Origin of the sequence: Microbacterium flavescens (assembly GCF_018588945.1) — a bacterium.
Taxonomy (GTDB): domain Bacteria; phylum Actinomycetota; class Actinomycetes; order Actinomycetales; family Microbacteriaceae; genus Microbacterium; species Microbacterium flavescens.
On sequence record NZ_JAFIWA010000005.1, the window covers coordinates 229,870 to 285,496 of the forward strand.

The 55,627-nt window shown below is 71.4% G+C and carries 59 protein-coding genes and 1 riboswitch (2 of these 60 running past the window's edge); of the genes, 20 read left to right on the top strand and 39 right to left on the bottom strand.

All coding sequences use genetic code 11. The features are described from left to right. Window positions 1-627, bottom strand: partial view of an ECF transporter S component gene (locus JX005_RS11650; protein WP_214467703.1) — the 5' portion only. Its footprint begins 21 nt before the window's first position; 627 of the gene's 648 nt are visible here — the first part of the coding sequence; its start codon is at window positions 625-627; its stop codon lies off the left edge, out of view. Further along, a riboswitch (TPP riboswitch) is annotated at window positions 620-729 on the bottom strand. It overlaps the preceding gene by 8 nt. Before the next feature lie 36 nt (window positions 730-765). On the opposite strand from JX005_RS11650, the gene JX005_RS16395 reads away from it, so the two are divergent. Beyond that, on the top strand, window positions 766-2,397 hold the full coding sequence (locus JX005_RS16395) for a D-alanyl-D-alanine carboxypeptidase (RefSeq protein WP_214467704.1): 1,632 nt from the start codon (window positions 766-768) through the stop codon (window positions 2,395-2,397). A gap of 192 nt (window positions 2,398-2,589) precedes the next feature. Here JX005_RS16395 and JX005_RS11660 read toward each other — a convergent pair whose 3' ends face one another. The 4 genes from JX005_RS11660 to JX005_RS11675 all read right to left on the bottom strand — a co-directional run bounded on the left by JX005_RS11660 (window position 2,590) and on the right by JX005_RS11675 (window position 6,036). Further along, window positions 2,590-3,516, bottom strand: coding sequence for a J domain-containing protein (locus JX005_RS11660; protein WP_214467705.1), 927 nt, complete (start codon window positions 3,514-3,516; stop codon window positions 2,590-2,592). Window positions 3,517-3,584: 68 nt separating this feature from the next. Continuing rightward, on the bottom strand, window positions 3,585-4,142 hold the full coding sequence (locus tag JX005_RS11665; RefSeq protein ID WP_214467706.1) for a hypothetical protein: 558 nt from the start codon (window positions 4,140-4,142) through the stop codon (window positions 3,585-3,587). Continuing rightward, a complete protein-coding gene (locus JX005_RS11670) occupies window positions 4,139-4,963 on the bottom strand; it encodes an LssY C-terminal domain-containing protein (RefSeq protein ID WP_372447340.1) in 825 nt (274 codons plus the stop codon). The genes JX005_RS11665 and JX005_RS11670 overlap by 4 nt, the downstream gene beginning before the upstream one ends. Then, a complete protein-coding gene (locus tag JX005_RS11675) occupies window positions 4,960-6,036 on the bottom strand; it encodes an enoyl-CoA hydratase/isomerase family protein (RefSeq protein WP_214467708.1) in 1,077 nt (358 codons plus the stop codon). Before JX005_RS11675 ends, JX005_RS11670 begins: the two co-directional genes overlap by 4 nt. 121 nt (window positions 6,037-6,157) lie before the next feature. On the opposite strand from JX005_RS11675, the gene JX005_RS16400 reads away from it, so the two are divergent. Together JX005_RS16400 and JX005_RS11685 are read left to right on the top strand one after the other, a co-directional pair. After that, window positions 6,158-7,834: an ABC transporter ATP-binding protein gene (locus tag JX005_RS16400; RefSeq protein ID WP_214467709.1), complete on the top strand. Its 1,677-nt coding sequence runs from the start codon at window positions 6,158-6,160 to the stop codon at window positions 7,832-7,834. After that, the gene (locus tag JX005_RS11685) at window positions 7,831-8,649 is read left to right on the top strand and encodes an ABC-2 transporter permease (RefSeq protein ID WP_214467710.1); all 819 of its coding nucleotides are present in this window, start codon (window positions 7,831-7,833) and stop codon (window positions 8,647-8,649) included. Before JX005_RS16400 ends, JX005_RS11685 begins: the two co-directional genes overlap by 4 nt. A gap of 16 nt (window positions 8,650-8,665) precedes the next feature. Here the strand turns inward: JX005_RS11685 and JX005_RS11690 are convergent, their stop codons facing one another. Then, complete coding sequence (locus JX005_RS11690; protein WP_214467711.1) at window positions 8,666-9,130, bottom strand: hypothetical protein; 465 nt, start codon at window positions 9,128-9,130, stop codon at window positions 8,666-8,668. A gap of 103 nt (window positions 9,131-9,233) precedes the next feature. Between JX005_RS11690 and cofG the strand changes: the two genes are divergently transcribed. The 4 genes from cofG to cofC all read left to right on the top strand — a co-directional run bounded on the left by cofG (window position 9,234) and on the right by cofC (window position 14,807). Then, window positions 9,234-11,657 carry a 7,8-didemethyl-8-hydroxy-5-deazariboflavin synthase CofG gene (gene cofG / locus JX005_RS11695; RefSeq protein ID WP_307858570.1) on the top strand — a complete coding sequence of 808 codons (2,424 nt, stop codon included), beginning with the start codon at window positions 9,234-9,236 and terminating at the stop codon, window positions 11,655-11,657. Next, complete coding sequence (locus JX005_RS11700; RefSeq protein ID WP_214467712.1) at window positions 11,654-13,138, top strand: flavin-containing monooxygenase; 1,485 nt, start codon at window positions 11,654-11,656, stop codon at window positions 13,136-13,138. The genes cofG and JX005_RS11700 overlap by 4 nt, the downstream gene beginning before the upstream one ends. Then, the gene (gene fgd / locus JX005_RS11705) at window positions 13,135-14,145 is read left to right on the top strand and encodes a glucose-6-phosphate dehydrogenase (coenzyme-F420) (protein WP_214467713.1); all 1,011 of its coding nucleotides are present in this window, start codon (window positions 13,135-13,137) and stop codon (window positions 14,143-14,145) included. The genes JX005_RS11700 and fgd overlap by 4 nt, the downstream gene beginning before the upstream one ends. A gap of 65 nt (window positions 14,146-14,210) precedes the next feature. After that, complete coding sequence (gene cofC / locus JX005_RS11710) at window positions 14,211-14,807, top strand: 2-phospho-L-lactate guanylyltransferase (RefSeq protein ID WP_307858571.1); 597 nt, start codon at window positions 14,211-14,213, stop codon at window positions 14,805-14,807. A 29-nt stretch (window positions 14,808-14,836) separates the two neighbouring features. On the opposite strand, the gene JX005_RS11715 is transcribed toward cofC, so the two are convergent. Then, window positions 14,837-15,163 (bottom strand): nuclear transport factor 2 family protein, encoded by a 327-nt coding sequence (locus JX005_RS11715; RefSeq protein WP_214467714.1) that lies wholly within the window; start codon window positions 15,161-15,163, stop codon window positions 14,837-14,839. A gap of 65 nt (window positions 15,164-15,228) precedes the next feature. After that, the gene (locus JX005_RS11720) at window positions 15,229-15,858 is read right to left on the bottom strand and encodes an HAD-IA family hydrolase (protein ID WP_214467715.1); all 630 of its coding nucleotides are present in this window, start codon (window positions 15,856-15,858) and stop codon (window positions 15,229-15,231) included. 94 nt (window positions 15,859-15,952) lie between these two features. On the opposite strand from JX005_RS11720, the gene JX005_RS11725 reads away from it, so the two are divergent. Beyond that, on the top strand, window positions 15,953-16,639 hold the full coding sequence (locus JX005_RS11725) for a hypothetical protein (RefSeq protein ID WP_214467716.1): 687 nt from the start codon (window positions 15,953-15,955) through the stop codon (window positions 16,637-16,639). 4 nt (window positions 16,640-16,643) lie between these two features. Next, window positions 16,644-17,075: a cupin domain-containing protein gene (locus JX005_RS11730; protein ID WP_214467717.1), complete on the top strand. Its 432-nt coding sequence runs from the start codon at window positions 16,644-16,646 to the stop codon at window positions 17,073-17,075. Between the two features lie 19 nt (window positions 17,076-17,094). On the opposite strand, the gene JX005_RS11735 is transcribed toward JX005_RS11730, so the two are convergent. The 8 genes from JX005_RS11735 to JX005_RS11770 all read right to left on the bottom strand — a co-directional run bounded on the left by JX005_RS11735 (window position 17,095) and on the right by JX005_RS11770 (window position 24,007). Further along, window positions 17,095-18,513, bottom strand: coding sequence for an HNH endonuclease signature motif containing protein (locus JX005_RS11735; protein WP_214467718.1), 1,419 nt, complete (start codon window positions 18,511-18,513; stop codon window positions 17,095-17,097). 85 nt (window positions 18,514-18,598) lie between these two features. Beyond that, window positions 18,599-19,342, bottom strand: a complete 744-nt coding sequence (locus tag JX005_RS11740; RefSeq protein ID WP_214467719.1) for a sulfite exporter TauE/SafE family protein — start codon at window positions 19,340-19,342, stop codon at window positions 18,599-18,601. A gap of 2 nt (window positions 19,343-19,344) precedes the next feature. Beyond that, complete coding sequence (gene cofD / locus JX005_RS11745) at window positions 19,345-20,328, bottom strand: 2-phospho-L-lactate transferase (RefSeq protein WP_214467720.1); 984 nt, start codon at window positions 20,326-20,328, stop codon at window positions 19,345-19,347. Between the two features lie 7 nt (window positions 20,329-20,335). Then, entirely contained in the window at window positions 20,336-21,175 is an 840-nt protein-coding gene (locus tag JX005_RS11750) for a uroporphyrinogen-III synthase (protein ID WP_214467721.1), read from the bottom strand. Window positions 21,176-21,350: 175 nt separating this feature from the next. Then, entirely contained in the window at window positions 21,351-21,629 is a 279-nt protein-coding gene (locus JX005_RS11755; RefSeq protein ID WP_214467722.1) for a hypothetical protein, read from the bottom strand. Beyond that, window positions 21,619-22,020, bottom strand: coding sequence for a phage holin family protein (locus JX005_RS11760; RefSeq protein WP_214467723.1), 402 nt, complete (start codon window positions 22,018-22,020; stop codon window positions 21,619-21,621). Before JX005_RS11760 ends, JX005_RS11755 begins: the two co-directional genes overlap by 11 nt. Window position 22,021: 1 nt before the next feature. Continuing rightward, entirely contained in the window at window positions 22,022-22,423 is a 402-nt protein-coding gene (locus JX005_RS11765) for a hypothetical protein (protein WP_214467724.1), read from the bottom strand. Between the two features lie 99 nt (window positions 22,424-22,522). Beyond that, the gene (locus JX005_RS11770) at window positions 22,523-24,007 is read right to left on the bottom strand and encodes a protoporphyrinogen/coproporphyrinogen oxidase (RefSeq protein ID WP_214467725.1); all 1,485 of its coding nucleotides are present in this window, start codon (window positions 24,005-24,007) and stop codon (window positions 22,523-22,525) included. 74 nt (window positions 24,008-24,081) lie between these two features. Here JX005_RS11770 and JX005_RS11775 point away from each other — a divergent pair, with 74 nt between their 5' ends. The 4 genes from JX005_RS11775 (at window position 24,082) to JX005_RS11790 (ending at window position 27,222) form a co-directional block, all read left to right on the top strand. Beyond that, entirely contained in the window at window positions 24,082-24,663 is a 582-nt protein-coding gene (locus JX005_RS11775; protein WP_214467726.1) for an HhH-GPD-type base excision DNA repair protein, read from the top strand. Next, window positions 24,663-25,085 (top strand): DUF1801 domain-containing protein, encoded by a 423-nt coding sequence (locus JX005_RS11780; protein WP_214467727.1) that lies wholly within the window; start codon window positions 24,663-24,665, stop codon window positions 25,083-25,085. Before JX005_RS11775 ends, JX005_RS11780 begins: the two co-directional genes overlap by 1 nt. 118 nt (window positions 25,086-25,203) lie before the next feature. Continuing rightward, the gene (locus JX005_RS11785) at window positions 25,204-25,671 is read left to right on the top strand and encodes an NfeD C-terminal domain-containing protein (RefSeq protein WP_214467728.1); all 468 of its coding nucleotides are present in this window, start codon (window positions 25,204-25,206) and stop codon (window positions 25,669-25,671) included. Between the two features lie 42 nt (window positions 25,672-25,713). Next, complete coding sequence (locus JX005_RS11790) at window positions 25,714-27,222, top strand: flotillin family protein (protein ID WP_246533875.1); 1,509 nt, start codon at window positions 25,714-25,716, stop codon at window positions 27,220-27,222. Between the two features lie 86 nt (window positions 27,223-27,308). Here the strand turns inward: JX005_RS11790 and JX005_RS11795 are convergent, their stop codons facing one another. The 11 genes from JX005_RS11795 to JX005_RS11845 all read right to left on the bottom strand — a co-directional run bounded on the left by JX005_RS11795 (window position 27,309) and on the right by JX005_RS11845 (window position 37,973). Further along, the gene (locus JX005_RS11795) at window positions 27,309-28,694 is read right to left on the bottom strand and encodes a glycine--tRNA ligase (protein WP_214467729.1); all 1,386 of its coding nucleotides are present in this window, start codon (window positions 28,692-28,694) and stop codon (window positions 27,309-27,311) included. A gap of 66 nt (window positions 28,695-28,760) precedes the next feature. Beyond that, window positions 28,761-29,804 (bottom strand): hypothetical protein, encoded by a 1,044-nt coding sequence (locus JX005_RS11800; RefSeq protein WP_214467730.1) that lies wholly within the window; start codon window positions 29,802-29,804, stop codon window positions 28,761-28,763. Between the two features lie 13 nt (window positions 29,805-29,817). Beyond that, complete coding sequence (locus JX005_RS11805; RefSeq protein WP_246533877.1) at window positions 29,818-31,698, bottom strand: vWA domain-containing protein; 1,881 nt, start codon at window positions 31,696-31,698, stop codon at window positions 29,818-29,820. 65 nt (window positions 31,699-31,763) lie between these two features. Then, window positions 31,764-32,147: a DUF4870 domain-containing protein gene (locus JX005_RS11810; protein WP_372447337.1), complete on the bottom strand. Its 384-nt coding sequence runs from the start codon at window positions 32,145-32,147 to the stop codon at window positions 31,764-31,766. A 60-nt stretch (window positions 32,148-32,207) separates the two neighbouring features. Beyond that, on the bottom strand, window positions 32,208-33,542 hold the full coding sequence (locus JX005_RS11815) for an alpha-hydroxy-acid oxidizing protein (protein WP_214467731.1): 1,335 nt from the start codon (window positions 33,540-33,542) through the stop codon (window positions 32,208-32,210). A gap of 116 nt (window positions 33,543-33,658) precedes the next feature. Further along, window positions 33,659-33,817 (bottom strand): hypothetical protein, encoded by a 159-nt coding sequence (locus tag JX005_RS11820; RefSeq protein WP_214467732.1) that lies wholly within the window; start codon window positions 33,815-33,817, stop codon window positions 33,659-33,661. 83 nt (window positions 33,818-33,900) lie between these two features. Beyond that, complete coding sequence (locus JX005_RS11825; protein WP_246533878.1) at window positions 33,901-34,749, bottom strand: hypothetical protein; 849 nt, start codon at window positions 34,747-34,749, stop codon at window positions 33,901-33,903. A 41-nt stretch (window positions 34,750-34,790) separates the two neighbouring features. Next, window positions 34,791-35,924, bottom strand: a complete 1,134-nt coding sequence (gene menC, locus JX005_RS11830) for an o-succinylbenzoate synthase (protein WP_214467734.1) — start codon at window positions 35,922-35,924, stop codon at window positions 34,791-34,793. Window positions 35,925-35,959: 35 nt separating this feature from the next. Then, window positions 35,960-36,112 carry a hypothetical protein gene (locus JX005_RS11835; RefSeq protein WP_214467735.1) on the bottom strand — a complete coding sequence of 51 codons (153 nt, stop codon included), beginning with the start codon at window positions 36,110-36,112 and terminating at the stop codon, window positions 35,960-35,962. A gap of 63 nt (window positions 36,113-36,175) precedes the next feature. After that, window positions 36,176-37,096, bottom strand: coding sequence for a cyclase family protein (locus JX005_RS11840; protein WP_214467736.1), 921 nt, complete (start codon window positions 37,094-37,096; stop codon window positions 36,176-36,178). A 160-nt stretch (window positions 37,097-37,256) separates the two neighbouring features. Then, on the bottom strand, window positions 37,257-37,973 hold the full coding sequence (locus tag JX005_RS11845) for a GNAT family N-acetyltransferase (protein ID WP_214467737.1): 717 nt from the start codon (window positions 37,971-37,973) through the stop codon (window positions 37,257-37,259). A 93-nt stretch (window positions 37,974-38,066) separates the two neighbouring features. Here JX005_RS11845 and JX005_RS11850 point away from each other — a divergent pair, with 93 nt between their 5' ends. Both JX005_RS11850 and JX005_RS11855 read left to right on the top strand, forming a co-directional pair. After that, the gene (locus JX005_RS11850) at window positions 38,067-39,467 is read left to right on the top strand and encodes an MFS transporter (protein ID WP_214467738.1); all 1,401 of its coding nucleotides are present in this window, start codon (window positions 38,067-38,069) and stop codon (window positions 39,465-39,467) included. Between the two features lie 75 nt (window positions 39,468-39,542). After that, window positions 39,543-41,144, top strand: coding sequence for a peptide MFS transporter (locus JX005_RS11855; protein ID WP_214467739.1), 1,602 nt, complete (start codon window positions 39,543-39,545; stop codon window positions 41,142-41,144). 29 nt (window positions 41,145-41,173) lie between these two features. Here the strand turns inward: JX005_RS11855 and JX005_RS11860 are convergent, their stop codons facing one another. Next, complete coding sequence (locus tag JX005_RS11860; protein WP_214467740.1) at window positions 41,174-41,770, bottom strand: SRPBCC family protein; 597 nt, start codon at window positions 41,768-41,770, stop codon at window positions 41,174-41,176. An 84-nt stretch (window positions 41,771-41,854) separates the two neighbouring features. Beyond that, window positions 41,855-43,081 carry an MFS transporter gene (locus JX005_RS11865; RefSeq protein ID WP_214467741.1) on the bottom strand — a complete coding sequence of 409 codons (1,227 nt, stop codon included), beginning with the start codon at window positions 43,079-43,081 and terminating at the stop codon, window positions 41,855-41,857. A gap of 57 nt (window positions 43,082-43,138) precedes the next feature. Here JX005_RS11865 and JX005_RS11870 point away from each other — a divergent pair, with 57 nt between their 5' ends. Both JX005_RS11870 and purU read left to right on the top strand, forming a co-directional pair. Beyond that, window positions 43,139-43,525, top strand: a complete 387-nt coding sequence (locus JX005_RS11870) for a MerR family transcriptional regulator (protein ID WP_214467742.1) — start codon at window positions 43,139-43,141, stop codon at window positions 43,523-43,525. Between the two features lie 61 nt (window positions 43,526-43,586). Further along, on the top strand, window positions 43,587-44,468 hold the full coding sequence (purU, locus tag JX005_RS11875) for a formyltetrahydrofolate deformylase (protein WP_214467743.1): 882 nt from the start codon (window positions 43,587-43,589) through the stop codon (window positions 44,466-44,468). Between the two features lie 144 nt (window positions 44,469-44,612). On the opposite strand, the gene JX005_RS11880 is transcribed toward purU, so the two are convergent. From JX005_RS11880 to JX005_RS11910, 7 genes are read right to left on the bottom strand one after another with little or no spacing between them, the layout of a single operon-like run. Continuing rightward, entirely contained in the window at window positions 44,613-46,220 is a 1,608-nt protein-coding gene (locus tag JX005_RS11880) for an alkaline phosphatase family protein (RefSeq protein WP_214467744.1), read from the bottom strand. A 40-nt stretch (window positions 46,221-46,260) separates the two neighbouring features. After that, entirely contained in the window at window positions 46,261-46,956 is a 696-nt protein-coding gene (locus tag JX005_RS11885; RefSeq protein ID WP_214467745.1) for a RibD family protein, read from the bottom strand. Then, a complete protein-coding gene (locus tag JX005_RS11890; protein ID WP_214467746.1) occupies window positions 46,953-47,924 on the bottom strand; it encodes a lysylphosphatidylglycerol synthase domain-containing protein in 972 nt (323 codons plus the stop codon). The genes JX005_RS11885 and JX005_RS11890 overlap by 4 nt, the downstream gene beginning before the upstream one ends. Next, complete coding sequence (locus tag JX005_RS11895; protein ID WP_214467747.1) at window positions 47,912-48,724, bottom strand: small ribosomal subunit Rsm22 family protein; 813 nt, start codon at window positions 48,722-48,724, stop codon at window positions 47,912-47,914. Before JX005_RS11895 ends, JX005_RS11890 begins: the two co-directional genes overlap by 13 nt. Next, a complete protein-coding gene (locus JX005_RS11900; protein WP_214467748.1) occupies window positions 48,721-49,758 on the bottom strand; it encodes a glycosyltransferase family 4 protein in 1,038 nt (345 codons plus the stop codon). Before JX005_RS11900 ends, JX005_RS11895 begins: the two co-directional genes overlap by 4 nt. After that, complete coding sequence (locus JX005_RS11905; RefSeq protein WP_214467749.1) at window positions 49,755-50,150, bottom strand: 6-pyruvoyl trahydropterin synthase family protein; 396 nt, start codon at window positions 50,148-50,150, stop codon at window positions 49,755-49,757. Before JX005_RS11905 ends, JX005_RS11900 begins: the two co-directional genes overlap by 4 nt. Beyond that, window positions 50,147-51,121: a zinc-dependent alcohol dehydrogenase gene (locus JX005_RS11910; protein WP_307858572.1), complete on the bottom strand. Its 975-nt coding sequence runs from the start codon at window positions 51,119-51,121 to the stop codon at window positions 50,147-50,149. Before JX005_RS11910 ends, JX005_RS11905 begins: the two co-directional genes overlap by 4 nt. Window positions 51,122-51,210: 89 nt before the next feature. Between JX005_RS11910 and JX005_RS11915 the strand changes: the two genes are divergently transcribed. Genes JX005_RS11915 through JX005_RS11925 form a run of 3 tightly spaced genes read left to right on the top strand, consistent with a single transcriptional unit; the run spans window position 51,211 to window position 52,579 of the window. Next, complete coding sequence (locus tag JX005_RS11915; protein ID WP_214467750.1) at window positions 51,211-51,951, top strand: CDP-alcohol phosphatidyltransferase family protein; 741 nt, start codon at window positions 51,211-51,213, stop codon at window positions 51,949-51,951. Further along, a complete protein-coding gene (locus JX005_RS11920; RefSeq protein WP_214467751.1) occupies window positions 51,948-52,340 on the top strand; it encodes a hypothetical protein in 393 nt (130 codons plus the stop codon). Before JX005_RS11915 ends, JX005_RS11920 begins: the two co-directional genes overlap by 4 nt. Window positions 52,341-52,360: 20 nt before the next feature. Then, window positions 52,361-52,579: a hypothetical protein gene (locus JX005_RS11925; protein WP_214467752.1), complete on the top strand. Its 219-nt coding sequence runs from the start codon at window positions 52,361-52,363 to the stop codon at window positions 52,577-52,579. A gap of 45 nt (window positions 52,580-52,624) precedes the next feature. On the opposite strand, the gene JX005_RS11930 is transcribed toward JX005_RS11925, so the two are convergent. The 3 genes in view from JX005_RS11930 to JX005_RS11940 are tightly spaced (each overlapping or abutting the next) and all read right to left on the bottom strand, a layout consistent with a single transcriptional unit that may run on beyond the window. Then, a complete protein-coding gene (locus tag JX005_RS11930; protein ID WP_214467753.1) occupies window positions 52,625-54,016 on the bottom strand; it encodes a hypothetical protein in 1,392 nt (463 codons plus the stop codon). Then, window positions 54,006-54,776: a TIGR03943 family putative permease subunit gene (locus JX005_RS11935; protein WP_214467754.1), complete on the bottom strand. Its 771-nt coding sequence runs from the start codon at window positions 54,774-54,776 to the stop codon at window positions 54,006-54,008. Before JX005_RS11935 ends, JX005_RS11930 begins: the two co-directional genes overlap by 11 nt. Further along, window positions 54,769-55,627, bottom strand: partial view of a permease gene (locus JX005_RS11940; protein ID WP_214467755.1) — the 3' portion only. Its footprint extends 101 nt past the window's final position; 859 of the gene's 960 nt are visible here — the last part of the coding sequence; its start codon lies beyond the right edge, outside the window; its stop codon occupies window positions 54,769-54,771. The genes JX005_RS11935 and JX005_RS11940 overlap by 8 nt, the downstream gene beginning before the upstream one ends.

The following is a 55,627-nucleotide window of genomic DNA, read 5'->3' on the forward strand; positions in this document are numbered from 1 at the left end:
GCGCCCGGAGGCGAAGCGATTGAGCGCCCCCGTCGCCGCGAGCCCGCGCGCGATGAACCACGACAGCGCGCCGGCGATGACCGCGCCCGAGATCGACGTGCTGACGAGGTACACGACGACGAACGGCAGGTCGGCGCCGGCATACCAGAGCAGCAGGTTGTTGACGCCACCGGCGAGGGCGGCGCCGATCCCCGCGAGGATCGCGACGGGCAGCGACCAGCGGCGGTAGAAGAACAGCAGGAACACCAGCTCCGCGCCGAGGCCCTGGATGAGACCGGCTTCGAGCGTGAGGAACGCGCCCCACGTGTTGCCGATCAGCGTCAGCGCGGACACGCCGGCGGCCACCACTTCGGTGAACACGGCCGCGCCGGGCTTGCGGATGATGAGCGCGCCGAGCACCCCCGCGAACAGCCAGGGACCGTCGAGCAGACCCTGCAGGCCGGGCCAGAGCGGCTCGAGCAGCGCGCTCGGACCGCGGTAGGCGACGTTCCACAGCAGGAAGACGAGTCCCGAGGCGACGCCGATGACACTGGCGACGACGATATCGACGACACGCCAGCGGTACGGGTTCGCCGGTGGCGACGTGGGTGCCTGCGTGGCCGTGGGAACAGACGTGGACGCGTGCATTCTTTCTCCTCCCTGCGCCGGCATGATCCGGATCAGGTTCGACGGTCGAAGCGTGGATCGCTTCCTCTCAGCCCGGCTCACCGGACTCCCGTGGTTGTGCGAAAGAGTATACGCGGCGCGGCCCCGTATTCTGAGCGGGTGACTCTTGACGACACCCCCGCCCCCACGCGCCGTTCGCGCGCGAGGACGGGTGCGTTCGCGGTCACACCAGCGGGGACGGATGCCTCGGACGGCACCCTCACGCTGGACCACGCCTCCACTGCCGCGGCGCCGACGCCCACGAGCTCGATCGCAGCGCCGTCGGCGGATGCCGCCGAGCCCGCGACCCAGCCCACGCTCACGGCCACCACCCCACTCGGCCCGGTCGCAGCCCCGGCCGGAGGACCTGCGCCGGCGCCGTCGACCGATACTGACACCGGCGCGCCGGCCGCGACTCCGACGGCGCTCACCTGGGTGGACGAACGCGCGGTGGCGGCTCCTCCCGCTCCGATGAACCTGTCCGCCGCGGCGACGTCGTACATCCCCGTCGAGAACGATCTCCTCGCCCACGTCCCGCGCCGCTCGCCGTTGCGGGCGGGCGTCCTCGTCCCCGCGTCGATCATCGCGAGCCTGGTCGGCGCCTACGCCGCCACGACGCTGCTGTGGCCGCTGCACGCGGTCGAGCCGACCGTGGCAGCCGTGCAGGTGCAGTCCGTCGCCGCCCCGGCGACCGAGCTTCCCTGGCCGGAGGAAGGCAGCGCGGCCGTCGCCGTCGGCGGAATGGCCGGGCACGCGGCATCCGCTTCAGACGCCGAATCGATCGCGAGCATCACCAAGGTCGTCACCGCACTCGTCGTGCTCGACGAGCTGCCGCTCGCGGTGGGTGAACAGGGTCCCGACTACCGCTTCGGCTACGGCGACATGCTGACGTACTGGGAGTACCGCGCACGCGGCGAGTCGGCGCTCGACGTGCCCGTCGACGGCACCCTCACCGAGTACCAGATGCTCGAGGGCATGCTCATCGGATCGGCGAACAACTACGCCGACCGGCTGGCGAGCGGGCTGTTCCCGTCCGACGCCGTGTACGCCGATGCCGCGATGACCTGGCTCGAGACGCACGGCGTGTCCGGGGTGCGGATCGTCGAGCCGACGGGGATCGATTCGCGCAACAAGGCCACCCCCGAGGCGCTCATCGTCCTCGCGCAGAAGGCGCTGGCGAACCCCGTGATCGCCGAGATCGTCTCACAGGGGACGGTCGACCTGCCCGGGGCGGGCAAGGTCGAGAACACCAACGGGCTGCTCGCCGACCCCGGCGTCGTCGGCATCAAGACCGGAACGCTCGACACCTGGAACCTCCTCTCGGCGAAGGACGTGACGATCGGCGAGACGCCCGTCCGGCTGTACGCCTCGGTGCTCGGCCAGCCCGACGACGCCGCCCGGCTCGACGCGTCGCGCGCGCTCTACGACCGGCTCGAGGAGGAGCTGCAGCTCGATCCGTCGGTGGCCGCGGGCACGCTCGCCGGCACGGTCGACACGGACTGGGGCGACACCGCCCGCATCGTGGTCGCCGCCGACGCGTCAGTGGTGCTCTGGAACGGCGGCTCGGGAGCGGTCACGCCCACCTACGACCTGGGCGAGGCGCGCGAGGACGGCGACACCGTCGGCTCGCTGACGGTCGAAGGGCCGTTGGATGCCGCCACCGTCGACCTGCGGCTGGACGGCGACATCGACGACCCGAGCCCCTGGTGGCGCCTGACCCACCCCCTCGAGCTGTTCGGCCTCACCGACTGACCCCGCCCGCGCCGGGCGCCTGCGCCCGGCGCCTGCGCCCGGCCTGGCCCCGCCCCGCCCGCCCCACCCCCACCCTCGGCGAGACCGCATCGGTGCACCGAGAGAGCAGCCGCTAGCTGCGGTTTCGGTGCACCGATGCGGTCTCGCGGAAAAGGGGGGCGCGGGACGCGGGTCCTGCACCGGACGGGCCGGTCAGGCGAACCGCACCGCCTGCTGGAGGCGCGTGCGCACGTCGAAGACCTCGTTGCCGCCGATGGCGCGCACGCCGGTGATCCCCCGACGCAGCACCGTCGACAGCGCGCCGCGCGAGACGACGGCGACCGGCGTGCCCTTGACCTTGCCGATCTCGTCGATCACCTGCAGCACGTCGTCGTCGGGCAGCACGACGATCGCCCCGCTGAAGCGCACGCCCGCGGCGCGCGCCAGGCCGCGCATCCGCGCAACCAGCGAGGCGATCGGAGCACCGTCGACTCCGTCGCCGACGAGCTCGCCGCGGCGCAGGCCCACCGGACCGCCGAAGTCCTCCGAGAGCAGGCCGTACAGCCCGCTGGGTCCGAGCACGATGTGGTCGATCTTGGCGTCGGGATCGGCACCCCGGGCGGACGGCGCGACGTCGTGCCACACCGTGTAGCCCATGCCGAGATCGGCGACGATGCGCGCGGTGGCCTCCTCGGCGAGGGCGTCCGCGAGCAGCCGCCGCACCTGCTGCGGGGCGGAGCGCACCAGCGCAGGGTCGTACGGATCGTCGAGCGTCACGCCGCGACCAGCCCACTCGCGGATGAGCGTCAGATATCGCTCGCGACGCCAGCCTCCCGGATGCCCGTACGAGCGGGCACGCGGACGCGTGTCGGTGCGCGGCGCCGGAGCCCGCCAGCCCGACCACTCGGGGGCCGGGGCCTCTCCGAAGCCGTGGCCGCGGTCGTAGGCGGACCGCGCGTCGGCGGTGCCGACGAGCTCCCAGGCGCGCTGCACCTGGATGAAGACCGCGGCGTCCCCGCCGGTGTCGGGATGCGTCTGGCGCAGGCGCAGGCGGTACGCCTTGCGCAGCGACTCCTCGTCGACCTTCGGATCGACCCCCAGAACTTCGTAGGCCGACGCGGACAGCGGACTGTCGAACACGCACCCTCCCTGATCCCTGCCGCCGGAGCGGCGGATCTCAGGCTAAACCACGCCCGGGCACGCGGGACTCAGGGCCGCTCCTTGCGCCGCGCGTACGCAGCGGCGCTGCGGCTCGACAGCGCGAGCAGCAGCAGGATGTCGATCGCGAGTGACACGAAGCTGCCCTCCACGGTGATCTCCTGGCCCTGCACCCACCACGCGCCGAACACCGTGCTGATCGACAGCACCGAGATGCACATCACGATCACGCGCGCCCAGTTCTGCCCGAGGAAGACGAACACGGCGAGCAGCAGATCGATCAGAAGCACGGCCGCTCCGACGCTGAGCACGACCCACAGCGCCGCGTGCCATCCTTCCGGCGTCGGCTCGAAGCCTTCCAGGACAGCACCGGTGTCGGACCGCAGCGCGTCCCACCCCGCCGCGATGCTCGCCAGGACGACGCCGCCGGCGATGACCCGGAGCAGCACGAGGGCCGCCCCGGCCGTGACCGAAGCGGGCCGGCGCATGTGCGGGTCGCGCGCGATCGGCTTCAGGAGCCTCGCCGGCGGCTCGTAGGCCGGACGCTTGGCCGGGACGATCGGCGTCGCCGCCGCCGGCGCCGAAGCGGGCTGCTCGCGGTCGGTCATGCGCTCACCTCCGCCAGAGCGCGGACGTCGACGATCGGCAGGTCGCCGTCGGTGCGGATGGTGTCGCCGCCGCCGTTGCGCGCGTGGTAGCCCGAGGCGAAGTCGGCGATCACGTCCACGACGATCGCGGGCTCGACCGCAGCGAGGGAGGAGACGATGTGGTCGCGCTCGATGTCGGTCTCCGCGTCGATGCGATGGGTGACCTGCAGCGTGAACAGCGAGAGCCCGACACTGGTGTCGAACGTTCCGGCGGCGAGCCAGTCGACCCGGCGCCCGCCCGGCAGCAGCCAGCCTTCCGGACACCGCCAGAACCGCACGTGATGGCGCTGGGCGGGGTTGCCGTCGACCTCCTGCTGGTAGGCGAAGTCCTGCTGCCGGCCGAACAGGAACAGCGGGCTCACCGGCGCCTGGTGGTAGCTGCGGCGCTGCACGGTCGACGTGACGATGCGCCAGGAGGAGGCGAGCGTGACGGGATCGGCCTTCGTCCAGCCCGCTGCCTGCAGCGCCCGCTCGATCTGCCCCCCCTCGCCCAGGAACGCGAGGTTCACCGGATCGCCGAGCAGGCCGTCACTCGTCCGCGTGCGCCCGATGAAGTAGTCGGGCACGTAGATCGTCGTGAGGATGCGGTGCAGCCTCGGCAGCACGAGATACGCCAGCAGCACCCAGAACGCGATGAAGAACGCGATGCCCCACCAGCCCACCTTGAAGGTCTCGGTGAAGCTCAGGTACGCCAGCCAGATCGCGGCGAGTCCCGCGAACACGAAGAAGAACCAGTCGATCGCGATCCCGATCGAGTAGCTCCGCTTCCTGGTCATGGTCAGTTCCCGGCGGGGCTTCCCCACAGCGGCACCTCGGGCCGGTGAGCCAGAGCGGATGCCGCGACGTCCGGCGGCAGGTCGGCGATGGTCGCGGGCCGCCACTTCGGAGATCTGTCCTTGTCGATCACCTGCGCCCGGATGCCCTCGGGCAGGTCGGGCTGGCTCGTCGCGAACCACATCACGAGGCCGTACTCCTGCTCGAGGGCGTCGCGCAGCCCCGGCTGCTCGCGCGACCGGCGGACGGACGCGAGGGTCACGGCGAGTCCGGTCGGCGAGAGTTCGCCGAGCAGATCGGCGGTGGCGGATGCCTCGGCCTCAGGCCGCGCCCGGAGGCGCTGCACGATGTCGGCCACGGTCTCGCCGGCGAACGCGTCGTCGATCCACTCGCGTGCGCGCTCGAGCTTCGACGGCGGCGGGGTCTCATCGAAGAGCAGCACGAGCTCGGTGGGGCTGGACGGATCGGCGCGGGTCTCGAGCGCGTCGCGCAGTCCGTCGAGGCTGGCGGACGGCACATAGTGGTCCGCGAAACCGGCGTAGAGCGCGTCCGAGGCATCCATCACCGCTCCCGTAAGTCCGAAGTACTCTCCGAGGCGACCGGGCGCGTGGGCCAGCAGCCACGTGCCGCCCACGTCGGGCGTGAACCCGATGCGCGTCTCGGGCATCGCCAGCTGCGACCGCTCGGTCACGATGCGGATCGCCGCGTGGCCGGCGACGCCGATCCCGCCGCCCATCGTGATGCCGTCGGCGAGGGCGACGAAGGTCTTGGGATATTCGGCGATCCGCGCGTTGAGCGCGTACTCGTCGCGGAAGAACAGCGCGGAGTCCTCCGGGCGTCCGCTCGTGACCCGCTCGGCGAGGCCCCGCACATCGCCCCCCGCGCACAGCCCCCGCTCCCCGGCGCCGTCGAGGAGGACCACATCGACCTCGCTGTCGTGCTCCCACGCGTCGAGCGCGGCGTGCAGCTGATGGATCATGTCGAGATCCAGGGCGTTGATCGCGCGCGGACGGTTGAGGGTGAGCCGTCCCAGCCCGCCACGGGCGCGGACGAGGACGGTGGGCTCGGCGGGGTTGGTCACGGTCGCAACGTTACCGGGACGGCCGCCGACGGGCGGGTGCCGAAGCGACGCCGTCTGTACGTGGGAGGGCAGTTTCCGCCAGGATGGGCTGGAGTGCTCCCGACGACGAGAGGGTTTCGGCATGCCCGAAGGACAAGTGCTGGAATTCTCCGGCGTGACGAAGCGCTTCGGCGCCGTCACCGCAGTCTCGGACTTCTCCGCACGCGTCGAACCCGGTCTGGTCACCGGCTTCCTCGGCCCCAACGGCGCCGGCAAGACGACCTCCCTGCGCATGCTGCTCGGCCTCGTGCGCCCCACCGCCGGTCAGGCCACGATCGGCGGCGCGCGCTACGCGAAGCTGACGAACCCGCTGCAGACCGTGGGCGCTGTGCTCGAGGCATCCAGCTTCCATCCCGGCCGAACCGGCGCCAATCACCTGACCGTGTACGCGCACGCGGCGCAGATCTCCAAGGCGCGCGTCGACGAGGTGCTCGGCCTCGTCGGGCTCGCGGACGCCGCGGGCCGCAAGGTCGGCGGGTACTCCCTCGGCATGAGGCAGCGCCTCGGCCTGGCCTACGCGCTTCTCGGCGATCCGGGCGTGCTCGTGCTCGACGAGCCGACCAACGGCCTCGACCCCGAGGGCATCAAGTGGATCCGCGGGTTCCTCCGGCAGCTCGCCCGCGAAGGACGCACCGTGCTCGTCTCATCACACCTCCTGACCGAGGTGCAGCAGACCGTCGACGCGCTGCTGATCATCTCGCAGGGCCGACTGGTGTTCCAGGGCGGCATGGACGAACTCGTCGACCCCTCAGAGCAGGCCACCGTCGTCGACTCCGACGATCGTGCGGCCCTGGCGGAGGCGCTGCGAACTGCGGGAGTTCCGTTCGAGGTGCTGCGGTCGGGTCTCACCGTGCGCGGCATCGAGCCCGCCCAGGTCGGTCTGGCGGCGGCTGCCGGCGGAGTTCCGCTCTCGACGCTTCACAAGCGCGGTCCGGCGCTGGAGGAGGTCTTCCTCGACCTCGTCAGCGGCACGCGCGTGCACGCGAGCGCGTCGGGCATTAGGGACGACGTGATCCCCGCCATCGAATCGGCCCCCGTCGCGGTCGTTCCCGCGCAGGAGACGGCTCCGGATGCCTCGGCCGACGCTGAAGCCGCGGTCGAGGCTGAGCCGGTCGAGGTCGCGCCGGTCGAGGTCGAGCCGGTCGAGGCCGAGCCGGCGCCCGAGCCGGAACCGGCGCCCGAGCCGGAACAGGCATCGACCGCAGAGCCCGAGCCCGAGTCCGTACCCGAGCCCGAGTCCGTACCCGAGCCTGCCCCCCACTCCGAGCCCGCGGTGCGGACAGCGTCCTTCAGCGTCGCGAGCACGGGAGTCATCGACATCGTGCCCGCTGACGAGTCCGCGGCGGAACCGGAGACCGGCGAGGACGAGGGCGCGCCGGAAGACGAACTCGGCGACGAGCCGCCGTTCGTCGCCGAGGACGACGACCGCTCGTGGGAGGACTACGTCAGGACCGAGGCCGACGTCGAGGCCGACCGTTTCTTCGCCGCCTTCGACGCCGAGGCCGCCGCACGCGAGGCCGCGGAGCGCGAGTCGGCGGAGTCGCGCGAGTCCGGGGAGCCGCCCGAGTCCGCGGAGTCGCCCGCACCCGAACCGGAACCACAGCCAGAATCCGAGCCGGAACGCGAGCCCGAACCCGAACGCGAGCCCGAACCCGAACCCGAACTCCAGCCAGAACCCGAACCCGAACCCGAGCCCGAGCCCGAGCCCGAGCCCCCGCCCGCGGAACCCACCGATCACGAAGGGGGTGAGCAGCGATGAGCCTCGCCGCAGCAACCCGCTCCGAGACCACCAAACAGTTCTCCACCGCGATGTGGTGGGTGCTCGCCCTCGTGCTCGCCGGCTACGTCGGCCTCACCGCCGCCGCGCTCGGCTTCGTCTTCTCCGCGGCAGCGACCGGGGCGCTTCCCGGTGACGCGCCCCGGCTTCCCGAGGAGGGCCTCGCCGGTCTGCTGTACAGCACCGCGACATCGGTCGGCTACGTGTTCCCCCTCCTCATCGGCACGCTCATGGTCACGGCCGAGTTCCGCCACAAGACCCTCACCCCCACTTTCCTCGCCACGCCCCGCCGCGGCCGAGTGGTGTGGGCCAAGCTCTTCGTGGGCGTGCTGCTGGGCGTGCTCTACGGTGCGATCGGCATCGTCGCGTCGGTCGGACCGTCGGTCGGATTCCTCGCGGGCTACGGTCTCGACACCGCGCTGACGTCGGTCGACACGTGGGCGCAGTTCGGCAGGATGCTGCTCGCCTACGTCCTGTGGGTGCTCGTGGGCATCGGGGTCGGCGCCCTCGTGCGCAACCAGGTCGGCGCGATCGTCGGCGTGCTCGTCTTCACCCAGTTCGTCGAGCCGATCGCGCGGGTCGCGGCATCCTTCGTCGAGCAGATCGGCGACGCGACCCGGTACCTGCCGGGCGCGGCCAGCGACGCGCTGGTCGGCGCGAGCGTCTTCACGATGAGCATGCCGGGCGGCTCCGCGGAGGTCCTCGAGTGGTGGGTCGGCGGACTCGTCCTCGCCGGCTATGCCGCGGTCTTCCTCGTGCTCGGCTACCTCGTCAGCTGGCGTCGCGACGTCAGCTGACCCGGGGGGACCCGGCTCAGACCGCGGGGGCGGTCGTCGGCGACTTGCGAGCGCGCGGCTTGCGCGCGGGAGCGGTCGGAGTCGAGCCGGTCTCGGCCGCGATGTCGACGACGTCGCTCGCCTCCGCGGCGAGTTCGACGCGGAGCGCCTGCACGAGCTCGAGTCCGTGCCGGGTGGTCAGGATGATGCGCTGGAACTCGGGGTGCCCCTCGAGGTCGATCACGACGCTCGGGCGGTGGCGGCGGATGATCGCGAAATCGTCGGCGCCGGCGGACTTCCAGGTGCCCATGGCGACGATGCCGCGCAGGTGAGTGCCGGGACTCGGGACGCCTCGGAGCCAGGTCCACGCGTCTTCGGTGAGCTGGACCTTGGTGATCGTCGAGCGCTCGATCACGACATTCCCCTTGTGGAATGCCATGGCGCGCTCGGCCCCGGACAGCACGATCTGGAGCTGCGTCGAGTCGAGCAGCAAGGTCACCATGCCCCTAGTCTGCCAGCGGCCACCCCCATGAACGGAGTCATTTGCTTACAGGAGGGCAACGATCGACTGCGCCGGGCGGCGCGTGCGGTGCGAGACTGGACCGGTGACCTCCGTGGCATCCTCCCTCGTCTCGCCGCCGGAGACCGCGCGCGCGCTCGACCGGGCGGCCGCCGGCGAGCGCCTCGAGGTCGATGACGCGGCTGCACTGCTGGCCGCGACAGGGCCGGAGCTCGACCGTCTGCTGGAGCTCGCGGGAGCGATGCGCGACGCGGGGCTCGAGGCATCCGGTCGTCCTCGCGTCATCACGTACTCGCGCAAGGTGTTCGTACCGCTCACCACGCTGTGCCGCGACCGCTGCCACTACTGCGTGTTCGTCGACACCCCGGGTCAGCTCCTCAAGAAGCACAAGCCGGCGTTCATGTCGCCCGAGCAGGTGCTCGCCGTGGTGCGGCAGGGTCAGGCGATGGGCTGCAAAGAGGTGCTGCTGACCCTCGGCGACCGGCCGGAGGACCGCTGGCCGGAGGCCCGCGCGTGGCTCGATGACCACGGGTTCGCCTCGACGCTCGACTACGTCGGGCACATCGCCCGGCTCGTCACCGCCGAGACGGGGCTGCTCGCACACCTCAATCCGGGCGTCATGAGCGCGGAAGAGCTGCGGATGCTGCGCCCCACGGCCCCCTCGATGGGGATGATGCTCGAGACGACCTCGCGGCGCCTGTTCGAGGAGCCGGGGCAGGTGCACTTCGGCTCCCCCGACAAGGACCCCGCGCTGCGCCTGTCGGTCATCGACGGCGCCGGGCGTGAACGGGTGCCCTTCACGACGGGAATCCTCGTGGGGATCGGCGAGACCCTGCGCGACCGGGCCGAGTCGCTCATCGAGATCCGCGAGGCGCATGAACGGCATCAGGTCGACGGACAGGGGCACGTGCAGGAGGTCATCGTCCAGAACTTCCGAGCGAAGCCGCGCACTGCGATGCAGGGCGCGCCCGATGCCGAGCTTCTCGAGTACGTCGCCGCTGTCTCGGTCGCCCGGCTCGTGATGGGTCCGCGGATGCGGATCCAGGTTCCCCCGAACCTGTCCGATCCGGCCGAGTTCGACCTGCTCGTCCGCGCGGGCGCCGACGACTGGGGCGGTGTGTCACCGCTCACAGCCGACCATGTGAACCCCGAGCGTCCGTGGCCGCACCTCGACGACCTCGCGCTGCGCACCGCCGAACTCGGGTTCGAGCTGCGCGAGCGGCTGACCGCTCAGCCTGAATTCGTGCTCGACGCCGTGACCTGGATCGACCCCGCACTGCGACCCGCCGTCGAGCGGTTGGCCGACCCCGCGACCGGGCTGGCGAAGGACTCCTCGGACGGCGACGCGTTTCGTCTCGGTCGCTCCGCTCCCTCGCTCAACGACCCGGTGGAGGCGATGATCCGCCCACTCAACGACCGGGTGAACGCGAACGCGAACCGGGCCGGCGTCCGTCGCCTCGCCGAGGCCGCGGCATCCGATCCCCTCGCTCTCGACGACGCGGAGTGGGCCGCCCTCCTCGAAGCGACCGGCAGCGACCTCGACGCTCTGACCGAAACGGCCGACGATGTGCGCCGGTACACCGTGGGCGAGGCGGTGACCCTGGTCGTCAACCGCAACCTCACCTCGTCCGGGCTGCGGCCGGCGCCGACCGACGACCCCACGACCTTCACGCTCGACGACGTCGGCGCCATCGCGGCCGACGCGTGGGACCTCGGTGCCACCGAGCTGTGTGTGCAGGGGCTCCTCCCCGGCGACATCGATCCGCAGGCCTACCTCGACATCGTCCGGGCTGCGAAGGACGCGGCCCCCGGCCTCCACCTCCACGCGTACCGGCCGCAGGACGTGCGCGACCTCGCCGACCGCGGCGCGCTCGGCCTCGACGGCGCGCTCGCGGCGCTGCGCGAGGCGGGGGTCGACACCGTCCCGGGCACCGGCGTCAAGGTGCTGAGCGAACGCGTGCGGGCGCTCGTCGCACCCGACGACCTCGAGATCGACCGCTGGACCGAGGGCATCACCGCGGCCCAACGCGCCGGATTCCGCTCGACGAGCGTGATCTTCTACGGCCACGTCGAGTCCGCCGCCGAGCGCATCGCGCACCTTCGCCGGCTGCGGGCGATACAGGACGAGACGCGCGGGTTCACCGAGTTCGTGCCCATCCCGCTGCCCGGACCGGCTGGCGGCGTGCCGCTGGTCGCCGGCCGCGAGCCGCTCGACGAGCACCGCGCGATGGTCGCGGTGTCGCGCCTGCTCCTCTCGGGCAGCATCCCCCACGTGCAGATCCCGTGGACGCGCGTGGGGCGCGAGGCATCCGCTGTCCTCCTCCAGTCGGGCGGAGACGACCTCGGCGGTACCCTGCTCGACGGCCGGGTGAAGCCCGAGGCCGGCATCGAGCACGGCCTCGAACTGCCGGTGGCGGATGCCTCGGCCATCGCCGCGCGCCTGTTCCGGCCCTTCCGCCTGCGCACCACGGACTACCGCGAGCCCCGTCCAAAGGAGTCGGATCGATGAGTGCGTCGGACACCCGGGTCGAGGTCGTGATCGTCGGGGCCGGCTTCGCGGGCCTCGGCATGGCGATCGCCCTGCGCCGCGCCGGCCGCGAGGACTTCGTCGTGCTCGAGCGGGCCGCGTCGCTCGGAGGCACCTGGCGCGACAACACCTACCCGGGCGTCGCGTGCGATGTGCCGTCGCACCTGTACGGGTTCGCCACCCACCCGAATCCGAACTGGTCGGGCACCTACGCGCGCGGCGCCGAGATCCACTCCTACCTCGAGGACGTCGCCGCGTCCGAGGGTCTCGGCGACCGGCTGCGGCTCCACACCGCGATGCGTTCGGCCGACTGGGATGCCGAGCACGAGGTGTGGCGCATCCATACCTCGGCCGGCACCTTCGTCGCCGACGCCCTCGTACTCGCCTGCGGCCGGCTGACCGAGCCGTCGATCCCCCGCATCCCCGGCCTCGAGCACTTCCCGGGGCCCCTCTTCCACTCGGCCCGCTGGGACCACGACGCCGACCTCGCCGGCGCACGCATCGCCGTCGTCGGCACCGGGGCGAGCGCGGTGCAGATCGTGCCCGAACTCGCACGCACGGCAGGGCACGTCACGCTGTTCCAGCGCACGCCGGCGTGGATCGTGCCGCGCGGCGGCGACTCCTACTCCGACGACGACCACGCGCGGTTCGTGGCGGATCCCACGTCCCTCGAGGCGCTGCGCGCGGATCTCTACGCCGAAGGCGAGGCGCGCTTCGCGTCGCGGTCGGGTGACTCCGCTGCGGCGGCGGCCGCCGAGGCTGTCGCGCGCGCACATCTCGAACGGCAGATCGCCGACCCGGCGCTGCGCGCCGCCCTCACGCCCGACTACGCCTTCGGCTGCAAGCGCGTGCTGCTGTCGGACGACTTCTACCCCGCGGTCGCCTCCGACGCCGTGACCCTCGTGCCGACGAGCCTCGCCGCGGTGACCGGATCGACGCTCATCGCCGCAGACGGCTCACGTCACGACGTCGATGCGCTCGTCCTCGCCACCGGGTTCGCCTCGACCCGGCAGCCCTACGCAGACCTGGTGCGCGGCGAGAACGCGCGGTCTCTCGCCGAGCACTGGTCCGGGGGGATGACGTCCTTCGCCTCCACCGTCGTGGCGGGCTTCCCCAACATGTTCGTGCTCAACGGTCCGAACGCCTCGCTCGGCCACTCCTCGTCGGTGCTGATGATCGAGGAGCAGGCGGCCTACGTCGCCCGCGTTCTCGACGATCGCGCGGGCCGCGTGCTGCGCGTCGACCCGCACGCGGAACAGCTGTACACCGACGAGATCGCCCAGGCGGCGGCATCCACTCGCTGGATGACCGGCGGCTGCCGCAACTGGTACGTCGACGAACGCTCCGGCCGGCTGACGCTGCTGTGGCCGGGCACCGTGGACGCGTTCCGCGCCCGGCTCTCCCGGGCCGACGGATCCGAATTCCTGGCGCTCCCGGCGCCCCTCGAAAGGAGACCCGCATGATCCCCCTGCGCTTCGGCTACAAGGCCTCGGCCGAGCAGTTCGGACCCACGGAGCTGCTCGACTACGCGGTGCTCGCCGAGGAGGTCGGGTTCGACTCGGTCTTCATCTCCGACCACCTGCAGCCCTGGCTGCACGAGGGGGGTCACGCCCCGGCATCCGTCCCCTGGCTCGGCGCTCTCGGCGCCCGCACCTCGAAGGTGCTGATCGGCACCTCGGTGCTCACACCGACGTTCCGCTACAACCCGACGGTCGTCGCGCAGGACTTCGCGACCCTCGGGGTCATGTATCCCGGGCGCGTGATCCTCGGCGTCGGCACCGGCGAGGCGCTCAACGAAGCAAACCTCGGCATCCAGTGGCCCGACCCGCCCGAGCGGTTCCAGCGGCTCAAGGAGGCGATCGGCCTCATCCGCCGGCTGTGGTCGGAGGACCGTGTCACGTTCGACGGCACGTACTACCACGCCAAGAACATCACGATCTACGACAAGCTCCCAGAGCCGGTGCCGATCTACATCGGCGCCGCCGGACCGGCGGCGACGCGCCTCGCCGGGCGGATCGCCGACGGCTTCATCACGACGTCGGGCAAGAAGCGCGAGCTCTACACCGAGACGCTCCTGCCCGCGCTCGAAGAGGGCCTGTCGAGGGCCGGCCGCGAGCCCGGTGCGATCGACACGCTCATGGAGATCAAGGTCTCGCTCGACACGACGCTCGACGCCGCCCGGGAGAAGACGCGGTTCTGGGCGCCGCTGGCCCTCACGCCCGACGAGAAGATGGGCATCGACGACCCGATCGAGATGCAGCGTCTCGGCGAGGAGCTGCCGATCGAGCGCGCGGCGTCGCGGTTCATCGTGTCGGACGACCCCGACGAGCACGTCGAGAAGATCGGCTGGTACATCGACCTCGGGTTCCGTCACCTGGTGTTCCACGATCCCGGTCACGACCAGGCGGCGTTCCTGCGCCGATACGGCGAGGAGATCCTCCCGCGCCTGCGCGCGAAGTACGGCGCGTGACGCCGCTCTTCCGACGGCGCCGCGCCGGGGAAGCACCCAACCCTGAACCGCGGTGGATCGTCGTCGTGCCCGTCAAGAGGTCCGCGCAGGGGAAGTCGCGGCTGCAGGTCGAGGGGGTCGACCGCGCCGAGCTCGCGCGGGCGATCGCGCTCGACACCATCGAAGCGGCCGCGCGCTGCGAGGTCGTGCTGCAGGTCGTGGTCGTCTCGGACGACCCCGCGCTCGCCCGGGAGTCCGCGACGATCCCGGCGCTGCGGATCGTCCCCGAGGAAGACCCCCGCGGACTCGACGCCGCGATCGCGAGCGGCATCGAGGCGGTCGATCCGAGCGGACGGATGCCGCGCGCAGCCCTTCTCGGCGACCTCCCCGCCCTCCGACCCGTCGACCTCGCCGGCGCGCTGCGGGCCGCGGCATCCGTCGACCGTGCTGTGGTCGCCGACGCCGAAGGCACCGGGTCCACCCTCGTGACGGCGATGCCGGGAGTGGCGTGGGCGTCGTCGTTCGGCGAGGGCTCGTTCGCGCGGCACACCGCCGCGGGCTGTGCGGCGGTGGAGATTCCGGATGCCTCGTCCCTCCGCCGCGACGTCGACACCGCCGCCCAGCTCGAGGCCGCCGTCCGCCTCGGCGTTGGCCCGCGGACCGCGGCGCTGCTCGGCGCCTGATCACGGGCGGCCGGCGGGCCGCGCCGCGGTCAGTCGGGCAGGATGACGACGCGTTCGATGGCGTCGCCGCGCAGCGTGAAGCGAAACGGGCTCGTGCCGTTGAACCCGTTGCCGGTCACTTTCAGATGCACCAGGTAGGTGTCAGGCCCCTCCTCGGCGATGTCGACCAGCTCGAAGCGCGACCGCTTGCCGATGTTGTCGGTGCGGTCCCACTCGCGGATGGCGTCGTGACCGCGTGCCACGCGGCCCCAATCGTCGAGCGAGCCATCCTCCGCGAACGCTGCGACGAACGCGTCGGAGTCTCCGGCGTTCGTGGCGTCGATGAAGGCGGAGATGGGGGAGGGGACGTGAGCCATGCTCCGATCCTCGTCGGTCGCCCGTGCCCCGTCCACACCCCTGTGCAGCGCAGACCGGGGTGGGACTACGCGGCGAATCGGAGGATCTCGGCCGCTGCATCCGCCAGCGCGGGAAAGTGCCGATGAGCCCCGCTCACCGGGGTGGCGCTGTTGACACTCCAGACCGTCATCCCCGCGGCCAGGCCGGCAGCGACTCCCGACCTCGAGTCCTCGACGACGAGGCACCGACCGGGGTGGACGTCCAGCTCAGCGGCTGCGGCGAGGTAGGGCTGAGGGTGGGGCTTGCCGAGCACCGTGGACTCCGCGTCGACGATGACGCGCGGAGTCGGCAGCTGCAGACGGAGGAACCGGCCCTCGACTCGACGGCGGAGGTTCGCCGTCACCAGGGCCCACCGGTCGGGGTCGAGCTTTCGCAGCAGACCGGCTGCCCCGGCGAACGCCTCGTAGTCACCCTCGACGACATCCTGGTCCTCGAGCCGCTGGAACTCGGCGAGCGCCTCATCACGCGCCCGTAGCGGGAGGAACCGAGCGACAGTCTCCGCGGGACGGGTTCGCAGGGCGAGCGCGTAGACCTCGTCGCCGTCCAGCCCGAACCGGTCCGCCCAGCTGCCCCAGATGCGCCGCTGGTTCGCAACCGCGTCCACGAGCGTGCCGTCGACGTCGAAGAGCACTACGGTTCCGTCCGGCCTAGGCATCTCGCGCAACCCTAGCCGGTTACCCGCGCTAGGGAGCGCGAAGCTCGGGGTGCGACGCTGGCGCCGCCGGCCGAGGTCGTGATGCAATCAGCGCATGGGGCGGAGCCGTCTGACATTCATCGACCGATCACGACCCTGGCGCGCGACTCTCGCCGGCCTCGGCGGACTGTGGGCACTGGCGATCCTGCCGTTCCCGGCGACGGAGTTCGGAGTGCCTCTGTGGGCCTGGGTCTTCCGCCACCGCGCCTACTTCTGGGCGCGCGAGTCGGTGCACGATCCGTACATCGTCTTCGGGGCGCTCGCGGCCCTGTCCTTTCTGGCGATCGGACTCGCGCTGCTCCCGGACCTGCGGCGTGCGGGATGGGGCGGCGCGCTCATGGCGTGGCTGGTCATCGCGGGGGCGCCGGTCACTGCGCTCAGCTACCTCAACACGCCCACCGAGTCGCCTCTGCACGTGCTCTGGGGCACGGAGGCGTTCGTCCTCATCGCGGTCGGCCTTGCCGGCATTCTCGCGGCCGTCACGGCCGGATCGCGCTGGCGTCTGTGGGTGCGGATCGTGCTGGGACTGACCCTGCCGCTGCTCGTCGCGGGAACCCTCGCCACGGGATACTGGCCGCACGGTCCGCTCGCGCTGCTCGGAGTCGAGGCCATCGCGATCATCCTCGCCGCGCCGCGGGCTGCGGACTCGGCGGCGGCCACGGCCCACCTGCGCACATTTCCGCCATCCCGGGACGAGAATCTGCCACTCCCGTCGTCCGGCCCCGCTCCCCCACTAGCCTGACGACGTGAGCGACTACGACGTGCTGGAGATCGGCGGCCTCGACCAGTGGCGCGACCACTACGGCGGGTTCCGCCCCGAGAGCTCACGCGACGGACGGCGCGTCGTCGACCACGAGCTGACGATGCAGTTCATCGGCATGACCGCCAACGCACTCGAGCCCGGCGAAGAGGCGGGCTATTGGCACCGGCACGCTCGCGTCGAGGAGCTGTACGTGTTCCTCGGCGGGCGGGGGCAGATGGGACTCGACGCTGACGTCGTCGATGTCGGCCCGGGCTCCGCGGTCCGCGTCGGCCAGGGCGTGTGGCGCACCTGGCGCGCCCTGCCGGACAGCCCCGAGCAGCTGCGATGGCTCTGCATCCGCGCCGGCGGCTATGAGCTGCCGCACTTCCCGGACGACAGCGAACGCGCCGAGGATCGCCCCGCCCCGTGGCGATGATCCGAACCGACCGGACGCCCTAGGTCGGGGCGACGAACCGCACGCCCGGCGACGGACGGTCGATGTAGCTCCGGCCCCCAGGGCTCGTCCACTCGAGCACACCACCGGCGTGCTGCTCGACCCGCCACGGGGTGTGGTGCTTCAGCGTGTGATGTCGCCGGCACAGGTGCGCGAGGTTCGTGTGCGCGGTCGGGCCGCCGTGCTGGTGGTCGACCGTGTGGTCGATGTCGGAACGCCACACAGGCATGCGGCAGCCGGGGAACCGGCAATGCTCGTCACGTGCCCGGAGGTGGCGCCGCTGGGCCTCGGTGGGGAATCTTCGATCGACGGCGAGGACGTCGCCTGAGACCGGATCGGTGAGCACGCGATCCCACAGTGTCGCCGCGCCGAGCAGCCGCCGCGCCGACTCGGGGTCGATCGGCCCTCGCCCGGTGAGCACGGGTGCCGGACCCTCATCGCCCACGAGCGTCTGGAACGGGACGGTGATCTGGACGATCGCCTGCAGCGCATCGATCCCCTCGCCGCCCGAGCGGTCGATCGACGCGAGCGTCGGGTGCCCGGTGAGCGCGAGGTCGCACAGAGCATCGGCCCGGAGCTGGTCCATCGTGCGGACACCCTCCGGCACGGCGACGTCGCCATCGCCGTCGGCGCTGTCAACCCAAGCATCCCCGCCCTCGCCGTGCGCAGCATCCTTCACCGACCGCGCCATGCGCGTGAGCCGGTCATGGATGCCGTGCGCCAGCACCGACGGAAGCAGCGCCCACAACTCGGACATGCTGTCGCCGACGTCGCGGACGGCGACGCGCCGTGCGGTCCGCGCTTCGGCATGACGGTCCGCGATCGAGGTGGGAACCGTCTCCTCGGCGATCGACGCCGCGACCACACGCAGGCGGCCCGTCGTGAGGCCGGCGGCCCGCTCGAGCACCGCGGCCTCGAAGGTCGCTCGATCGTCGGCCGCCGGCACGCGAACTCCCGCGTCGACAATCACGCGGGCGTGCGGCAGGGACAGGCGGCCCGCCTCGAGCGCTGCCATGGTCTGCGGAAAGCGGTCTCGCATCACGAGCGCGTCGTCCATGCGCTGCTCGACCGTGCGATCGGACAGGCCGACGGCGCAAGCGAGCTCGGCCGCAATGTCGCGCACCGACAGCGGGGCGTCGTCGCGCGTCGCGCCGTCTTCGAGAGCGAGGTCCATCGCTTCGGCGAGGAGCCGCGCCTGCACGCCCTGCCAGCGCGCGATCTGCTCGGCCGCGTTCTCCCACGCGTAGAGCAGCTCCTCACGGCGCGACGCCGCGGCGTCCCACCTGTGCCGCGTCACGCGCGGCGCGGAGTCCACCTCGGTCGGGCCTTCGTAGGGCTCTTCCCACGTCTCGGCGACCAGCATCCGCTCGCGCCAGAGCAGGTCTTCGATCTCGGGATCGAGAGCCGGCGGCGGGTTCATGGCTCGATTCTCGCAGGACCCTCCGACATTCGATTCGATTCCACAGCCTCATCCACATGTGCATAACCGAACATTCAAACGAACGTCACGAGACGAGCAGGTAGCCCGCCCCCACGATCGTGAAGACGATCACCAGCCTCTCGAACAGTCGCTGGTCCAGCCGGTCGGCGATCCACCGGCCGGCGAGCGCCGCCGCGACGACGACCGGCACGAGCACGGCGTCGAGAAGCAGCCCCGGCCCGGTGATGATCCCCAGCCCGATCGAGAACGGCACCTTGAAGATGTTGACGATCGCGAACAGCCACGCCGCCGTCCCGAGGAACTCCTTCACGGGGAAGCGCGCCGCCAGGAAGTACATCGACATGACCGGACCCGCGGCGTTGGCGACCATCGTCGTGAACCCGCCGAGCGTGCCGTAGGTCGCCGCCGCCACCCGGTGCGCGCCCGTCGACTCGACACCGGACGCGAAGCGGCGCCGCAGCAGGGTGATCACGATGACGGCCACCAGGATCACGCCGATCGTGCGCTTCACCCAGACGTCGTCGGCGAACCACAGGAACACTACGCCCACGAGCACACCGGCCACCACGGCGGGCGCGAGGCGCAGCAGCTCGCGCCAGTTGGCATGCCGGCGGTACATCGCGACGGCGAAGAGGTCGGCCACGATCAGGAGCAGCAGCAGCGTCCCCGTCGACTGCTTCGCGGGAAGCACCGCGGCGAAGATGGCGACCGCGACGGTGCCCGCGCCGGGCACGGCGGTCTTCGAGAGGCCGACGACCGCCGCCGCCACGGCGAGCAGCACCCAGGCCCACCAGGCGAGTTCGGGCACCCCTAGACCCCGGCTGCGCCGAGCGCGGCCTCGGCGAGGGCGGCCGACCGCGCGGCATCCGTCATCCACAGCGGAGCGACGAGCGAGCGGATGCCGCGACCCGCGACCTCGGCGGCGAGGGCGTCGTCCTCTTCGGCGATCAGCCAGGCGTCGAGCAGCCCGTCGCCGGCGCGCGCTCCGTAGTGCGCCGCGACCGCAGCGGCCGAGGTCTCCACTCCGATCGCGGTGAGGCACACATCCGCCATGCCCCGCACGACCTTGCCGCCGATGATCGGCGAGACGCCCACGACGGCGGCGGGCGTGGAGCGCAGCGCGTCGCGCACGCCGGGCACAGCCAGGATCGGGCCGATCGACACGACCGGGTTCGAGGGCGCGAGCAGCACGACGTCGGCCTCGGCGATCGCCTCGGTCACGCCTGGGGCCGGCCGGGCGCGCTCGATGCCCGGGTTGTCGAAACCGGCGGGCGCCAGGGTCGCTCGGTGGCGCGTCCACCACTCCTGGAAGTGCAGTCGCGTGCCGTCCTCGAGGACGACGATCGTGTCGACCTCGACGTCGGTCATGGGGACCAGGCGCACTCCCAGGGGCCAGCGGCGCGACATCCGCTCGATCACCTGAGTCGGGGTGAGCCCCTCGCGCAGCCATCCCGTGCGAGCGAGGTGCGTGCCGAGGTCGAGGTCGCCGAGCGTGAACCACGGCCAGCCCGCGCCCCACTCCTGGAGCTCGTGGTTGACTCTCTCGCTGTCGCCGCTGCGGCCCCAGCCGCGCTCGGTGTCGTTGACGCCGGCGAGGGCGTAGGTGATCGAATCGACGTCGGGCTGCAGTCGCACGCCCGACAGCCACAGGTCGTCTCCGGTGTTGACCACGACCGTCAGGGCGGCGGCCGTGTCGTGGATGCCCCGCGCCCGCAGCGCAGCGCGCACGCCGAGCACGAAGCGGGAGCCGCCGACGCCGCCGGCGAGCACGACGATGCGGGGCGGGCCGGTCACCGGCGGATCAGCCCCGGTCGGACCGCAGCTGCGGGATCACGCCGGTGCGGGGCGCGAACTCGTCCTCGGCATGCGGGAGCGAGAAGCGGGCGACGGCGTCGATCAGGGCGTCGACGGTCTGCGCGTCGGCGACGACGTCGACGTTGAGTCCGGCCCGGCGGGCGTCCTTCGCCGTGCGGGGTCCGATCGCCGCGATGAGGGTGGTCGGCGGAACGTCGGGGAACTGCAGGTGCACCTGCTCCGCCACCGAGCCGCTCGTCACGAGGATCGCGTTGATGCGGCCGGAGCGGACGTCCTCGGCGATGCGGTCGGTGACGGGAACGCCCACCGTGCGGTACGCGACGACGCTGCGCACGCGATGCCCGGCGTCGGACAGCATGCGCGTCAGCACGGGTTTGGCGATCTCGCTGCGCAGCGTGAGGATGTCGCGAGGCTTCGGCTCGAGGGCGATGAGCTGCTCGGCCATGCCGGCCGCGGAGTTGTCCTCGTCGGGCACCAGGTCGACGCGGTAGCCCACGGCGAGGAGGGCGGCGGCGGTGGTCTCGCCGACCGCGGCGATCCTGGTCGTCGGCGGCACGACCGCGCGGTACGCGTAGAGCACGTCGACCGTCGTGGCACTCGTGACCGTCAGCCACTCGAAGGCTCCGGCGGCGAGGTCGGCGAGCGACTGCTCGAGCGTGGCCTGGTCGTTGGTCGGAGCGAAGTTGATGAGGGGCGCGATCACCGGAGTGGCGCCCTGGCGGCGCAGCGTGGCGGCGACTCCGTCGCCCCACGGGCCGCCTCGGGGCACGAGGACACGCCAGCCCGCGAGGGGCTTGGCGGGTACGTGCTGCGGGGCTGTGTTCATGGGGTCGACTCTCGTGGCGCTCGGTCGGCCGCCCCAGACGTTCGAGCAGCCGAATGCGCGAACGAATCGGGTTCGCGCGCTCGGCAGCATTCGCACCATTGCACTGCCTCACCCCGAGCATACCCCCACGTCTACGGGGTGTGTCCGGTCGGCGAGTCCGACGGGCGGCGACCCGTCAGCGGCTGTAGGAGCGGACGAAGGCCCACACGGCTGCACCCACCGCGGCCGCGGCGACGACCACGGCGCCGAGCGCGAGGCCCGGACTGCGGCGCTTGAAGTCCCGCGCCTTCTCGATCGAGTCGTCGATCTTCACGGAGAGCCGCCGGGGCACGTTCGCCTTGACCTCGATCGCGGCGAGCGTCGCCTTGAGCTCGGCGCGCGCTCGCTCGACCGGGTCGGTGATGCCCAGCGGCACGGCGGTGCGGGGCAGCGGCACGGGCGCGTCAGAGCTCATCGCGCACCTCCTTGACGTCCTGGGCGATGGATTGGACCGGATTCTTGCTCTTGCCGATCTTCCGGAACCGGAGCACGCCCAGCAGGGCGAGCAGCACGGCGACGATGACCATGCCGAAGAACACGACGAGGGCCGAGAGCCACACCGGCCACCACGAGGAGAGGCCGGCGATGAGGTAGGTGCCGAACACCGGCACCGACCAGAACAGCACGAACAGCGCCGCGAACATCCACAGCGCGCCCCATCCGCCGTCCTTCGCGGTGCGGGCGGCCCACTTCTTCGCCGACTCGATCTCGGCGACGACGAGGTTGCGGATCAGCTCCGGAATCTCGCCGATCAGCGTCAGCAGACTGTCGTCGGCGCGGTCCTTGAATCCACGCGGCGAAGTCACGTCACGCTCCGCCGCGGCCGTTGGCGGGCGTGTCGTCGGTGGCTTCGTCGATCAGATCTTCGACCGCATCCTTCGCGGCCTTGGCCGACGTCTTGGCTGCGGTCCCCACGTCGTCGGCGTTGTCCTTGCTCACCTTGAGCGCCGCGTCGAGCCTCTGCCCGGCGGTGCCCTTGGTCGAGGCTGCCTTGCCGACCTTGACGGCGGAGTCCCACAGCGTGCTCGGGAGCGCCATCGCGCTCGACTTTGCGAAGTCCTTCACCTTGCCCACCTGCTCCTGGACGGGGTCGAGATTCCAGACCTTCAGCCATTGCGTCTTGATCTGCTCGTAGCGCTCGCGACCTGCTCGGCTGCCGAGCACGTACCCGACGGCCAGTCCGACGACGAGTCCTGCTTTGCCCCTCATGGGGTCTCCTCACGCTCGGTGGTGCGCTGATGACCCTCTCAGGGTAGCCCTGTATTCCGATTCCGGCATCCACCCTTGACAAGTGGGCCGACGGCGGACTCACGCCGCCGGCGGCGACTCCCAGAGCACCGTTCGGCGCAGTCGCTCGGCCTCCGACTGCGCATCAGCGACGACCCGCGACAGCCCGCTTCCGGCGAACCAGGACCCGACGGCGGCGAGGCCCCGCGTGCCCGCGATGGCGGTGCGCACGGAGCCGGTCGCGTCGTCGTGCCCGATCGCCGAAGCCGGCGGGGCGAGCGTGAAGCGGGCCCGATGCACTCCGCGCACCGCCGCGGCCTCGAGCTGCACGCCGAGGAGAGCGGATGCCTCGTCCCGCGCGAGCGCGGCGACCTCGGCCTCGTCGAGGCCGGCGTGGGGCGGATCGTCGATCGAGCCGTCGAACGCCACGCTGAGCACGTGCCGGCCCGGTCCCGCTGCGCGCGAAAGCCAGTCCCACCGCGCGGTCTGGTGCACGAGTCCGGAGGCGCGGCGTGTGCCCGGCACCGCGTAGACCTCGGCCCCGCGCGGCGCCGAGTCGAGGTCCGGCGCGTCGACCACGAGCGTCACGATCTCGCGCAGGCGCGCGGCATCCGTCATCGAATCGTCGAGTGAAGCGCCGACGTGCGCCGCCAGCAGGCGCGCGGCGTCCTGCTGTCCGGTCGCCACGAACAGCACGTCCGCGGGCGCGACCACGACCTGTTCGCCGCCCGCTGACTCTGCCGTCACGCTCCAGCGCCCGTCGGCGCCGCGCTCCACACCCGACACGCGCGCGTCGACGACGAGTTCGGCGCCGAGTGTGACGAGCCGGTCGACGAGGGCGTCGACGAGCCGCGGCATCCCGCCTTCCAGGCTCTTGATCCCGGGGCCGGTCGCACGGTCGACGAGCAGGTCGGCCACCGCTCCCCCGAGCGAGCCGGTGCGGGTGAGCGCCGAGCTCAGCCCCGGAGCGGCGGCGGCGACGTCGACGTGCGACGGCGCGAGGCCGAACCGCCCGACGCTCAGCGGCGCGACCATCCGATCGACGACCGCGTCGCCCATGCGGGTGCGCACCAGGCGATCGAGGTTGCGCTCCTTGCCGATGGTGAGCGGGGGACGCAGGCGATCGAGGTACGCGCGCCACGCGCCGCTCAGGCCGATGAACGGCCGCACGTCCTGGGCCCACGGGTTTGCGGGGATGCCGAGCACCGAGTCCGCCGGCACCGGAGCGGCCGCCGCACCGGAGCGACCGAGCCCGGCGATCCACGTCGCGGACGCGCTCGGCGAGACGGCGCGCGGCGCGAGGTCGAGCTCGGCGACGAGGGCGTCGACGTCGCCGTCGGCGGTAGACCAGCACGACGCCCCGACGTCGACGCGCAGGCCGCCGACCTCGGCTTCGGCGATCGTGCCGCCCGGGCGGCCCGCCGCTTCGAGCACGGTGACCGGCATCCCGACCTTCGCGCACTCCAGCGCGGCGACCAGTCCGGCGATGCCGGCGCCGACCACGAGAACCCTCGTCTCGTGCGCGTGGGTGACCAGGGCGTCGAAGGGCTCGGGCGTCGCGGACATGACCTCCATCCTCCCACCCGAACGCGCCATGGCCCGGGTCGCCTGCCGCGCGTGCGAGTGCGAGACTGGCGGGCATGAGCCTCCACATCACCGGCGATGAGACCGCCGACCGCCTGCTCACCGACGACCCGCTCGCGCTGCTCATCGGCATGCTGCTGGATCAGCAGGTGGCGATGGAGACGGCGTTCGCGGGTCCGCTGAAGATCGCGGAGCGTGCCGGAACGCTGGATGCCGCGGCCATCGCCACGTTCGACCCGGACGCGTTCGCCGAGCTCTTCAAGGCCACGCCCGCCGTGCACCGGTTCCCGGGATCGATGGCCGTCCGGGTGCAGGCGCTGTGCGCCGCGATCCAGGACGACTGGGCCGGCGACGCCGCGGCGATCTGGCGCGACGGCGACCCCGACGGCGCCACGGTGCTCAAGCGGCTGAAGGCGCTGCCCGGCTTCGGCGAGCAGAAGGCCAAGATCTTCCTCGCGCTGCTGGGCAAGCAGTACGGCTTCGACGGCGCGGGCTGGCGCGAGGCATCCGCTCCCTACGGCGAGGAGGGGAGCTTCCGCAGCGTCGCGGACATCGTCTCGACGGACTCCCTCGCGAAGGTGCGCGAGCACAAGCGCGCGATGAAGGCCGCGGCGAAGTCCGGGGGCGGAGGGGTCTGATGAAGAAGACGGGTGAGAGCGTCGCCGCGTTCATCGCGGGGGTTACACCGGCGAAGAGGCAGCGGGATGCCGCGACCGTGGTGGCGCTGATGCGAGAGGTCACCGGGCGCGAGCCCGAGATGTGGGGCACGATCGTCGGGTTCGGCGCGTGCCACTACCGCTACCCCACCGGCACCGAGGGCGATGTGCCGATCGCGGCCTTCTCGCCCCGCCGGCAGGCGACCACGGTCTACCTCCTCGACACCGGGGCGCACGCGGCGGAGCTGGCGAAGCTCGGGGCGCACGAGACCGGCGCCGGCTGCCTCTATCTCAAGGACGTCGAGGCGGTCGACGCCGACGTGCTGCGCGGCATCATCGCCGAGGACTACCGCCGCGTACTCGAGGGCGACACCGGCGAGGCGATCTTCACGGTCACCGACTGACGCGCGCGGGGAGCCGCCCGCGGAGCATCCGCTTATCCACACGCACGGAGTGGACAGCGCCCGCGAACGACCGCGCCGCTAGGGTGGGGGAACCCCGCCCCCTCGCCACGGAGTCGTCATGCTGCCCTTCCTCATCGTCGGAGGCGTCGGCCTCGCCGTCCTGCTGATCTCGCTCATCGTCGGCGACATCTTCGATCACTTCGACATCGGCGACGGCGCCATCTCTGGCACCGCCCTCGGTGTCGCCGCGGTCGTGTTCGGGGCATCCGGAGTACTCACCTTCACGTCGGGGCTCGACACCGTGTGGGCGTACGTGCTGGCCGTGGTGCTCGCGGTGCTCGCCTACCTCGTCGCCGTGTTCTTCATCAAGCGCCTCACCAAGAGCTCGGACGGTGCGCCGCTCTCGGCTGCGGGCCTCTCCGGTGTCTCCCGCTCCGACATCTCGCCTGCAGGCGGCGAAGTGAGCCTCGACGGTCCCGGCGAGTTCGAACGACGCCTGGCGTACTCGGACGAGCCCATCGCCGAGGGTGTGCGCGTGCGCGTCGTCGAGCACTCCGGCACCCGCGTCAAGGTCGTCGCGGAATAGCCCGACCGCACGTCCGCCCCATTCCGCCTCCGGAAGGAAACCATGCTCGACCCGACTCTCATCCAGGTCATCGCCGTCGTCGCCCTGATCATCGCGGTGCTCGGCCTGATCACGTTCATCGCGCGCCGCATCCGGCGCGTGCCTCCGAACGAGGCCCTCGTGATCGTCGGCCGCGGGGCAGGCAAGCCCGCACCCGGCGAATCCGGCATCGGCCAGAGGGTCGTGATCGGCGGACGCACCTTCGTGTGGCCGATCCTGCAGCAGGGCTTCTCCATCTCCCTCGAGCAGCGCCAGATCGGCATCACGGTGGAGGGGGTCGACAAGAACCGCATCAAGATCGCGATCAAGGCGTCCATCAACTTCAAGGTGTCGGGCACCGAAGATGGTGTGCGCCGTGCGGCCCAGCGCTTCCTCTCGCAGCAGGGCGCGCTCACCGAGATCATCAAGGAGTCGCTCGAAGGATCGCTGCGCTCGATCATCGGCGACATGACGATCGAGCAGATCATCTCCGACCGCAAGGGCCTCTCCGACCGGGTCGTCGCCGAGACGAAGACCGACCTCGTCGAGCAGGGCCTGCAGGTCGACCTCCTCAACATCAGCGACATCTCGACGCCGGGCAGCGACTACCTCGCCAACCTCGGTCGCGCCGAGGCTGCCCGCGCCCGCCAGGTCGCCGAGATCAGCGAGGCCGAGGCGTCGCGTGCCAGCGAATTCGCCCGCATCGACGCCGCGGAGCAGATCGCCGAGCGCCAGAAGGCGCTGAGCCTCCGGCAGGCGACGATCAAGGCGCAGACCGACCGGGCCAACGCCGAGGCCGAGGCGTCGGGCCAGCTGGCCAAGGCGGAGCAGGACAAGGCGGTGGCCCTCCTCGAGCGCGACGCGTTGTCGGAGCAGGCGAACGTGACCCAGGAGCGCCTCGACATCGACGTGCGCAAGCCCGCGGAGGCCGAGGCGTACGCCGAGGTGCAGCGCGCGACGGCGCTGCGCGACGCCGCGAACGCCGCAACCGAGGCCGACGCCTTCAAGCGCACCAAGATCGCCGAGGCGAACAAGGTGGCCGCCGTGCAGGACGCCGAAGCCGCCGCCACCGCCGTCCGCTTCTCGGGCGAGGCCGAGCGCGACAAGCAGGTCGCCCTCGCCGCGGGCATCCGGGCCGAGGGTGAGGCGCGCGCCGCCGCCATCCAGGCCGAGGGTCTGGCCGAGGCCGCTTCCACCGACGCGAAGGCGCTCGCCCTCCAGAAGTACGGCGAGGCCGCGCTGGCGCAGGAGATCATCTCGCGGCTGCCCGACATCGTGCGCGCGGCGGCCGAGCCGATCGCGTCGATCGACAAGCTCACGGTCGTCTCGACAGACGGCGCGTCCGAGCTCACCAAGACCGTCGGCAAGGTGCTGGGCGAAGGCACCGAGGTGGTCAAGAACCTCACCGGCCTCGACCTGACGACGCTCATGCAGGCCTTCGCCATCAAGGCGGCGGGAGCCGACCCGCAGGCCGTGCTCGGCGCCGCGACGGCAGTGGTCGACGGCGACAAGTCCCCGGCCGGGGCGAAGTAGCCGGTCGCCCCGCAGACGAGAGAAGCGGATGCCGCGACCGAGGCCGGGTCGCGGCATCCGCTCTTCTGTCTAGGTCTGAGTCCGGGTCAGGCGCCCTGGAGCCGCTCGCCCAGGTGGGCGTGCAGGTTCTCGAGCGGCACGCGCTCCTGGCCCATGGTGTCGCGATCGCGGACCGTGACGGCGCGGTCGTCGAGCGAGTCGAAGTCGACGGTGACGCAGAACGGCGTGCCGATCTCGTCCTGGCGGCGGTAGCGGCGGCCGATGGCTCCGGCGTCGTCGAAGTCGACGTTCCATTCGCCGCGCAGGTCGTCGGCCACCTCGCGCGCGATCGGCGAGAGCTGCTCGTTGCGCGAGAGCGGCAGGATCGCGACCTTGACGGGGGCGAGGCGCGGATCGAGCTTGAGCACCGTGCGGGTGTCGGTGCCGCCCTTCGCGTTCGGCGCCTCCTCCTCGTGGTACGCGTCGACGAGGAATGCCATCATGGCGCGCGTGAGGCCGAACGACGGCTCGATCACGTACGGGATGTACTTCTCGCCGGAGGCCTGGTCGAAGTAGGTCAGGCTCTGGCCCGACGCCTCGGTGTGGTTCGACAGGTCGTAGTCGGTGCGGTTGGCGACGCCCATGAGCTCGCCCCACTCCTTGCCGGCGAAGCCGAAGCGGTACTCGACGTCGATGGTGCCGGCCGAATAGTGGGCGCGGTCCTCTTCGGGCACGTCGAACTGCCGCAGGTTCTCGGGGTCGATGCCGAGATCGATGAACCAGTCCCAGCACGCCTGCACCCAGTGATCGAACCACTGGCCGGCGTCGGCCGGCGGGGTGAAGAACTCGATCTCCATCTGCTCGAACTCGCGCGTGCGGAAGATGAAGTTTCCGGGCGTGATCTCGTTGCGGAACGCCTTGCCGACCTGGCCGATGCCGAACGGCGGCTTCTTGCGCGACGCGGTGAGCACGTTCGAGAAGTTCACGAAGATGCCCTGCGCCGTCTCGGGACGCAGGAAGTGAAGTCCCGACTCGTCGTCCACGACGCCGAGGTAGGTCTTCACGAGGCCCGAGAAGGCCTTGGGCTCGGTGTACTGGCCCTTGGTGCCGCAGTTCGGGCACGGCACGTCGGCGAGGCCGTTCTCGGCCTTGCGGCCCTTGCGTGCCTCGAAGTCCTCGAGGAGGTTGTCGGCGCGGAACCGCTTGTGGCACTGCATGCACTCGACGAGCGGGTCGGTGAACGTCGCGACGTGACCGGATGCCTCCCACACGCGCTTGGGCAGGATGATCGACGAGTCGAGGCCGACCATGTCGCCGCGGCCGCGCACGAACGTCTGCCACCACTGGCGGCGGATGTTCTCCTTGAGCTCGGTGCCGAGGGGACCGTAGTCCCATGCCGACCGGGATCCGCCGTAGATCTCGCCCGCCTGGAAGACGAACCCGCGGTGGCGGGCGAGGGCGATGACTTTGTCGAGGCGGGACTGCTCGGCCACGGTGGCTCCAATGGTCGGGATGGGTTTTCGTGCCTGAGGCGGCGAGGGCCGCGGCATCCGTCGATTCTAGTCGGCGGAGCCGGTCCGCCCGGACGGGCCCGGCTCGTCGCCGGCCGCCCGCTCGAACTCGCGATCCCATTCGCGCAGCTCTTTGCGGCGCCCCATGAGGCCGTCGAGCGACACCTGGAAGTGCAGGCCGCGCCGCGCGTTGACCTGCTTGATGTTCTCGACGAGCTCGACCGAGAAGGCCGACACCGCGCTGCGCACCTCGTCGGTGCGCTCGACCGGGTCGTCCCACAGGTCGGGGTGGATCAGGATGTCGAGCAGGTAGTCGCGGTCGAGCGCGCCGGTGAGCTTGCGCAGTGTCTCGCCGTACTCGACGGCGGCGGTCGCGCGCTGCCCCTCCTCGCCCTTGCGGTCGAGGCGGTCGAAGAGCTCGCTGGTGTGCGCGGCGATCCTGCCGACGTCGGTCGCGACCTCCCCCGCCTGCGGGACGCCGGCCGCGCCCGCCTGCGCGTACTCGGCGGTGAGCACCTGCAGCGTGTGGACGTGGGTGCGCACCGGTTCGGGAAGCGGATGCCGCGCCCCGGCCGAGCCCGTGCGACGGCGTCGTGACCGCATCACGCCGAAGAGCGCGCCGCCCGCCGCGAGCAGCACGGCCGCGCCGACGGCGACCCCGACCAGCGGACCGGCGTCGAAGCTGCCCGACGCGGGGGCGTCGGGCTCGAGCGCGATGACGCCCTGGATCGTCTCGGTGAGCGCGGTGTCGACGTCGGAGGCCGACACCTCGGCCTCGTTCGCGACCCGCATGGCCTCGCCCGGCGCGAGCACGCGGGAGCCGGCCGAGAGGTCGTCGCCGACCGCCACGATGATGGTCGCCGTGCCCGGGTGCGCGGCCGCCAGCTCCGACACGATGTCGGGTCCGGATGCCTCGAGCGCCGCGTTGTCGGAGAACACGGCGACCGCGATCGACTCGTCGCCGATCTGCTGCGCCAGCTGGTCGCGCAGCGCCGCGGCGCCCGTCACCTCGGACGACACGTAGACGTTGTCGGCCGCGAGCGCGTCGACGGCGTCGTCGACGTAGCCCTGGCCGTCCATCGTGCTGCGCACCTCTCGTCTCTGCCTAGAAGTTGTTGATGACCGAAGCGAACACGAGGTCGATCTTCGCGGCATCCGACGCGTCGAACCATTGGCCGCCCGTCGCCTCGGCGATGCGCTGCAGGGCCCCCGTGTCGGCACCCTCGCCGTACGCGATCGGGAAGATGCGCACCGGGGCGTCGTCGCCGCCCTCGCGCGTCGCCTTGCCGATCTTCGCCACGAGCGAGTCGAGCGAGATTGCCGAGTCGGTGTCCTGCCCGTCGGAGAGCACGACGATCGCGTTGATGCGGCCCGGCTCGGCGCGGGAGGTCATCTCGTCGTATGCCTGCGCGATCGCGTCGTAGAGCGGGGTGCCCTCGCGCGTCGCGAAGCGCAGGTCGTCGAGCGACGACTCGACCGACTCGCGGTCGGACGCGAGCGGCGTGACGTCGCGCAGCACCACGAGGTTCTCGCCGGCCTCGGACTCGACACCGGTGGTGAACGCCCACACGCCCACCTCGTCGGTGGAGCGGAAGTGGCCGAGGGTCGCCTGCGCGCCTTCGATCGCGCCGTCGAGCTTGGAGCGTCCGTCGCCGATCGCCTCGTCCATCGAGCCCGAGATGTCGATCACCTCGAGCACGGACGAGGGCTTGCGGATCTGCGTCCACTGGTCGATCGCCGCCGAGACGACGTCGACCTCCGGACGCGGCAGCGACACCGCGGGCCCCGCGGGGTCGACGCCGTACGCGGCCGTGAAGAGGTCGCCGAGAGGCACCGACTCGTCGAGCGGGCGGAAGCCGTACTCGGGCAGGATCTCCTGCGCGGCCCCGGTCTGCAGGAACGCCGCGAAGGCGGCGCCCGCTTCGGCCTGCACCGCGGTCACCCAGTCGGCGCCGAGCACCGTGATCGGGTTGTCGGACCACATCGACCCGCCCGAGGGATACACGGCGACCAGCTTCTCCTTGGGGGGAGTGAGCTTCTCGCCCGGCTGCACGGTGTGCGAGTCGGGGTTGCCCTGGTTGTAGTTGAGCAGCGAGGTCTCTTCGAGCGCGACGGCCGAGACGTAGCCCGAGCCGCCGGCGCCGTTCTGCGTCTCGTCGTACAGCGTCGTGAGCACCTTGCCGGTGGTGTCGCCGTAGTGGATCACGCACTCCTCGAACACGCGCGAGAAGTCGGCCGAGGCCGCCACGTCGTCGGCGGTGAGGTCGGCGGTCTTGCCGGATGCCTCGTACGACTGCATCAGGATCGCCGAGAGCCCGGTCGTGGACGTGTTCGGGTTGGTCTTGGAGATCTTGAACGAGCCCCACAGGTCTTTGCCGACGCTCCCCCACCCGTCGGGGTCCTGGCACAGGCGCTCGAAATCGGCGATGCCGATGTCGGAGCCCGGGTAGCCGAGCGCCTTCGCCATGGTCTCGGGCACCCCGAACACGATGGGGGTGTGGGTGAACGACGCGGGCTCGCCGACGAGCGAAGCGGATGCCGCGGCCGCCACTCGCTCGGTCCACACGGTGGATGCCGGGGACCACATGGTGGGCCAGCGCCGGGTGTCCTCATCGGGCCAGTCCTGTCCTGACGTGAGGAATCGCGTGGCGTCACCCGACGACACGTTGATCGGACGCACCGTCGCGCACTCGTCCAGTGCGTCGTGCTCCGGCGACTCCTTGAACGCCGCGGCGAGAGCGTCGAGCATGTTGACCTTCTCGGACGACGTCGCGACGACGACGCTCGTGCATCCGTCGTCGGCGAAGTCGCCGTCGCCGAAGTCGCCGCCGTCGGGACCGCCGCCGAAGCAGGCCGTGAGCGCCATCGCGGCCGTGAGGATCGTCGCCACGACGGCACCCTGCCGGGCGTGCCCGCGCAGGCGCTCGGGCGAGAACGGGGAGACGTGCGAGGGGGCGGCGGGAACCCGCCGTCGTCGGGCTGGCATGGGGCCAGCCTACGGGTGAACGGCGCCCGCGGCGGGCGCGACCGCCCGCCTGTGGAGCGGCGGCGTCAGGAGACGAACCCGATGGACATCGGGTACTTGTACCACTCGCCCCGGTTGGCCTTCACCGCGGCCACGATGCACAGCACGATGTTCAGGATGTAGGCCGCGGCGATGATGAAGAACCCGATGAGGACGATGCTCAGAATGCCGCCCACGACGTAGGCGATGACGAGCGTCAGCTGGAAGTTCAGCGCGGTTGCGGAGTGCGCGCGCACGAACGGTCCGCGATCCTTGAGTACGAGGAATCCGATGAGCGGCGCGAGGAAGCCGAAGAACAGCCCGCCGAGGTGGATGAGGGTCGCCCAGAGCCTCTCATCGGACGGGTTCATCGGCTGGGGCTGCGGGGCGGCGTACGGGGAGGCCGGCTGGTACGGCGGAGGCGTGGTCACCGCCTCAGCCTAGGGGCGCGGAGGATCGCGGTGCACGGGGGCTGACCCCCGGATTCCGCGTCAGACCTCGCGCAGCGCGGAGCGTCCCACATCGGCGATCGAGGTATGCCCTGAGAGCCCGAGCGTGATGTCGAGTTCGGCGAGGATGTTGCGCACCGTCTCGCGCACCCCCTCCTCCCCCGCGATGCCGAGTCCATACGCATACGGACGGCCGATCGCGACCGCGGTGGCGCCGAGGGCGAGCGCGATGAAGGCATCCGATCCCTGCCGCACGCCGGAGTCGAAGATCACCGGAACGCGTCCGGCGACGCGCTCCACCACGCCCGGCAGAGCGTCGAGCGTGGGCACTGACTGGTCGATCTGCCGACCGCCGTGATTCGACACCCACACGCCGTCCGCGCCGACATCGACGGCGCGTGCCGCGTCATCGGGATGGACGACGCCCTTCAGCACGATCGGCAGCGTCGTCCACTCGCGCGCCTTGGCGAGGTCGTCCCACGTGAGGGCGGGCGTCGAGAACACCTCGAGGAACGTCTCCACCGCCGCGCGCGGCAGCGGCGAGCGCAGGTTCTCGCGCAGCGTCCCTCCGGTGAGCGGCGCCCCCTTGCGGGCGATCTTCACGCCGGCGGCGACGGTCTGCGCGGTGAGCCGCACGGGCGGGGCGGGCGGGGCCGCGGCATCCGGTCCTCTCCTCACGCGCTCGCGCACCAGCTGCTGGAAGACCGGATCGCTCGTGTACTGCGCGATCCCCATGCCGCGCGTGAAGGGCAGGTACGCCAGGTCGAGATCGCGGGTGCGCCATCCGAGCAGGTGCGTGTCGAGGGTGACGACGACGGCTTCGCACCCGGATGCCTCGGCCCGCCGCAGCAGCGAGGCGTTGAGCTCGTCGTCGGCCGACCAGTACAGCTGGAACAGGCGGGATCCGTCGGGCGCGGCATCCCGGATCTCCTCCATCGGGAACGAGGCCTGGTTGCTGATCGCATAGGGCACGCCGAGGGATGCCGCGGCCCGCGCCACCGCCAGATCGGCGTCGCCGTGCGCCAGCTCCATGACGCCGAGCGGGGCGAGCACCAGGGGCGTCGGGCGACGGCGGCCGAAGAGGTCGATCGACAGGTCGCGGGTCGCCACGTCGTGCAGCGGACGAGGCCAGACCTGCCACCGGTCGAACGCCGCCGCGTTGGCCCGGACGGTGCGCTCGGCGCCCGCTCCCCCGGCGATATAGGCGAAGGCCTCGGCGCTGAGCGCTCGCCGCGCCGTTGCCTCGAGACGCTCGGCGTCGACGGGCACCCGGGGCTTCGTGCCGCTGATCCCGGCGCGATAGACATCGGACTGCGTGCGTCGCGAGATGCCGCGCGCGGCGGCGGGGTCGTGGGGAGCGTCGATGCTCTGAACCATGGGCCACAGCCTATGCGCGGGATTGCCCCGAGCATGGCGAAAGGGCGGGCTCCCGATGGGCCCGCCCTTTCCGGTTTGCTCCGACGCTGGGGATCGAGGGAGCGATGGGGGTCGAGTCAGGTCTGGCGGCGGATGAAGCGCATCAGCCAGGCGATCACCGCGATGATCACGATGACGATGCCGATCCACAGCAGGAACTTCGCGGCCTCGATGAACACTCCGAGGAGCAGAAGCACGATGCCGACGATGAGAAGGATCACTGCGAGTCCGGTCATGAACACAGGTTCCCGGCATCCCGGCTTCCGGTCGAGGGGTTGACAAACCGCCGTTGACCGCGCTCAGGCGGGTCGGCGGCGGGTCAGCCGCCGAACCCGCACCATTGGGCGACCCAGGTGAGGATCTCACCGCGGAGGTCCTCCGACGCGGCCAGCTCGATCTCGGCGGGCTCGCCGTCGAGCTCCACCTCCACGTCGAAGATCGTGCCGCGCTTGTCCTCCTGCACAGCGTGGGCATCGCAGCGGATCGGCACGATCGGGAGAGCGATCTGCGCCGCCCCGGTCTCGCCCTCGCGCACGTCCATCCCGAGGGGATACGTCTCGACCGTGGCGTCGGCCCCATCGTCGAACGTGATCAGATTCGTGGTCTGAATGCCCGTGATCAGAACGGCCGAGCGACCCGTCGGCGCGACCCCGAGCATCAGCGCGGCCGGCTCCCCGGAGGGCGACGGGTTGAAGCCGGTGAACGACACGTGCGCCGCGTCGGCGACGGCGGCCGCACGGCAGTCGCGCTCGTGGAGCGGCCCGATGAATCCGATCGGATCCTCGATCCCGGCCGACGCGCGTCCGGACTCGTCGGCGAGCGTGTAGTCGAATGTGACGTGGGACTCGGGCATCTCGGCATCGGGAGCGTCGTCGCCGCAGGCCACGTCGGGCAGCTGTACGCGGATGCCGACCGTCCGCCCGGGACCGATGGTGCTCTCGCGGTCCTCCACCCGGACGATCGCATCGGCGAAGCGCGGGTCGTCCACCTCGACGGCCCCGACCACCAGCGTCTCGTCCGTCGCGTTGCGCACGACCACCTGCGCCTGCCGTGCGGCGACGTCCGACCGGCCCTGCTGCAGCTCGACGCTCACTCCGTCGGGCAGCCCGGTGGGCTCGGTCGCCTCACCGCCCGGCGCGCACGCGGCGAGCGGCAGAGCAAGCAGCATCGCGGCGACGAGAGCCGCTCCACGTACGCCCCCGCGCGACCTCATCGCGTCAGGGTCTCCCGTGCCACGGTGAAGTCGTCGAGCGCGACGGGGTCGATCTCCACCCCGATGCCGTGCCCGGTCGGCACCCTCACGTGTCCGTCTTCGAGGATCGCCGGTTCGGTGACGATGTCGCGCGTGTAGAACCGGTTCGACGCCGACACGTCACCCGGCAGCGTGAAGCCCGGCAGCGCCGAGAGCGCCGCGTTCGCCGCGCGGCCGATGCCGGTCTCGAGCATGCCTCCGCACCACACCGGGATGCCGGCATCCCGGCACAGATCATGGATCGCGACCGCCTCGAGATAGCCGCCGACGCGGCCGGCCTTGATGTTGATGATGGACGCCGATCCCAGCGCGAGCGCGTCGGCGGCCGCCTTCGCCGAGACGATCGACTCGTCGAGGCACACGGGAGTCCGCAGTCGGCGGGCGAGCGTCGCGTGGTCGACGAGATCATCCTCCTGGAGCGGCTGCTCGATGAGCAGCAGGTCGAACCGGTCGAGCTCCGCCAGGGTGTCGGCATCAGCGAGCGTGTACGCCGAGTTCGCGTCGACCTGCAGCGCGATGGTGCCGAACGCCTCGCGGACCGCGGCCGTGTCGGCGATGTCGCGCCCCGGCTTGATCTTGATCTTGATCCGCGCGTACCCCTCGGCCAGGTATCCGTCGACAGCGTCGACGAGTGCGGCCGGATCGCGCTGGATGCCGATCGAGACGCCGCTCGGTACGCGGTCGCGCATCGAGCCGAGGTACTCACCCAGCGCGCGGCCCTCGCTGCGCAGTGCGGCGTCGAGGACCGCGAGCTCCAGACCCGCCTTGACCATGCGGTGGCCCACGAACGGCGCGAGCACCTCGGCGACCGCCTCGGGCGCCATGGTGCCGCGCTCGAGCAGCGCGGGCACGAGGAAGCGCAGCGCGACGTCCCACGCGCCCTGCGTGTATTCGCTCGAGTAGAGGGGGGAGGCGCCGGTCACGATCTCGCCCCAGCCGTCGCCGCCGTCGGTCAGTGCGCGGACGACGATGACTTCCCGGACCGTCTCGGTGCCGAACGACGTGGTGAATGGGGAGACGAGCGGCAGGTGGAGGACGCGCAGCTCGAATCCCTCGAGAGCGACGGATGCCGCGGGCGAGGCGATGGGCATGCGCTCAGGCTACGCCCGCCCAGCGCCACGCAGCGTCAATGGGCCAGGCGCAGCGATGCGTCCGGTCGAACCGGAACGAAGGTGCCGCGAGCGCGGCGCGGGCCGCGGCGCCGGCGCGGGGTGCGGTGGGGTTCGCGGCGAAGCTTCGCCGCCACTGCTGCCATCATCATCTCGATGTGCTCGTGCATGATCGTCTCCTCTTCGTGTGCTGAAGGAGAGGAGCACGCGGACACCGCCCTGATACGCAGGGCTCAGGCGGGAATCTCGGCGAAGGCCCGCACCGGGAATGTGCCGAAGCCCTCGACGGCGGGCGGGGCGGCGGTGAAACGGGCACCGCGCGGCGGCAGCGATCCGAGGTTCGTGAGGTGCTCGACCACGTGCACACCGGCGCCGAGAAGCAGCGAGTGCGCCGGCCGCTCCCCGCCGGACTCCGTGTCGTCGATGTTGAGCGAGTCGATGCCGACCAGCACGACCCCCGCGTCGATGAGCCACTGGGCGCCCTCGCCGGTGAGGAACGGCGCACTCGAGCCGTACTCGGGCCGGCCGAACCAGCGGTCCCAGCCGGTGTGGAGCAGCACGGCCGTCCCGCGGACATCGCGGTCGGCCAGCGTCTCGGCGCGGATGCCGCGGCGCTCAGGCGTCCACGCGTCCTCGAGGTGGAAGACCTCGGCGCGCAGCCCGACCAGCGAGGCCAGGTCGAGCCCGGCGAGATCGCGTCCTTCGGCGTAGCGGTGGAACGGGCTGTCGAGGTAGGTGCCGGTGTTGCCGATCATCGTCAGGATGTCCATGGCGAACTCGGTGCCCGGCGCGTACCTTGCGCGCGAGTCCTCGCGGGTCAGGTGCGGCGTGATGGTGGGCGCGGGCAGCCCGGGGTAGGTCACCAGCCCGGCGCGGATCGGGTGGCTGAGGTCGATGACGCGCGTCCCGGCGCCCACAGCGGGACCCGCCGTCTCCACTCCCCGACTGCCGCGGTGCGGCTCCTCGACCACGCGCACGCCGCGGAGCTCGATCTCATCGACGAGTGCCAGGCCGAGGTGCTGCACCAGCAGCCGGCCGATCTCGGCCTCCGAGGCCTCGGGCGACGGCACGTCGAGGCGGAAGCCGGTGCCCGACAGTCCTCCTCCGTTGGCGAAGCGGATGTCGAAGTCGAAGTGGGCGCGATACTCGGGCATGCCGCGAGCCTAGAACCGGCCGGATCCCGTCGTCTGCCGCACATCGTCGGATTCCCGCCGTTCCCCCGGGTCGTTGAGCGAGCGGACCGCCCCGCGGGTCGTTGAGCGAGCGAACCCCCCCGCGGGTCGTTGAGCGAGCGAAGCGAGACGAAACGCGCCCCTACCGCCCGGCGACGAACAGGTACCCGCGCTCGTCGTCGAACCCGCCGATCACCAGGCCGGCGGCCAGGTGCCGCACGATCTCGTCCCGGACGCGCGCGCGCCAGGCCGCGGCATCCGTCGGATCGTCCTTCCGGAGCGCCTCGATGTCGGGCGGCACGGCGACCGACGCCACCACGCGGTCATCCTCCGGCGTCGGCACGGGCGGCGCGGCCAGCGCCCACGACACCAGGATGCGGTCGGTCTCGTCGCCGCGGTTGATGCCGTCGTCCATCGCGCCGTAGTGATTGACGAGGTACTCGGTCACCCGCGTGCCGAGCGTGCGCAGGTTGAAGTGGGCGTTGCGCGCGACGAGGGGGTCGAAGGTCCAGGTGATGTGGCCGACCTCGCGGGCGAGCGCCCACTCGCGCTGATGCTGCTTCAGCAGCCGGCCCAACCCCTGGCTCTGCAGCCCCGGCAGCACGCCGGTGATGTGGCTGTGCATCGAGCGCGCCGCCGGCGCGGCGAAGAAGGCGACGGATGCCCCGACCATGCGCTCGCCGTCGTACAGGCCGACCGCGTAGTTGCCGGAGTGGGCGAGCGCGCGCAGCAGGTTCGGCGGCATCCCGCCACGGTCGCCGCCCCAGACCTCGGCGAGCACGTCGGACGCCGTGTGGACAGCCTCGACGGTGTCGAGGGCGCGGATGTCGATGCCCGGTGGGGTCGCGGAGTCGGCCATGCGATCACGGTACTCCGCGCCGTGTGGTCGTCGCGCCGTTAGCCTGGACGGATGCGCACGCGGGGTGAGGACGAGAGAAGAAGACTCACCCGGATGCCTCGACAGGGCGCCATCGTGGCCGTCCTGGCCATCGCAGGCCTTGCCTCGTCGTTCATGTTCACGCTGGTCGTGCCGATCCAGTCCAAGCTCCCCGAGCTGCTGGATGCACCCCGCGAGGACACCGCCTGGGTCGTGACGTCGACCCTGCTGGCCGCGGCCATCATCACGCCGATCTCGGGCCGGCTCGGCGACATGTACGGCAAGCGCCGCATCGTGCTCGTGCTGCTCGGGCTCCTGGTGCTGGGCTCGGTGATCGCGGCGCTCTCCCCCGGCATCGTCGGCATCATCGTCGGCCGCACGCTGCAGGGCGCCGTGGTGGGGGTGGTGCCGCTCGGCATCTCGATCCTGCGCGACGTGCTGCACGAGAACCGCGTCGACACCGCGATCGCGCTCATCAGCGCGACCCTGGGGGTCGGCGGCGCGCTGGGCCTGCCGATCAGCGCGTTCATCACCGAGCGCAGCGATTGGCACGTACTCTTCTGGGTCGCCGCCGGCCTCGGCGTCGTGGTCTTCGCCCTCGTCCTGTGGATCGTGCCCGTGAGCGTGCTGCGCACAGCCGGCCGGTTCGACTTCGTCGGCGCGGCCGGGCTCAGCCTCGGCCTCCTCGGCATCCTGCTCGCCATCTCGCGAGGCAACGACTGGGGCTGGCTCTCCGCGCCGGTGCTCGCCCTCGGGCTCGGCGGTCTCGCCGTGCTCGTGGCGTGGGGATGGTTCGAGCTGCGCATCGCCGAGCCGCTGCTCGACCTCCGCGTCGCGGCGCGGCGTCCGGTGCTGCTGACCAACATCGCCTCGGTGGCGATGGGGTTCTCGCTGTTCGCGTCCAACGTCGTCTACCCGCAGATGCTCGAGCTGCCCGTCGCCACGGGCGGCTTCGGCCTGTCGCTGCTGGCCGCCAGCCTCGTGGTGATGCCCGCCGGCATCGTGATGATGGTGCTCTCGCCGTTCTCCGGCCGCCTCGCCCGCACGATCGGGCCCAAGCTGCTGCTCGTGATGGGCGCGATCTCCCTGATCCTGGCCTACGGGTTCACCCTCCTCTTCTCGTCGGAGGTGTGGCACCTCGTCGCGGCGAACTTCCTCATCGGCGCGGGCATCGGCTTCGGGTACGCCGCCATGCCGATGCTCATCATGCGGTCGGTGCCGCAGTCCGAGACGGGCGCCTCGAACGGCCTGAACGCCCTCTTCCGCTCGCTCGGCACCAGCACCGCCGCCGCCGTCGTCGGCGCGGTGCTCGCCACCTACACCGTCTCGTACGAAGGCACCCCGGTGCCCTCGGCGGCCGGATTCCAGCTCTCGTTCGTGCTCGGCGGGGTCGCCGCCGTCATCGCGCTCGTCGTCGCGCTCTTCATCCCGCGGCGGCGCTCGGCGCAGGAGCGGCACCCCTCCCTTCCGGAGTGAGGTCCCCACTGTCGAGCGGCCGCGCCGGGCGCTAACCTGACCTTCATCCACCGGGGGGCGGCGACGGGAGCGAGCATGAGCGAGCGCGACGATCTGGATCCCGAGCAGGTGCCGGTCGGGGCGCCCGACGGGGCGACAGCAGCCGGGGCCGAGGCATCCGCCACCGCCACCGGCGCACTCGCCGCGGAGCGCAGCGGGACCGACGCGGCCGTCACGGTCGGCGAGGGCGACCACGACACGAAGTTCTTCGGACAGCCGTGGTCGCTCGTGCACATCTTCTTCGTCGAGATGTGGGAGCGGTTCAGCTTCTACGGCATGCAGGGGATCCTGCTGCTGTACATGTACTACGCGGTGACCGAGGGCGGGCTCGGGATGCCGGAGGCCACCGCCGCCGGCATCGTCGGCGCCTACGGCGGCACGGTGTACCTCTCGACGATCCTCGGAGCGTGGGTCGCCGACCGCCTGCTCGGCTCGGAGCGGGTGCTCTTCTACAGCGCGATCGTCATCATGGCCGGCCACATCGGCCTGGCGCTGATCCCCGGTTTCTGGGGGCTCGGCGTGGGGCTCATCCTCGTCGCCGTCGGGTCGGGAGGACTGAAGGCCAACGCGACGGCGGTCGTCGGCACCCTCTACGCACCGGACGACACCCGGCGCGACGCCGGCTTCTCGCTGTTCTACCTCGGCATCAACCTCGGCGCGTTCTTCGGCCCGATCCTCACCGGCTGGGCACAGGTGACCTGGGGCTTCCACGCCGGCTTCCTGCTCGCCGCGATCGGCATGGCGGCCGGCCTCATCCAGTACTCGTTCGGTCGGCGCGGGCTGCCGAAGGATGCCAGCGTCGTGTCCAACCCGCTGCCGCGCAACCGCTACGGCCTGTGGATCGGCATCGCCGTCGCGGCGATCGTGCTCATCGTGGTGCTCGTGCTCGTTCGCGTGATCCGGCCCGACAACCTGGCGCAGGTGGTCATCCTGGTCACCGTGATCGCCGCCGTGGCCTACTTCGCCGTGATCCTGAGTTCGCGCGCGATCTCGTCCGTCGAGCGGTCGCGGGTCTTCGGCTTCATCCCGCTGTTCCTCGTGAGCGTCGCATTCTGGTCGCTGTACCAGCAGCAGTTCACGGTGCTGACGATCTACTCCGACAAGCAGCTCGACCGGACGGTCTTCGGCCTCGAGCTGCCGCCCTCGGTGATCCAGTCGATCAACCCGGTCTTCATCATCATCCTGTCCGGCGTGTTCGCGGCCCTGTGGACGAAGCTGGGCACCCGCCAGCCGTCGACGCCGGTCAAGTTCGGCCTCGCGTCGATCATCATGGGCATCGCGTTCCTCCTCTTCCTGCCCTTCACCGGCGGCGCGCCGAACTCGACGCCGCTCATGGCGATCGTCGGCATCCTGTTCGTCTTCACCGTCGCCGAGCTACTGCTGTCGCCGGTCGGGCTGTCGGTGACGACGAAGCTCGCCCCAGCGCGCTTCCACACGCAGATGGTGGCGCTGTTCTTCCTGTCGGTCGCCCTCGGCACGTCGATCGCCGGCTGGCTGGCCGGGTTCTACGATCCCGAGAACGACCCGCAGGGCGAGGTGCCGTACTTCCTGACGCTCGGGCTCATCGCGATCGCGGTCGGCGCCGTGCTGCTCGTCTTCGTCAAGCCGGTGCTGAAGCTGATGAGGGGCGTGCGCTGACGCACACGCCCCTCGAGGGTTCCCGGGGGTCAGACGCGGTCGTCGCCCTCGGAGTACGGGGCTGCGGGGCCCTCCGTCGTGTACATGCCGGTCGATCCGGCGGTACCGGCCGGCGCGTCGGAGCCGTAGCCGCCGGTCATTGCCTCGGCATCCCGCTCCGTCACACCGTCATGCACCTCGCCGCGCCAGCCTCCGGTCTCACGGCCGCGCTCCTCGATGAACTCGCGGAAGCGCTGGAGGTCGGCCTCGGCCTGGCGCTCGTCGAAGTCGAGCGCGGCGCCCACCTTCTCGACGAACGTCTCGGGCAGCCACATCATCTCGAGGTCGACGTGCGTGCCGCCGTCGGCATTGGGGGTGAAGGCGACACGGCCGGTGTGGCTCTTGCCGTCGATGCTCGCCCAGGCGATGAGCTGGTCGGGCACCTGCTCGGTGATCTCCGCCTCGAATTCGCGGCGGACTCCGCCGACGCTTACCACCCAGCGCGTGCGGGTGTCATCGAGCTGGGTCACTTCCTTGACCGCGTGCAGAAAACTCGGGAACGACTCGAACTGCGTCCACTGGTTGTACACGGGCCGGATCGGCGCATCGACGTCGATTCCGGCGCTCATCGTGCTCGGCTTGGCCATGGTTCCTCCCTTGATCTGCGGTCTGTCCACCGTAGGCAGACGGGCCCGCGCACCGGAGGGGGTTGACGATCACCCGGAGGCCGTCTATCCCGCGCCGCCCGTGCGCATCCGCCGGCCTGCGAGCGCGAGTCCGACACCGCCCACGACGGCGGCGAGGAGCATGGCGGATGCTGACACCGCTGTCGTCGAGGTGGGCGACGTTTCCCCGCCCGTGGCCCCGCCGAGCCACGGGCCGACGGCGATCCCGATGTTGAACAGCACCACGATGCCGGCGCTCGCGAGCGTCCGCGTGCGCTCGGTGGATACGCGCATGAGCGTCGTCTGCAGCAGCGGGAACATGGCTCCGAGCGCGAATCCCCATGCCGCGAGCGCCGCGATGACGGCGACCAGGTTCGAGGCGGCGAGCGTCAGCACCGCGAACACGGCGACGAAGAGCACCAGGATGCCCGTGAGCGACGCCCGCGGGAAGCGGTCGGCCAGGAATCCGGCGGCGACGACGCCGACCATGCCGGCGGCGCCGAAGAGGAAGAGCAGGGCGGCCGCCCATTCGGCGTCGATCGACGCCGAGACCCCGAGGTAGGGCCGGATGTAGGTGAACGACGCGAACTGCGCGACGGCGATGAGGATCGACGCCAGCCCGAATGCGGCGAGCGCCGGCAGCGACGGGTCGCGCCAGAACCCCTGCGCGCGCTCCGACGTGTCGGGTCGAGCCGGCACATGGCGCGGCATCCCCCGCATCACGACCACCCCGACGACGAGGGCGACGGCGCCGAGTGCGACGAACGTCGCCCGCCATCCCCACGCCTGGGCGAGGAGGGTGGCGAGCGGCAGTCCGGCGACCGTGGCCGCGGTGCCTCCCGCCGTGACGATTGCGAGACCGCGCCCGAGGTGCCCGGGAGCGAGGAGGGCAGTGGCGTAGACGATCACGACCGCCCAGAAGACTCCGTGAGCTGTCGCGGCGACCACGCGCGCAGCCACGGCGAAGGCGTACGCGGGCGCGAAGGCGGTCGCGACGTTCGCGAGGGCGAACACCCCGAGCGAGATGCCGACGACCAGCCGGCGGTCGATGCGGGACGTTGCTCGAGCGAGCGGGATGCTCGTGACGATCACGGTGATCGCCCACACCGAGATGAGCAGCCCGATCTGCATGGGCGACACTGCCAGGTCGGCCGCCATCTCGGGCATGAGCCCGGCCGGCAGCGACTCGGCGGTCACGGTGACCAGCACGCCGAAGCTGAGGATCAGAAGGGGGCGCAGCGGGAAGCGGGCGACCGGAGCGGATGCCGGCGCCGAGGCCGTTGAGATCGTCATGATGCGAGGCTAAACTTTGACATTAATGTCAATGTCAAGCCTTACGAGGTACTTCCGATGAAGATCGGCGAACTGTCCGAACGCACGGGCATTCCGACGCGGATGCTGCGCTACTACGAGCAGCAGGAACTCCTCGACTCGGAGCGCACCGCGAACGGCTATCGCAGCTACGACGAAGCCGACGTCGAGAGGGCATCGCGCGTGCGCGGCCTCATCCAGTCCGGCCTGTCGACCCGCATGACCCGCGTGGTGCTCGACCTCGAGCGTCAGTGCGCGCTCGCGGCTCCGCCGAGCTGCTCGCGGGCACTGGCCGAGGAGCTCGCCGGCGAACTCGAGGCGCTCGAGACCCGACTGGCGTGCCTCACCAAGAGCCGCGATGCGGTGGCGGAGTATCTCCAGCGCAGCGAGCACGGCGACCTCATCCGCCGCGAGGCGGTCGCGTAGCGGCATCCGCTCCAACCACGGCGCGCCGCGGGCGGCACGGCGAACAGGGCAGAATCGATGCATGGCCGCGCACAGCCCGCATCTTCTTCCCGACCACGCCTGCCTCATCGTCCACGGCAGCGACCGGCCGGGGATCGTCGCCGCGGTGTCGGCTCTCATCACGCGCAATCGGGGCAACATCGTCGCCTTCGACCAGTACTCCGACGACCCCACCGGGGGCGCGTACTTCCAGCGGGTGGTGTTCCACCGGCCCGACCTGGCCGCGGCCCTGCCGGCGATCGAGGCCGACCTCGCCGAGACCCTCGGCCAGGGGTTCGATCTGGAATGGACGATCACCGACCAGTCGGTGCCCAAGCGCATGGCGATCCTCGCGTCGAAGCAGGACCACTGCCTGCTCGATCTGCTGTGGCGGCACCGCCGAGGAGACCTGCCGGTCACGATCCCCATGGTGATCTCGAACCACACCACCTCGGCGGACGACGTGCGCTCGTTCGGGGTGCCGTTCTTCCACGTCCCCTCGACGCCCGGTCCCGACAAGTCCGCGTCGGAGGCCGAGATCGTGAAGCTGCTCGCGGGCAACGTCGACTTCATCGTGCTCGCGCGGTACATGCAGATCCTGTCGTCGGACTTCCTCGAGCAGGTCGGGGTTCCGGTCATCAACATCCACCACTCGTTCCTGCCCGCCTTCATCGGCGCCGAGCCGTACAAGAAGGCCAAGGAGCGCGGCGTGAAGCTGATCGGCGCGACGTCGCACTACGTCACCGACGATCTCGACGAGGGCCCGATCATCGACCAGGACACCATCCGCGTCACGCACGGCGACTCGGTCGCCGAGCTCGCGCGCCGCGGGGCCGACGTCGAGCGCCAGGTGCTCTCCCGCGCGGTGCTCTGGCACGCGCAGGACCGTGTGATCCGGCACGGCAACCACACGATCGTTTTCTGACAGGAGGGGTGGGGTGGGGCGTTTCGTCTCGCTTCGCTCGCTCAACGACCCGGGAGGACGAGGGCGGAACGGCAGGGCGTTTCGTCTCGCTTCGCTCGCTCAACGACCCGGGGGGACGGGCTCGCTCAACGACCCGGGGGGCGGTCAGGGGGTGAAGGCTTCGATGAAGCGGTCGCGGAAGGCGTCCATGCGCCACACCGGCGCGTCGGGTGACGGGTGCACGCCCTCCTCCCATCCCCACGACGCGATGCCGGCGAAGACGGCCGGGTCCTGGGCGATGATCGTCACCGGCACGTCGTCGTTCGCGTCCTCGCCGCTGACGACGCGCGCCGGCTGGTGGTCGCCGACGACGATCATCACGAGGTCGGGCTGGTCGAACGTCGCGAGGTACGAGAACGTCGCCTCGAGCGTGTACGCCACCGACTCCGCGTAGAGCTCCCGCACACGGTCGGAATCCCCCCAGGCCGCGATCGCGGACTCGCCCTCCTCGGGCTGCGATGCGAACACCGTGCCGTCGCCGAGCTGCGTCCACGGCACCATGCGCGGCAGCGGGGTCCACGGCGTGTGCGACGACACGAGGTCGACCTCCGCCATCACCGGGCGCGGATCGTCGGCGAACTCACGGTCGCCGGCGAGCGCGCGGTCGTGGAGGGCGCCCCACGTGTACTGGTCGGGCATCCGCGCGTATCCGAACGAGGGACCGCGGTAGCCGAGGTTCCGGGCGTCGAGCACCGTGTCGAATCCATAGAACTCCTCGCCGGCCTCCCACTCGCGGTCGTTCGACGGAACGACGGCCATGGTGCGCCACCCCGCCGCACCGAACGCGCTGCTGAGCGTGAGGCGATCCGACGAGAACAGCCGTGCGTACTTCGTCTGCGAATCGACCCAGACGCCGCTCTGCAGGGTCGAGTGCGCCAGCCAGCTCACGCCGCCGAAGGTGGGCGAGGTGAGGAAGGCGCTCTGCGCCGCATAGCCGTTCTCCGTCAGCAGCGCATCGCCCTCCTCCAGCACCCGCTCGATGCCCTCGGTGAAGTCCCCCGGCTCGACCGCCACGCGCCCGTAGCTCTCGACGAAGGCGATGACGACGTCCTTCCCCGCGAGCGCCGCGAGCATGTCGTCGTGCGCCGCATCGTCGAGCGCGTCGGAGGCGAGCGCGCGTTCGAAGGCCGCCTGCTCACGGGCGCTGGTGAACGCTCGCGCGGATGACGCGACGAGGGCTTCGCCGGTTCGGGATGCCGCCACCGGCGCGCCGGGCACGAGCTGGGCGCCCACGAGCGAGCACGCGATCCACGCGGCGGTCACCGTCGCGATCACGCGGCGGCCGCGTCGTCCCTCCGCGGCGACGAGGCTTCCGACGCGCAGCGCCGCAGCTGCCGCCCCCAGCCCTGCGAGCGTGGCGAGTCCGAGGATCAGCGCGAGGACCGTCGCCGCGCCGACGGGTCCCATCGCATCGGACACCACCCCGTAGGCCGAGACGAGCGATCCGCCGTCCTCGGCGAGGCTGAACGGACGATCGATGGTCGACTCGTAGGCGAGGTCCAGGGCAGCGACCACGATCGCCGTCACCACGATGACCGCATAGGCCGCGGCGACCAGCCTGCGTGCGAGGCGATGATGCACTGCCGCCAGCACGAGGATCACCGCGACCGACTCGACCGGAACCGCCAGCAGCGCCCGCGGCCCATCATCGCCGAGCGCGCCCGGAATCAGCGGGGCGACGAGGACCGTGGCGCATGCGAGGGCGGTCTGCACTGCACTGCGAACCCCCCGGCCGTCCGCTACCGGTCCGCTGTCACGCAGGGCCGCCATCGAACCGTTCCGAGAGGGCGTAGCGCAGCAGGACGACGTCGGCGATCTGCCTCGTCTCGACGAGCCGGGCACGACGACGCGCGGTCCACGGGAACTCCCCGGCGCCGACGAACCGCGGCGCCAGCGACTCGCCCACGAAGAAGGGCGCGATCACGAGCTGCAGCTCGTCGGCGACGTCCTCGACGAGGAACTGCGTGTGCAGGCGTCCCCCGCCCTCGACCATCAGGCGTCCGATGCCGCGGTCGGCGAGGTCGGCCGTTACGTCGCGCATCCGCACCTCCTCGCCGAGTACCACGACCGTCGCCGCCTCGCCGAGCGTGCGCGTGATCCGCTCGCCCTCCGCCCGCGGGCAGTAGACGATCTTCTCCACGTCGCCGGCGGCGAAGAAGGAGGACTCGGCCGACAGCTCCCCGCTCGCGGTGACCGTGACCTTCACCGGTGACGCCGTGAGCCCCGCGGCGAGCCGCTCCCGCTGACGCTCTTCGCTGCGCACCAGCAGGCGGCAGTCGTCGCGGCGCACGGTCGAGGCCCCGACCATGATGGCGTCGCTCGCGGCGCGAAGCTCATCGACGCGGTCGAAGTCCTCGGCGTTGGACATCGCCAGACGCTGCGGCGTCTCGCTGTCGAGATACCCGTCGATCGACATCGCACAGCTCAGCGTGACGTACGGCCGGTTCATGACACCGGCCCCCCGGCGACGCGCCGCCGGCGCGCCAGCGAGATCGCGAGGACGACCGCTCCCGGGGCCAGTGCGATCATCACCAGCACACCGTACGCCGTCGCAGCCGCGAGGCCGGCAGCGGCGCCCAGGCCCACGGCGCCGAAAGCCCACGCCGCCGCGCCCTCCCTCGGCCCCCATCCCCCGATGCTCAGGGGAATCGACGACGCCAGCACCGCCACGACGGCCGCGGCTCCCATGCGCTCGGCGGAAGCATCGATGCCCACGGCGATGCAGGCCACCAGAAAAGTCGCGACGTGCGCGACCACGACGACAGCGGACGCGGCCACGACCCCGAGCAGCGCCGCAGGGGTCGCGAAGGCCCCCCGCAGAATCGCCCACTCGCGGCCCAGCGCCGACCGCGCGCGCCGATTGGTCGCTGCGAGCGCGAGCGCCGCGACCGCGAGCACCGCCGAGACCAGCAGCACGGTCATGGCCGGACTGTAGGCCGAGAATCCGATCGACGCCAGCACCCCGACGGCGAGCACGAGCTGCACGGCCTGACCGGCGGCCCGTTCCGCGGCCACCGCGCGAGCGGCCTGAGCGACGTGGTCGACGCTGCGCCCGTGCGCCACCGCCCGGTGGACGTCACCGACGACACCGCCCGGCAGCACGGTGTTGAGGAACTGGGACCGGTAGTAGGCGGCCACGGACTCCGCCCAGCCGAGCCGCAGTCCCATGCGCCCGGCCAGGATCCGCCACCGCCATGACGCCGCCGCTGTCGCGGCAGCGGCGAGGAGGGCCGCGGCGCCGATGGCGGCGGGCGACACCGCCGCGAAGCCCCGGACGAACGGCTCGGCGCCGGCTGCGGCGATGATCGCCACCAGGATGCCCCCGCCGACCGCGGCGCGGATCCAGGGCCCCCACCGTGCGGCGGCCCCGCCGCGCCGGCTGGTCCCCGTGCTGATGGCGGCGGTCACGGCGGCCATGCCAGGAGGTCCTCGTGGTGGACGGCGACCCGCAGCTCCCCCGCGGCGAGCTGCCGGGTTCGCGCGCGGGCGTACTCCTCCGCCCACTCCTGGAGGGCCGGACGCTCGGCGACCGCGGCGGCGAGCCATCCGTCGATCCACTCGGCGATGAGCGCGCCATCCTCACCGCCCAGCTGCCAGGGCGAATCCGCGACCCGAACCGACCAGCCGCGCGAACGGAACAGCCCGGCGGTGACGGTCACGGCATCCGGTCCGAGCAGGCGACGCCCGTCGACGCTCCGCCGCTGATGGTCGTTGAACGCGACCTCGAACACGCGGTCGCCGGGATCGAGCGGATCGATCGTCACCCGGCCGGTCACCGACAGCCCGAACAGGGCGGGCGTCCCGGCTTCGACGCAGGCCTGCACGATGGCCTCGACCTCGTCGGCGGCCAGGACATCGAGCAGCGCGGATGCCGTGACGAGCGACGCACCGGCCACGTCTGCGGCGCGCAGGTGGCCCAGCTCGCCGACGCGGGTGCGCATCGCGATCGGCTGGCCCTCGACGTCGTTGACGGTCGCCCGCGCGGCGTGCTCGAGGAGGGCCGGGTTCCAGTCGTGCAGCACCCAGGTCTGCGGCCCCGGCAGGAGCGGCGCAAGCCAGCGCACCATCGATCCGGTGCCGCTGCCGAGGTCGTGCACGGTGACGGGGGGTCGCAGCATCCGAGCCGCCCTCGTCGCCAGCGCGCGCGAACGCGAGCCCGCGTCGGCTCCCTCCCTCAGCGTCAGCCAGTCGGCGGACACCGGGATGACGACGCTCACGTCAGCCCCGCCAGCGTCTGGTCGATCGTGCGCGCGGTGTCGCGCCACGACGCGCGATGCGGAGCGGCGCGTCGAGCGGCCGCGGACAGGCGAGACCGGAGGCCCGGATCCTCGATCCAGCGCCGCAGCGCGAAGCCGAGCGCCTTCGGATCGTCCGGCGGCACGAGGATCGCCGCATCCTCAGGCCTGGCAGCCTCGGGGAGTCCCCCGACGCGGGTCGCGATGACCGGGATGCCACGGCGCAGCGCATCTCCGACGGCGATGCCGTAGCTCTCGGTGCGTGATGGTGCCACGAGCACGTCCGCGCGCGCGTAGGCGGCGTCCAGGTCGTCGGGGCTCAGCACGCCCGTCCACGTGATCCGCTCCGAGAGTCCGGCCCGAGCAGCGTCGGTCTCGAGCCGCTCCGCGAACCCGCGGTCGGAGCTGACCGAGCCGGCGATCGTGCACGACCACGACGGATCCGATGCCAGGCCTGCGAGCGCCTCGATCAGCGTGTCCTGCCCCTTGTGAGGTGCGACGACGCCGACGCACAGCAGGGAACCGCCGGTCGAGGTGCCCTCGGCGGTCGCCGCGGCGTCCGCGCCGGGCGTCGCCACCACGATGCGCTCGGGCGAGCTGAGGCAGCGCTGCACCAGCTCGTCGCGCACCCACGCACTGGTGGCGATCACGCGCTGCGCGTGCGGCAGCGCCCGGCCCTCACCCTCGACCGTGCGCGGATCAGCGTCCGGGAAGGCGTCTGCCACCATGTGCACGAGGGTGACGAGGCTCACTCGGCGAGCAGCGGCCTCGACCGCCTCGGGCGCACCGATCGCCACCAGGCCGTCGAGCAGCACGAGTCCGCCGTCGGGCACCGCGGCGAAGGGATCCGCGGCCGACGACGCGGCCGGATCCACCTCCACGGTGCGCACGTCCCAGCCCAGCCGCCGCAGCTCCGACCCGACCCGCCGGTCGAAGACGTTGCCGCCGCTCACGCGGCTCGGATCGTCGATCCCTTCCGGAACGACGAACCACACGACGAGCTGGGCTCCGGTCACAGCGTCACCTCGTACGACGCCCACGCGACGTGCGACTCGCGCAGCGTGACCTCGATGGCAGACACCGTGCCGCCGCCCAGCTCACCCGCGCGCACGGCCGTGACCAGTCGCTCCGCCACGTGGCTGCACAGGCGCTCGGTCGTGGTGTTCACGCCGGCGAACTCGGGCACCTCGTCGAGATTCCGGTACGAGAGAGTGGACAGGATGCCGCGCAGCGCCTCCGTCGCCCGCCCGATGTCGACCACCACGCCGTCGGCGTCCAGCTCGGCCGACCGGAAGGTCGCGTCGACCACGTACGTGGCGCCGTGCAGGCCCTGGGCGGGGCCGAACGCCTCGCCCGCCAGGCTGTGGGCGATCATCATGTGGTCGCGGACGGTCACGGAGTAGGTCATGCGGAGTCCCTCCAGTCGATGGTGTGGCAGAGCCCGGGCAGAGTCCCGTCGGCGATCCCGGCCATCACGGCGGGGAGTTCCCGCCACGACGAGTCCCCGGTGAGCAGGTGATCGAACGCCTCATCGTTCAGCAGCCGCAGGGCGAGTCCGAGCCGGTCGCCGGTCGAGCGGCTGCCGCGCCGGCGGGGCGAGACCACCCCCACCTGGCTCGAGTGGATCGTCAGCCGCCGCGAGTGGAAGTCGCCGCCGAGCCGCAGGCTCACGGGGCGGTCCCCGAACCAGCTCGCTTCGACGATGTCGCCCTCGGTCGCGGCGCACTCGATCGCCAGTTGCAGCCCGTCACCCGAGCCGCTGGTGTCGACCACGATGTCCTGGTCTCGCGGAGCGTCGTCGGGATGCGCGTACGAGACGCCGAGCAGCCCGCACACGTCCGCCTTCGCGCGATCGACGTCGACCACGGTGACGTCAAGACCCGGGATGCCCCGTGCCACACGCGCGACTGCGCAGCCGATCATCCCGGCACCCACGACCATGAGCCGGTCGCCGACCAGGGGCGCGGCATCCCACAGGATGTTCACCGCGGTCTCGACCGCGCCCGCAAGCACCGCCCGCCGCGGCGGGATGCCGCCGGGGACGACCGTGACGGCGTGCTCGGGCACCACGTACGACGACTGGTGCGGGTACAGCGCGAACACCGTTCGCCCGACGAGGTCGCTCGGCCCCTGCTCGACCGTGCCGACGCTGAGGTAGCCGTACTTGACCGGCGCAGGGAAGTCGCCCTGCTGGAACGGCGCGCGCATCCGCTCCCGCTCGCTCTCGGGCACCTCGCCGCGGAACACGAGCGACTCGGTGCCGCGGCTGACGCCCGTGTAGAGCGTGCGGACGAGCACTTCGCCCGGCCGCCGGTCGGTCACGACCTCGTCGCGCAGCGCCCCTTCCGCCGGCGCCTCCACCCAGAACGCGGTCGCCACGGTCAGGCCTCAACCCCGGCCGATTGAACCGGGGCACTCCCCGGATACGTGTAACCGGTGGTATCCATGACGGAGGAACGGAGCTCCCCATGCCGAAAGTTCATCTCGCTCCGCTCTCGTCGATCGCGGCGGGGGTCGTCGGCATGATCGCGATCGCCGTCGTCTCCCCGCTCTCGGCAGCCGGATGGACTGCCGGGCTCCTCTACCTTGGCGTCTCGAACGCGCTGCTCGCCAGGGGGTTGCAACGACGCGAGATGTCGGCTTTCGGCTGGGGGAACTGGGCGACCGCCACTCGTTCGACCCTGATCGCCTTCGTCACCGCGCTGGTCGCCACCTCGTTCACGTCGCCGATCTCCGTGCCGCTGCTGGTCGTGGTGGCCGCGATCGCGCTCGTGCTCGACGGTGTGGACGGCTGGGTCGCGCGGCGCACGCACAGCGAGACCGAGCTCGGGGCCCGCTTCGACATGGAGGTGGATGCCTTCCTCCTGCTCGCCCTCAGCGTCTACGTCGCCCAGCTGCTGGGGTGGTGGGTGCTCGCGATCGGGCTGCTGCGCTACGTCTTCGTGGTCGCCGGATGGATGCTGCCCTGGATGCGGGCGACCCTGCCGCCGCGCTACTGGCGCAAGGTGGTGACCGCGTTCGCCGGGATCGCGCTGACGGTCGCGGCATCCGATCTCCTGCCCTTGTGGGCAGGTGTCTCTGTGACCGTCATCGCGCTCGCGCTGCTGCTGGAGTCGTTCGGGCGTGACGTGCTGTGGCTGATCGCCCGGCGACCTGCGAAGACCGCCCGTCTCGAGACGGGCCACCGAAGGAAAGGATCGAGCACATGAACGAAGGCAGCCGTCGAGGGCAGTGGGCCCTCCGCATACTGAGCGCCGTCCTCCTGCTCGCCACGGGGGGAATCCATCTGTACCTCGCCTTCAACGGCGTCGGCGGCATCCTCGGCGTGATGTTCGTGCTCAACGGGATGGCGGGGCTCGTGCTGGCGATCGCCCTGGTCGCGCTTCGCGGCCGGCTGCTGCAGCTTGCGACCGTGCTGAGCCTGCTCTTCATGATCGCGACGCTCGGCTCGCTGCTGCTGGCGTTGACGGTAGGGCTGTTCGGCATCACCCAGTCGTGGGACTACATGCTCGTGCCGGAGACGGTCATCGTCGAGTCGATCGGCGTCGTGGTGCTCGCGGCGACGACCATCGCCGTGTTCCGCAAGCCGCGGGAGTGACGGCCGGGCGGGGATGCGGCATGCTCGACACCGTGGCGGGCGGACCCTCTGGCTTCGAGTTCACCGTCCGTGGCGACTTTGTCGAGATCCGTCACCACGGCCGACCGGCGACGACCCTGCGGAACGCGGCGGCACTCCGGTTCCTCGACGACGTCGAGCGCGGTGACCCGCAGCACGTGATGGCCCGCGTGACCGGCAACTACAAACGCGGCAACGAGCGGGCGGCCCACCGGCGGTAGCGGAACGATGGTGTCCGCGTTGCCATCGACGGGTGGGCCGGGCCCCTAGGACGCCGGCCCGCGGCACCAGGAGATCGCGAAGCCCGGCAACTCCCGGGATGCGCCGCCCTCGAGCGGGATGATTCGCGTCACCATGTCGCCGGGCATCGCGAGAACAGCGTCGTCGACGGCGTTCGTCGTGATGTCCGGTGCGATCGTGACGGCCACGAACCGTCCGCTCGGGGCTGCGCAGACCTGGATCACGGCGTCCGAAACGGGGACATCTGCGAGGAGCCTCTCCGCCCCTGAATCGTCTGCCAAGACAAGGGCCTGACGGGAGAGGCTGCCTTCGTCGTCGATCGAGAGGTACGTCGACAGGATGCCGTGTCCGACGACCTTCTCGGCGGCGAAGGGCCGTCCGTACTCGGGGTGATCGGCGGCGGGCTCCGTTCGGTCGCCGGTGCGAAGATCCACCCGAGCGGGCCCCTCCTCGGTGCGCACATAGGCAACGGGCTCGTCGCGCGCGACCTCGTCGATCAGTGTCGCCTGACCCAGCCGAGTGGGCTCTCCGCCGGTCACGGGGTCGGCGACAAGGAGCTCCTTGCCGCGCGTGACGAGGAGGAGCGACCGTGTCCCCTGCACGAATCGAAAGTCATCGATACGAGGATCGGCGGCTCCGAGATCGAGGCGCGAGGGCGGGGCCTCCGGGGTTGCTGTGGAGGAGAGATACACAACGGAGTCCCGCGCGGGCAGACCTTCGATCGCGGGATCGGTCCACGTGTAGGCGATCCGATCGCCGGAATCCGATAATTGGAGCCGCGACAGCCGCCCGACTCCGGGCAGTTTCACCTCCACCGCCTCACGACCGTCGACGGGAACGATCATGAGATCGGAGTCGCCCTGGTCGTTGATGGTCGAGACCACAAGGCCTCGGGGTGACTGCCGGAAGTCCTCGATGCGGGGGTGTTCGAACACCGTGACTCGATCGTCGTCGTCGAAATCTGAACGATAGATGCGGTCGTCGTCGGAGTCGGAACGCTCGAGCACGTGCACCTCGACGGCGGGCGTGTCCACGACTGTCTCGAACCGCGAGGTCGAGACGCCGGACAGGCCGGACACTCGGTCGACGGTGATCGTATACCGGGCTCCATCGGCGAGCGGCTCGCTGAAGCGGACGCCGACGCTGCGGCCCGACGTGTCGACGGCGAACGGGACGCTCGGAACCACCGTCACCTGACCGGCGCTCACGGTCGCGAGGGGCTGATTGGCCGTGAAGATGACGCGCGAGCCGCTCGTGCCGGCCGCTGCGATCGGGTCGGCGAGCACCGCCGTGACCCGTGGCCCTTGGGCCACGCTCGCGCCCGCGCCCAGTACGGCGACGAGCACGAGCGCACTCACGGAAGCCAGGAAGACAGCGAGGAAGGAGCGCCCGCGGCGAGCGGACGCCTCAATACTCATAGGGATCCTCCGGCACATCGACCGGCGTGACGGCGGTGGGATGGATGACGAGGTGGTCACGCTCCGACGCAACGGTGCCCTCGACCTTCACCCACTGGCCCACCTCGTGGACGCCGGCCCACCCCGCCTCGACGATGGGGAGCGTGGCGGGTTGCGCATCGATCACGCAGTGGGTGATCACGAGCCTGGTCAGGAGGAAGGCGTCCGGATCGTCGGGGTTGGGCGCGATGAACCCGGTCAGGTCGACGGCGTCACCCACGAACTGCTCCGGCGCGGTGGCGGTCGCGAAGACGGTGGACCAGTCAGGAACGCCGAAGTGGGCGGTGTCCCCGGATTGCGCGAGCATCACGATCTCCTCCCCTCCGAAGAGCGTCGGCGCGGTCGACGTGCGCGCGATGGCGAGGTCGACGGAGAGCACCGTCGGGTGCACGACGAGAGCAGCGAGCGTCACGAGCGTGGCCAGCACACCGCCTGTCATCGTCACGACGCCGGGCGTGCGCCGACGCGGGTGCTCTCCGTCGGGGCCTTCGTGACTCGCGTCATGGTCATGGTCATGGTCGTGGTCGCGCTCGGCGCCGCGTCGGATGCCGAATGACGCGGCGACGACCAGGATCGCGATCACGGACATCGTGACGGCGAACCAGGCGTTGGCCGGGTTGATGTAGAGATCGAGCTGACCGGTGAGTGCCAGAACGAGTGTCAGTACGGCCAGGGCGCCGGCGATGCCGGCACCGAGCCACCGCTCCCACAGGTCACGCAAGGAGATTCACCGCCGTCCCGATCACGAACGCCGCGGGGATGACGACGGCGACGATCCCGATCAGCACACGTGTGCGGAAGGTCGTGCGCATGAGCGCCAGCATCTTCACATCGATGAGTGGACCGACGATGAGGAAGGCGACGATCGAACCCGGGGTGAAGGCGGAGGCGAATGAGAGCGCGAAGAAGGCGTCGACGTTGGAGCAGATCGCCACCACGAGCGCGAGCGAGGTCATCGCGAAGATCGACAAGACCGGGTCGCTTCCGATCGCCAGCAGCACGTCCCGCGGAATGAGCACCTGGACAGCGCCCGCGATCGCCGAGCCGATCACGAGGGCCGGCATGATGGCCCTCAACTCGACCACGGCCTGACGGACCGACCGATGCGCGCGCGTCTCGCTGGACTCGGCGGCGACGGCGTCGCAGGCGTCCCGGAAACTGGGGGTCAGGAGCGACGCGGGGTCGGGGTGACGGCTGTAGAGCCAGCCGATCAGATTCGCGATGAGGTATCCGCCGACGAGGCGTGCGACGAGAATCCCGTCGTCCCAGCCGAAGGCCTGATGGGTCGTGAGGATGACGATCGGGTTCACGATCGGCGCCGCGATCAGGAAGGTCAGCGTGTCGGGCACGCTGAGTCCGCGCATCATGAGACCGCGCGCGAACGGCACGTTTCCGCACTCGCACACAGGGATGAGCATCCCGAGGAGAGACAGCACGGCTCGCCGCGCCCACGCGCGCCGGGGAAGCATCCGTTCGATGACGGTGGGGGGCACCCAGACCTGTATCACCACGGAGAGCAGGATGCCGAGGATGACGAACGGCAACGACTCGATCAGGACGCTGACGGCGAGC

Coding starts and splice junctions, on each gene's coding strand:
- JX005_RS11820 (WP_214467732.1), bottom strand. CDS start 33,817: ATGACCGGACTCGCAGTGATCCTTCTCATCGTCGGCATCGTGCTTCTG.
- JX005_RS11865 (WP_214467741.1), bottom strand. CDS start 43,081: ATGACGATCTCAACGGCCTCGGCGCCGGCATCCGCTCCGGTCGCCCGC.
- JX005_RS11915 (WP_214467750.1), top strand. CDS start 51,211: ATGCCGAAAGTTCATCTCGCTCCGCTCTCGTCGATCGCGGCGGGGGTC.
- JX005_RS11780 (WP_214467727.1), top strand. CDS start 24,663: ATGAAGAAGACGGGTGAGAGCGTCGCCGCGTTCATCGCGGGGGTTACA.
- JX005_RS11665 (WP_214467706.1), bottom strand. CDS start 4,142: ATGACCGACCGCGAGCAGCCCGCTTCGGCGCCGGCGGCGGCGACGCCG.
- JX005_RS11770 (WP_214467725.1), bottom strand. CDS start 24,007: ATGTCCGCGACGCCCGAGCCCTTCGACGCCCTGGTCACCCACGCGCAC.
- JX005_RS11805 (WP_246533877.1), bottom strand. CDS start 31,698: ATGCCAGCCCGACGACGGCGGGTTCCCGCCGCCCCCTCGCACGTCTCC.
- JX005_RS11765 (WP_214467724.1), bottom strand. CDS start 22,423: ATGAGGGGCAAAGCAGGACTCGTCGTCGGACTGGCCGTCGGGTACGTG.
- JX005_RS11775 (WP_214467726.1), top strand. CDS start 24,082: ATGAGCCTCCACATCACCGGCGATGAGACCGCCGACCGCCTGCTCACC.
- JX005_RS11840 (WP_214467736.1), bottom strand. CDS start 37,096: ATGCCCGAGTATCGCGCCCACTTCGACTTCGACATCCGCTTCGCCAAC.
- JX005_RS11930 (WP_214467753.1), bottom strand. CDS start 54,016: ATGAGTATTGAGGCGTCCGCTCGCCGCGGGCGCTCCTTCCTCGCTGTC.
- JX005_RS11690 (WP_214467711.1), bottom strand. CDS start 9,130: ATGGTGACCTTGCTGCTCGACTCGACGCAGCTCCAGATCGTGCTGTCC.
- JX005_RS11905 (WP_214467749.1), bottom strand. CDS start 50,150: ATGACCTACTCCGTGACCGTCCGCGACCACATGATGATCGCCCACAGC.
- fgd (WP_214467713.1), top strand. CDS start 13,135: ATGATCCCCCTGCGCTTCGGCTACAAGGCCTCGGCCGAGCAGTTCGGA.
- JX005_RS11715 (WP_214467714.1), bottom strand. CDS start 15,163: ATGGCTCACGTCCCCTCCCCCATCTCCGCCTTCATCGACGCCACGAAC.
- JX005_RS11860 (WP_214467740.1), bottom strand. CDS start 41,770: ATGGCCAAGCCGAGCACGATGAGCGCCGGAATCGACGTCGATGCGCCG.
- JX005_RS11870 (WP_214467742.1), top strand. CDS start 43,139: ATGAAGATCGGCGAACTGTCCGAACGCACGGGCATTCCGACGCGGATG.
- JX005_RS11790 (WP_246533875.1), top strand. CDS start 25,714: ATGCTCGACCCGACTCTCATCCAGGTCATCGCCGTCGTCGCCCTGATC.
- JX005_RS11885 (WP_214467745.1), bottom strand. CDS start 46,956: ATGAACCGGCCGTACGTCACGCTGAGCTGTGCGATGTCGATCGACGGG.
- JX005_RS11720 (WP_214467715.1), bottom strand. CDS start 15,858: ATGCCTAGGCCGGACGGAACCGTAGTGCTCTTCGACGTCGACGGCACG.
- JX005_RS11835 (WP_214467735.1), bottom strand. CDS start 36,112: ATGCACGAGCACATCGAGATGATGATGGCAGCAGTGGCGGCGAAGCTT.
- JX005_RS11755 (WP_214467722.1), bottom strand. CDS start 21,629: ATGAGCTCTGACGCGCCCGTGCCGCTGCCCCGCACCGCCGTGCCGCTG.
- JX005_RS11685 (WP_214467710.1), top strand. CDS start 7,831: ATGAGCCTCGCCGCAGCAACCCGCTCCGAGACCACCAAACAGTTCTCC.
- JX005_RS11735 (WP_214467718.1), bottom strand. CDS start 18,513: ATGAACCCGCCGCCGGCTCTCGATCCCGAGATCGAAGACCTGCTCTGG.
- JX005_RS11785 (WP_214467728.1), top strand. CDS start 25,204: ATGCTGCCCTTCCTCATCGTCGGAGGCGTCGGCCTCGCCGTCCTGCTG.
- JX005_RS11920 (WP_214467751.1), top strand. CDS start 51,948: ATGAACGAAGGCAGCCGTCGAGGGCAGTGGGCCCTCCGCATACTGAGC.
- JX005_RS11725 (WP_214467716.1), top strand. CDS start 15,953: ATGGGGCGGAGCCGTCTGACATTCATCGACCGATCACGACCCTGGCGC.
- JX005_RS11845 (WP_214467737.1), bottom strand. CDS start 37,973: ATGGCCGACTCCGCGACCCCACCGGGCATCGACATCCGCGCCCTCGAC.
- JX005_RS11750 (WP_214467721.1), bottom strand. CDS start 21,175: ATGAACACAGCCCCGCAGCACGTACCCGCCAAGCCCCTCGCGGGCTGG.
- JX005_RS11925 (WP_214467752.1), top strand. CDS start 52,361: ATGCTCGACACCGTGGCGGGCGGACCCTCTGGCTTCGAGTTCACCGTC.
- JX005_RS11850 (WP_214467738.1), top strand. CDS start 38,067: ATGCCTCGACAGGGCGCCATCGTGGCCGTCCTGGCCATCGCAGGCCTT.
- JX005_RS11700 (WP_214467712.1), top strand. CDS start 11,654: ATGAGTGCGTCGGACACCCGGGTCGAGGTCGTGATCGTCGGGGCCGGC.
- JX005_RS11890 (WP_214467746.1), bottom strand. CDS start 47,924: ATGGCCGCCGTGACCGCCGCCATCAGCACGGGGACCAGCCGGCGCGGC.
- purU (WP_214467743.1), top strand. CDS start 43,587: ATGGCCGCGCACAGCCCGCATCTTCTTCCCGACCACGCCTGCCTCATC.
- JX005_RS11825 (WP_246533878.1), bottom strand. CDS start 34,749: ATGCTGCTTGCTCTGCCGCTCGCCGCGTGCGCGCCGGGCGGTGAGGCG.
- JX005_RS11855 (WP_214467739.1), top strand. CDS start 39,543: ATGAGCGAGCGCGACGATCTGGATCCCGAGCAGGTGCCGGTCGGGGCG.
- JX005_RS16400 (WP_214467709.1), top strand. CDS start 6,158: ATGCCCGAAGGACAAGTGCTGGAATTCTCCGGCGTGACGAAGCGCTTC.
- JX005_RS11815 (WP_214467731.1), bottom strand. CDS start 33,542: ATGGTTCAGAGCATCGACGCTCCCCACGACCCCGCCGCCGCGCGCGGC.
- menC (WP_214467734.1), bottom strand. CDS start 35,924: ATGCCCATCGCCTCGCCCGCGGCATCCGTCGCTCTCGAGGGATTCGAG.